This is a genomic window from Pseudonocardia sp. (assembly GCF_035305885.1).
Taxonomy (GTDB): domain Bacteria; phylum Actinomycetota; class Actinomycetes; order Mycobacteriales; family Pseudonocardiaceae; genus Pseudonocardia.
In genome coordinates this window covers 57,672-111,177 of record NZ_DATGOP010000091.1, presented here as the reverse complement: position 1 = coordinate 111,177, position 53,506 = coordinate 57,672, and the positions used below count along the sequence as shown (strand labels likewise).

Annotated in this window: 57 protein-coding genes, 3 tRNA genes and 1 pseudogene (2 of these 61 only partly in view); 36 read left to right on the top strand and 25 right to left on the bottom strand. The window is 74.4% G+C overall.

Going from position 1 to position 53,506, the window contains the following annotated elements; all coding sequences use genetic code 11:
- A protein-coding gene (locus VKZ81_RS19785) for a helix-turn-helix domain-containing protein (RefSeq protein WP_324243091.1) crosses the window boundary here: on the bottom strand, nucleotides 1–358 show its 5' portion. Its footprint begins 38 nt before the window's first position; only the first 358 of its 396 coding nucleotides appear in the window; it begins with the start codon at nucleotides 356–358; its stop codon lies off the left edge, out of view.
- A gap of 448 nt (nucleotides 359–806) precedes the next feature.
- On the opposite strand from VKZ81_RS19785, the gene VKZ81_RS19780 reads away from it, so the two are divergent.
- The 6 genes from VKZ81_RS19780 to VKZ81_RS19755 all read left to right on the top strand — a co-directional run bounded on the left by VKZ81_RS19780 (nucleotide 807) and on the right by VKZ81_RS19755 (nucleotide 5,867).
- Nucleotides 807–1,064 (top strand): hypothetical protein, encoded by a 258-nt coding sequence (locus VKZ81_RS19780; protein WP_324243090.1) that lies wholly within the window; start codon nucleotides 807–809, stop codon nucleotides 1,062–1,064.
- Between the two features lie 54 nt (nucleotides 1,065–1,118).
- Entirely contained in the window at nucleotides 1,119–3,995 is a 2,877-nt protein-coding gene (locus VKZ81_RS19775; RefSeq protein WP_324243089.1) for an AfsR/SARP family transcriptional regulator, read from the top strand.
- A gap of 88 nt (nucleotides 3,996–4,083) precedes the next feature.
- Nucleotides 4,084–4,905, top strand: a complete 822-nt coding sequence (locus VKZ81_RS19770) for a class I SAM-dependent methyltransferase (protein ID WP_324243088.1) — start codon at nucleotides 4,084–4,086, stop codon at nucleotides 4,903–4,905.
- On the top strand, nucleotides 4,902–5,030 hold the full coding sequence (locus VKZ81_RS19765) for a hypothetical protein (RefSeq protein ID WP_324243087.1): 129 nt from the start codon (nucleotides 4,902–4,904) through the stop codon (nucleotides 5,028–5,030). The genes VKZ81_RS19770 and VKZ81_RS19765 overlap by 4 nt, the downstream gene beginning before the upstream one ends.
- Nucleotides 5,031–5,145: 115 nt before the next feature.
- On the top strand, nucleotides 5,146–5,520 hold the full coding sequence (locus VKZ81_RS19760; RefSeq protein ID WP_324243086.1) for a YidH family protein: 375 nt from the start codon (nucleotides 5,146–5,148) through the stop codon (nucleotides 5,518–5,520).
- A complete protein-coding gene (locus VKZ81_RS19755) occupies nucleotides 5,517–5,867 on the top strand; it encodes a DUF202 domain-containing protein (protein ID WP_324243085.1) in 351 nt (116 codons plus the stop codon). Before VKZ81_RS19760 ends, VKZ81_RS19755 begins: the two co-directional genes overlap by 4 nt.
- A 10-nt stretch (nucleotides 5,868–5,877) precedes the next feature.
- Here VKZ81_RS19755 and VKZ81_RS19750 read toward each other — a convergent pair whose 3' ends face one another.
- Nucleotides 5,878–6,522: a TetR/AcrR family transcriptional regulator gene (locus tag VKZ81_RS19750; RefSeq protein WP_324243084.1), complete on the bottom strand. Its 645-nt coding sequence runs from the start codon at nucleotides 6,520–6,522 to the stop codon at nucleotides 5,878–5,880.
- Between the two features lie 53 nt (nucleotides 6,523–6,575).
- Between VKZ81_RS19750 and VKZ81_RS19745 the strand changes: the two genes are divergently transcribed.
- Both VKZ81_RS19745 and VKZ81_RS19740 read left to right on the top strand, forming a co-directional pair.
- Nucleotides 6,576–7,475 carry an LLM class flavin-dependent oxidoreductase gene (locus VKZ81_RS19745; RefSeq protein ID WP_324243083.1) on the top strand — a complete coding sequence of 300 codons (900 nt, stop codon included), beginning with the start codon at nucleotides 6,576–6,578 and terminating at the stop codon, nucleotides 7,473–7,475.
- Nucleotides 7,472–8,401: an NADP-dependent oxidoreductase gene (locus tag VKZ81_RS19740; RefSeq protein WP_324243082.1), complete on the top strand. Its 930-nt coding sequence runs from the start codon at nucleotides 7,472–7,474 to the stop codon at nucleotides 8,399–8,401. Before VKZ81_RS19745 ends, VKZ81_RS19740 begins: the two co-directional genes overlap by 4 nt.
- 9 nt (nucleotides 8,402–8,410) lie before the next feature.
- Here VKZ81_RS19740 and add read toward each other — a convergent pair whose 3' ends face one another.
- The gene (gene add / locus VKZ81_RS19735; protein WP_324243081.1) at nucleotides 8,411–9,421 is read right to left on the bottom strand and encodes an adenosine deaminase; all 1,011 of its coding nucleotides are present in this window, start codon (nucleotides 9,419–9,421) and stop codon (nucleotides 8,411–8,413) included.
- Between the two features lie 72 nt (nucleotides 9,422–9,493).
- Between add and VKZ81_RS19730 the strand changes: the two genes are divergently transcribed.
- The gene (locus VKZ81_RS19730; RefSeq protein WP_324243080.1) at nucleotides 9,494–10,006 is read left to right on the top strand and encodes a nucleoside deaminase; all 513 of its coding nucleotides are present in this window, start codon (nucleotides 9,494–9,496) and stop codon (nucleotides 10,004–10,006) included.
- A 4-nt stretch (nucleotides 10,007–10,010) separates the two neighbouring features.
- Here VKZ81_RS19730 and VKZ81_RS19725 read toward each other — a convergent pair whose 3' ends face one another.
- Nucleotides 10,011–11,327 (bottom strand): MFS transporter, encoded by a 1,317-nt coding sequence (locus VKZ81_RS19725; protein ID WP_324243079.1) that lies wholly within the window; start codon nucleotides 11,325–11,327, stop codon nucleotides 10,011–10,013.
- 384 nt (nucleotides 11,328–11,711) lie between these two features.
- Here VKZ81_RS19725 and VKZ81_RS19720 point away from each other — a divergent pair, with 384 nt between their 5' ends.
- A complete protein-coding gene (locus VKZ81_RS19720) occupies nucleotides 11,712–13,466 on the top strand; it encodes a hypothetical protein (protein ID WP_324243078.1) in 1,755 nt (584 codons plus the stop codon).
- A gap of 277 nt (nucleotides 13,467–13,743) precedes the next feature.
- Here VKZ81_RS19720 and VKZ81_RS19715 read toward each other — a convergent pair whose 3' ends face one another.
- The 5 genes from VKZ81_RS19715 to VKZ81_RS19695 all read right to left on the bottom strand — a co-directional run bounded on the left by VKZ81_RS19715 (nucleotide 13,744) and on the right by VKZ81_RS19695 (nucleotide 18,065).
- Nucleotides 13,744–14,574, bottom strand: coding sequence for a hypothetical protein (locus VKZ81_RS19715; RefSeq protein WP_324243077.1), 831 nt, complete (start codon nucleotides 14,572–14,574; stop codon nucleotides 13,744–13,746).
- A 494-nt stretch (nucleotides 14,575–15,068) separates the two neighbouring features.
- A tRNA-Arg gene (locus VKZ81_RS19710) sits at nucleotides 15,069–15,144 on the bottom strand.
- Nucleotides 15,145–15,198: 54 nt separating this feature from the next.
- Nucleotides 15,199–15,288, bottom strand: a tRNA-Ser gene (locus VKZ81_RS19705).
- A 53-nt stretch (nucleotides 15,289–15,341) separates the two neighbouring features.
- Entirely contained in the window at nucleotides 15,342–17,303 is a 1,962-nt protein-coding gene (locus VKZ81_RS19700) for an acetoacetate--CoA ligase (protein WP_324243076.1), read from the bottom strand.
- A gap of 63 nt (nucleotides 17,304–17,366) precedes the next feature.
- Nucleotides 17,367–18,065, bottom strand: a complete 699-nt coding sequence (locus tag VKZ81_RS19695; RefSeq protein WP_324243075.1) for a dienelactone hydrolase family protein — start codon at nucleotides 18,063–18,065, stop codon at nucleotides 17,367–17,369.
- A 61-nt stretch (nucleotides 18,066–18,126) separates the two neighbouring features.
- On the opposite strand from VKZ81_RS19695, the gene hisC reads away from it, so the two are divergent.
- Nucleotides 18,127–19,179 carry a histidinol-phosphate transaminase gene (gene hisC / locus VKZ81_RS19690; RefSeq protein ID WP_324243074.1) on the top strand — a complete coding sequence of 351 codons (1,053 nt, stop codon included), beginning with the start codon at nucleotides 18,127–18,129 and terminating at the stop codon, nucleotides 19,177–19,179.
- A gap of 57 nt (nucleotides 19,180–19,236) precedes the next feature.
- On the opposite strand, the gene VKZ81_RS19685 is transcribed toward hisC, so the two are convergent.
- Together VKZ81_RS19685 and VKZ81_RS19680 are read right to left on the bottom strand one after the other, a co-directional pair.
- Entirely contained in the window at nucleotides 19,237–19,512 is a 276-nt protein-coding gene (locus VKZ81_RS19685) for a GlsB/YeaQ/YmgE family stress response membrane protein (RefSeq protein ID WP_324243073.1), read from the bottom strand.
- A 137-nt stretch (nucleotides 19,513–19,649) separates the two neighbouring features.
- Nucleotides 19,650–20,330, bottom strand: coding sequence for a response regulator transcription factor (locus VKZ81_RS19680; protein WP_324243072.1), 681 nt, complete (start codon nucleotides 20,328–20,330; stop codon nucleotides 19,650–19,652).
- Nucleotides 20,331–20,642: 312 nt separating this feature from the next.
- Between VKZ81_RS19680 and VKZ81_RS19675 the strand changes: the two genes are divergently transcribed.
- Nucleotides 20,643–21,755, top strand: coding sequence for a glycoside hydrolase family 16 protein (locus tag VKZ81_RS19675; RefSeq protein ID WP_324243071.1), 1,113 nt, complete (start codon nucleotides 20,643–20,645; stop codon nucleotides 21,753–21,755).
- Between the two features lie 63 nt (nucleotides 21,756–21,818).
- On the opposite strand, the gene VKZ81_RS19670 is transcribed toward VKZ81_RS19675, so the two are convergent.
- On the bottom strand, nucleotides 21,819–22,826 hold the full coding sequence (locus tag VKZ81_RS19670; RefSeq protein ID WP_324243070.1) for an MsnO8 family LLM class oxidoreductase: 1,008 nt from the start codon (nucleotides 22,824–22,826) through the stop codon (nucleotides 21,819–21,821).
- A gap of 30 nt (nucleotides 22,827–22,856) precedes the next feature.
- Nucleotides 22,857–23,054, bottom strand: coding sequence for a hypothetical protein (locus VKZ81_RS19665; protein ID WP_324243069.1), 198 nt, complete (start codon nucleotides 23,052–23,054; stop codon nucleotides 22,857–22,859).
- Nucleotides 23,055–23,174: 120 nt separating this feature from the next.
- On the opposite strand from VKZ81_RS19665, the gene VKZ81_RS19660 reads away from it, so the two are divergent.
- Entirely contained in the window at nucleotides 23,175–23,909 is a 735-nt protein-coding gene (locus tag VKZ81_RS19660; RefSeq protein ID WP_324243068.1) for a maleylpyruvate isomerase family mycothiol-dependent enzyme, read from the top strand.
- Here VKZ81_RS19660 and VKZ81_RS19655 read toward each other — a convergent pair.
- A complete protein-coding gene (locus VKZ81_RS19655) occupies nucleotides 23,896–24,447 on the bottom strand; it encodes a helix-turn-helix transcriptional regulator (protein WP_324243067.1) in 552 nt (183 codons plus the stop codon). The two genes, VKZ81_RS19660 and VKZ81_RS19655, sit on opposite strands and share 14 nt — an antisense overlap.
- Nucleotides 24,448–24,641: 194 nt before the next feature.
- On the opposite strand from VKZ81_RS19655, the pseudogene VKZ81_RS35165 reads away from it, so the two are divergent.
- Both VKZ81_RS35165 and VKZ81_RS19645 read left to right on the top strand, forming a co-directional pair.
- Nucleotides 24,642–24,920 (top strand): annotated as a pseudogene (locus tag VKZ81_RS35165) (benzoate/H(+) symporter BenE family transporter); the annotation flags it as partial.
- A 56-nt stretch (nucleotides 24,921–24,976) separates the two neighbouring features.
- Nucleotides 24,977–25,588 carry a benzoate/H(+) symporter BenE family transporter gene (locus VKZ81_RS19645; RefSeq protein ID WP_324243065.1) on the top strand — a complete coding sequence of 204 codons (612 nt, stop codon included), beginning with the start codon at nucleotides 24,977–24,979 and terminating at the stop codon, nucleotides 25,586–25,588.
- A gap of 61 nt (nucleotides 25,589–25,649) precedes the next feature.
- On the opposite strand, the gene VKZ81_RS19640 is transcribed toward VKZ81_RS19645, so the two are convergent.
- Nucleotides 25,650–26,153, bottom strand: a complete 504-nt coding sequence (locus VKZ81_RS19640; RefSeq protein WP_324243112.1) for a carboxymuconolactone decarboxylase family protein — start codon at nucleotides 26,151–26,153, stop codon at nucleotides 25,650–25,652.
- Between the two features lie 123 nt (nucleotides 26,154–26,276).
- On the opposite strand from VKZ81_RS19640, the gene VKZ81_RS19635 reads away from it, so the two are divergent.
- Nucleotides 26,277–26,762 carry a MarR family winged helix-turn-helix transcriptional regulator gene (locus VKZ81_RS19635; protein WP_324243064.1) on the top strand — a complete coding sequence of 162 codons (486 nt, stop codon included), beginning with the start codon at nucleotides 26,277–26,279 and terminating at the stop codon, nucleotides 26,760–26,762.
- Between the two features lie 72 nt (nucleotides 26,763–26,834).
- Here VKZ81_RS19635 and VKZ81_RS19630 read toward each other — a convergent pair whose 3' ends face one another.
- On the bottom strand, nucleotides 26,835–28,868 hold the full coding sequence (locus VKZ81_RS19630; protein WP_324243063.1) for a M3 family metallopeptidase: 2,034 nt from the start codon (nucleotides 28,866–28,868) through the stop codon (nucleotides 26,835–26,837).
- Nucleotides 28,869–28,874: 6 nt separating this feature from the next.
- Between VKZ81_RS19630 and VKZ81_RS19625 the strand changes: the two genes are divergently transcribed.
- Both VKZ81_RS19625 and VKZ81_RS19620 read left to right on the top strand, forming a co-directional pair.
- Entirely contained in the window at nucleotides 28,875–29,294 is a 420-nt protein-coding gene (locus VKZ81_RS19625; protein ID WP_324243062.1) for a nucleotide triphosphate diphosphatase NUDT15, read from the top strand.
- Nucleotides 29,295–29,328: 34 nt separating this feature from the next.
- Entirely contained in the window at nucleotides 29,329–30,102 is a 774-nt protein-coding gene (locus tag VKZ81_RS19620; protein WP_324243061.1) for an arylamine N-acetyltransferase family protein, read from the top strand.
- A 236-nt stretch (nucleotides 30,103–30,338) separates the two neighbouring features.
- On the opposite strand, the gene VKZ81_RS19615 is transcribed toward VKZ81_RS19620, so the two are convergent.
- Entirely contained in the window at nucleotides 30,339–31,751 is a 1,413-nt protein-coding gene (locus VKZ81_RS19615) for a GMC family oxidoreductase (protein WP_324243060.1), read from the bottom strand.
- A gap of 19 nt (nucleotides 31,752–31,770) precedes the next feature.
- Between VKZ81_RS19615 and VKZ81_RS19610 the strand changes: the two genes are divergently transcribed.
- Entirely contained in the window at nucleotides 31,771–33,030 is a 1,260-nt protein-coding gene (locus VKZ81_RS19610) for a M18 family aminopeptidase (protein ID WP_324243059.1), read from the top strand.
- Here the strand turns inward: VKZ81_RS19610 and VKZ81_RS19605 are convergent.
- Nucleotides 33,014–33,895 carry an NAD(P)-dependent oxidoreductase gene (locus VKZ81_RS19605; protein WP_324243058.1) on the bottom strand — a complete coding sequence of 294 codons (882 nt, stop codon included), beginning with the start codon at nucleotides 33,893–33,895 and terminating at the stop codon, nucleotides 33,014–33,016. The genes VKZ81_RS19610 and VKZ81_RS19605 overlap by 17 nt on opposite strands.
- 141 nt (nucleotides 33,896–34,036) lie before the next feature.
- Between VKZ81_RS19605 and VKZ81_RS19600 the strand changes: the two genes are divergently transcribed.
- Nucleotides 34,037–34,267 (top strand): DUF8847 domain-containing protein, encoded by a 231-nt coding sequence (locus VKZ81_RS19600; RefSeq protein ID WP_324243057.1) that lies wholly within the window; start codon nucleotides 34,037–34,039, stop codon nucleotides 34,265–34,267.
- Nucleotides 34,268–34,316: 49 nt separating this feature from the next.
- Nucleotides 34,317–35,819: an FAD-dependent oxidoreductase gene (locus tag VKZ81_RS19595; protein ID WP_324243056.1), complete on the top strand. Its 1,503-nt coding sequence runs from the start codon at nucleotides 34,317–34,319 to the stop codon at nucleotides 35,817–35,819.
- Nucleotides 35,820–35,825: 6 nt separating this feature from the next.
- On the opposite strand, the gene VKZ81_RS19590 is transcribed toward VKZ81_RS19595, so the two are convergent.
- A complete protein-coding gene (locus tag VKZ81_RS19590) occupies nucleotides 35,826–37,013 on the bottom strand; it encodes an MFS transporter (RefSeq protein WP_324243055.1) in 1,188 nt (395 codons plus the stop codon).
- A gap of 703 nt (nucleotides 37,014–37,716) precedes the next feature.
- On the opposite strand from VKZ81_RS19590, the gene VKZ81_RS19585 reads away from it, so the two are divergent.
- A complete protein-coding gene (locus VKZ81_RS19585; RefSeq protein WP_324243054.1) occupies nucleotides 37,717–38,037 on the top strand; it encodes a putative quinol monooxygenase in 321 nt (106 codons plus the stop codon).
- Nucleotides 38,038–38,343: 306 nt separating this feature from the next.
- Here the strand turns inward: VKZ81_RS19585 and VKZ81_RS19580 are convergent, their stop codons facing one another.
- From VKZ81_RS19580 to VKZ81_RS19570, 3 genes are all read right to left on the bottom strand, one after another.
- On the bottom strand, nucleotides 38,344–39,225 hold the full coding sequence (locus tag VKZ81_RS19580) for an alpha/beta fold hydrolase (RefSeq protein ID WP_324243053.1): 882 nt from the start codon (nucleotides 39,223–39,225) through the stop codon (nucleotides 38,344–38,346).
- A gap of 16 nt (nucleotides 39,226–39,241) precedes the next feature.
- Nucleotides 39,242–39,562 (bottom strand): EthD family reductase, encoded by a 321-nt coding sequence (locus VKZ81_RS19575; RefSeq protein WP_324243052.1) that lies wholly within the window; start codon nucleotides 39,560–39,562, stop codon nucleotides 39,242–39,244.
- Between the two features lie 82 nt (nucleotides 39,563–39,644).
- Nucleotides 39,645–39,729: transfer RNA gene (locus VKZ81_RS19570), tRNA-Ser, on the bottom strand.
- 125 nt (nucleotides 39,730–39,854) lie between these two features.
- Between VKZ81_RS19570 and ypfJ the strand changes: the two genes are divergently transcribed.
- The 7 genes from ypfJ to VKZ81_RS19535 all read left to right on the top strand — a co-directional run bounded on the left by ypfJ (nucleotide 39,855) and on the right by VKZ81_RS19535 (nucleotide 45,678).
- Nucleotides 39,855–40,784, top strand: coding sequence for a KPN_02809 family neutral zinc metallopeptidase (gene ypfJ / locus VKZ81_RS19565; protein WP_324243111.1), 930 nt, complete (start codon nucleotides 39,855–39,857; stop codon nucleotides 40,782–40,784).
- Nucleotides 40,785–40,855: 71 nt separating this feature from the next.
- Nucleotides 40,856–41,842 (top strand): NAD(P)H-quinone oxidoreductase, encoded by a 987-nt coding sequence (locus VKZ81_RS19560; protein ID WP_324243051.1) that lies wholly within the window; start codon nucleotides 40,856–40,858, stop codon nucleotides 41,840–41,842.
- A 75-nt stretch (nucleotides 41,843–41,917) separates the two neighbouring features.
- Complete coding sequence (locus tag VKZ81_RS19555; protein ID WP_324243110.1) at nucleotides 41,918–42,418, top strand: bacterial proteasome activator family protein; 501 nt, start codon at nucleotides 41,918–41,920, stop codon at nucleotides 42,416–42,418.
- A gap of 145 nt (nucleotides 42,419–42,563) precedes the next feature.
- On the top strand, nucleotides 42,564–43,439 hold the full coding sequence (gene wzm, locus VKZ81_RS19550; RefSeq protein ID WP_414709422.1) for a galactan export ABC transporter permease subunit Wzm/RfbD: 876 nt from the start codon (nucleotides 42,564–42,566) through the stop codon (nucleotides 43,437–43,439).
- A 7-nt stretch (nucleotides 43,440–43,446) separates the two neighbouring features.
- A complete protein-coding gene (wzt, locus tag VKZ81_RS19545; RefSeq protein ID WP_324243049.1) occupies nucleotides 43,447–44,211 on the top strand; it encodes a galactan export ABC transporter ATP-binding subunit Wzt/RfbE in 765 nt (254 codons plus the stop codon).
- Complete coding sequence (gene glfT1 / locus VKZ81_RS19540) at nucleotides 44,208–45,134, top strand: galactofuranosyltransferase GlfT1 (RefSeq protein ID WP_324243048.1); 927 nt, start codon at nucleotides 44,208–44,210, stop codon at nucleotides 45,132–45,134. Before wzt ends, glfT1 begins: the two co-directional genes overlap by 4 nt.
- Before the next feature lie 232 nt (nucleotides 45,135–45,366).
- Nucleotides 45,367–45,678 (top strand): YybH family protein, encoded by a 312-nt coding sequence (locus tag VKZ81_RS19535; RefSeq protein WP_324243047.1) that lies wholly within the window; start codon nucleotides 45,367–45,369, stop codon nucleotides 45,676–45,678.
- A 95-nt stretch (nucleotides 45,679–45,773) separates the two neighbouring features.
- Here VKZ81_RS19535 and VKZ81_RS19530 read toward each other — a convergent pair whose 3' ends face one another.
- Nucleotides 45,774–46,190, bottom strand: coding sequence for a GtrA family protein (locus tag VKZ81_RS19530; RefSeq protein WP_324243046.1), 417 nt, complete (start codon nucleotides 46,188–46,190; stop codon nucleotides 45,774–45,776).
- Between the two features lie 65 nt (nucleotides 46,191–46,255).
- On the opposite strand from VKZ81_RS19530, the gene VKZ81_RS19525 reads away from it, so the two are divergent.
- Entirely contained in the window at nucleotides 46,256–47,935 is a 1,680-nt protein-coding gene (locus tag VKZ81_RS19525) for a DUF885 domain-containing protein (protein ID WP_324243045.1), read from the top strand.
- Nucleotides 47,936–47,942: 7 nt separating this feature from the next.
- Here VKZ81_RS19525 and VKZ81_RS19520 read toward each other — a convergent pair whose 3' ends face one another.
- A complete protein-coding gene (locus VKZ81_RS19520; protein WP_324243044.1) occupies nucleotides 47,943–48,659 on the bottom strand; it encodes a TetR/AcrR family transcriptional regulator in 717 nt (238 codons plus the stop codon).
- A 192-nt stretch (nucleotides 48,660–48,851) separates the two neighbouring features.
- Between VKZ81_RS19520 and VKZ81_RS19515 the strand changes: the two genes are divergently transcribed.
- From VKZ81_RS19515 to VKZ81_RS19505, 3 genes are read left to right on the top strand one after another with little or no spacing between them, the layout of a single operon-like run.
- Nucleotides 48,852–49,391 (top strand): dihydrofolate reductase family protein, encoded by a 540-nt coding sequence (locus tag VKZ81_RS19515; protein ID WP_324243043.1) that lies wholly within the window; start codon nucleotides 48,852–48,854, stop codon nucleotides 49,389–49,391.
- A gap of 15 nt (nucleotides 49,392–49,406) precedes the next feature.
- Entirely contained in the window at nucleotides 49,407–50,042 is a 636-nt protein-coding gene (locus VKZ81_RS19510; RefSeq protein WP_324243042.1) for a dihydrofolate reductase family protein, read from the top strand.
- Nucleotide 50,043: 1 nt separating this feature from the next.
- A complete protein-coding gene (locus VKZ81_RS19505) occupies nucleotides 50,044–50,613 on the top strand; it encodes a dihydrofolate reductase family protein (protein WP_324243041.1) in 570 nt (189 codons plus the stop codon).
- On the opposite strand, the gene VKZ81_RS19500 is transcribed toward VKZ81_RS19505, so the two are convergent.
- On the bottom strand, nucleotides 50,604–51,200 hold the full coding sequence (locus tag VKZ81_RS19500) for a DUF1707 SHOCT-like domain-containing protein (RefSeq protein WP_324243040.1): 597 nt from the start codon (nucleotides 51,198–51,200) through the stop codon (nucleotides 50,604–50,606). The two genes, VKZ81_RS19505 and VKZ81_RS19500, sit on opposite strands and share 10 nt — an antisense overlap.
- Nucleotides 51,201–51,297: 97 nt before the next feature.
- On the opposite strand from VKZ81_RS19500, the gene dprE1 reads away from it, so the two are divergent.
- From dprE1 to VKZ81_RS19485, 3 genes are all read left to right on the top strand, one after another.
- On the top strand, nucleotides 51,298–52,656 hold the full coding sequence (gene dprE1 / locus VKZ81_RS19495; RefSeq protein ID WP_324243039.1) for a decaprenylphosphoryl-beta-D-ribose oxidase: 1,359 nt from the start codon (nucleotides 51,298–51,300) through the stop codon (nucleotides 52,654–52,656).
- Complete coding sequence (gene dprE2, locus VKZ81_RS19490) at nucleotides 52,653–53,408, top strand: decaprenylphospho-beta-D-erythro-pentofuranosid-2-ulose 2-reductase (RefSeq protein ID WP_324243038.1); 756 nt, start codon at nucleotides 52,653–52,655, stop codon at nucleotides 53,406–53,408. Before dprE1 ends, dprE2 begins: the two co-directional genes overlap by 4 nt.
- Before the next feature lie 80 nt (nucleotides 53,409–53,488).
- Nucleotides 53,489–53,506 carry the start of a hypothetical protein gene (locus tag VKZ81_RS19485; protein ID WP_324243037.1) on the top strand. 171 nt of this gene lie beyond the right edge of the window, so only the first 18 of its 189 coding nucleotides appear in the window; its start codon is at nucleotides 53,489–53,491; its stop codon lies off the right edge, out of view.

Below are 53,506 nucleotides of genomic sequence, written 5' to 3'. Positions count from 1 at the left end.
CCAACTCGACGCTCGCCTCGGCCGAGCCGACGACGATCACCTTGAGCCGGTCGTGGTCCGGCTCGTGCACGACGTCCACGTGGGGCGCTCCGTCCGGTCTCGGCAGGCCGGCGAGGAAGTCGGAGAGCCGCTGCGCGTCGGCCGCGCCGATGCCGTCGACGTCGACGACGCTCGTGACCACCACCCGGCGCGGGCGGGCCGGGCCGCCCGTGAGCGCCTCCAGGTCGGCGGGCGAAACGCGGTACTGCTTGCCGATGCGCACCGCGCCGAGCCTCCCCTCGCGCACGTAGTTGCGCACGGTGCGCACGTGCAGGCCGAGCCGGTCGGCCACCTCCTCGAGGGAGTACCACTCACCCATGTACCTATCTTTCTCTATTGATGGACCGATAGGGAAAGATAGGTAGCGACAGGCGGCTGACCACCGAATTGCGCGGGTGCGGACGATCCACCGATGCCGCGGCACCGAGCCGCGGCGGACGACCGACGCACCCACCGGCACCGGGGCCGCGCGCGACACGGTCCCGGTCGCCCTGAACATCGCGCCGTTCGGGCTCGTCATCGGCGCGACCGGCACGCAGCTCGGCGTGCCCTCCTCGCCGATGCCGCGGCCACCGTGTTCGCAGGCGCCGCCCAGCTCGCGCCGATGACGATGTTCGCCGCGGGTGCGGGCGCGCTCACCGCGCTGGGCAGCCGCCGCGCTGATCAACGCCCGCCTGCCGCTCCTGACAGCGGCCGAGTGCACCTTCTTCCGCGGGCGGGCCAACCACCGGCGCACCACGGACGTCATCCATGAGGGAGGTCGAGCCATGCCCACCACGACGCCGACGCTGACCGCACGCGACCGGGCGCTGCTGCGCGCGGTGGCCGCCGGACGCTGCGACTTCACCCCCACCCGCGTGCCGGACCTGCGCGTGGACGGCCGCTGGTTCTGCGACCAGGCCCGCGCCCACGCCCTCCTCGCGGCCGGGCTGCTGGCCCGCTCCGGGGGGTCACCGACCACGGCCACGCTCACCGGTGCGGGCCGGGCCGCCCTGGACCGCGAGCAGGAACGCCCTGCCGCCTGACGGCCCTTGGGGCCGCCACCGCCCGCGACCAGACTGGGCGCAGGCGGTGGCGCGATGACGGTGCGGTTCCAGCTGCTCGGCGCGGTCGAGGCGTACCTCGACGAGCGCCCGCTCGACACGGGCCACGCCCGCCAGCGGGCGGTGCTCGCCGCCCTCCTGGTCGACGCGGGCCGCCCCGTCGCGGCCGACCAGCTCATCGACCGGGTGTGGGCGGACCGGCCGCCGCACCGGGCCCGCAACGCCCTGTCGGCCTACGTATCGCGGCTGCGCGGCCTGCTCACCGAGGCCGACGGGGTCCGGATCACCCGGGGGCCGGCCGGCTACCTGCTCGCGGCCGACCCGCTGACCGTCGACCTGCACCTGTTCCGCCACCTGGTCTCCCGCGCCCGGGCCGCCGCCCGGCCCGCCGACGCGGCGGCCCTCCTCGACCAGGCCCTCGCCCTGTGGCGGGGCGAGCCGTTCCCGACCGTCGACGTGCCGTGGTTCGCCGACCTGCGCTCCGCGCTGGAGGCGGAGCGGTTCGCCGCCGAGCTCGACCGCAACGACGCGGCGCTGGCGGGTGGCCGCCACGCCGAGCTGCTCGGCCCGATCGCCGGGGCGGCCGCGGCGCACCCGCTGGACGAGCGGCTCGCCGGGCAGCTCATGCTCGCCCAGTACCGCTGCGGCAGGCAGCCCGAGGCCCTCGCCACCTACCGGCGGATCCGCCACCGCCTCGTCGAGGAGGTGGGCACCGAGCCGGGCCCGCAGCTGCGCGCGGTGCACCAGCGGATCCTCGACGCCGACCCCGGTGCGCCCGCTCCCGGCCGCGGCGCCGGGCGGCCGCGCGGCAACCTCGAGCGGCGCCCCACCCGTTTCCTCGGCCGCGACGAGGACGTCCGCGTGCTCGGCGACGCCGTGCGGGACGCCCCGTTGATCACCCTCACCGGCGTCGGGGGCGTCGGGAAGACCAGGCTCGCCGTCGAGACGGCCCGCCGGGTCGCCGCGCGGTTCCCCGACGGGGTGTGGATGTGCGAGCTGGCGCCGCTGTCCGACGGCGCCGCGGTGGGCCACGCGGTGGCCGCCGCGCTCGGCGTGCACCAGCAGCAGGGGCTCGACATCGAGCACACCGTCGCCGACTACCTCGAGGGGCGTGCCCTGCTGCTCGTGGTGGACAACTGCGAGCACGTCCTCGACGCCGCGGCGCGCGTCGTCGACCGGATCGTGCGCCGGTGCCCGGCAGTGGTGGTGCTCGCCACCAGCCGGCAGCCGCTCGGCGTCGACGGCGAACGCGTCCACCCGGTCCGCCCCCTGCCCGCCCCCGAGGCGGCCGCGCTCTTCGCCGACCGCGCGAGCGCGCACCGGCCGGGGTTCACGCTCGACGCCGAGGCCGCGGACGCCGTCGGCGAGATCTGCCGCCGCCTCGACGGGCTGCCGCTCGCCATCGAGCTCGCGGCCGCCCGCATCCGGGCGATGTCGGCGGTCGAGCTCGCCCACCGGCTCGACGCCTCGCGGCTGCGCCACACCGCCCGCGGCGCGGACCCGCGGCACCACAGCCTCGTCGCCGCGATCGACTGGTCCTACCGCCTGCTGTCCGAGCCGGAACGGGCGCTGTTCACCCGGCTGTCGCTGTTCGCGGGCGGGTTCGACCTAGCCGCAGCGCACGGCGCCTGCGCCGAGCCGTACCACACCGAGGACGACACCCTCGACCTGCTCGTAGGGCTCGTCGACAAGTCCATGGTCATCGCGCGGGACGGGCCGCAGCGCTCCCGCTACCTCGTGCTGGAGACGCTGCGCGGGTACGGGCGCGAGCGCCTCGACCGCGCGGGCCTCACCGACCGGTTCGCCCAGCGGCACGCCGCCCACTTCACCGCGCTCGCCGCACACGGCGCCCGGGAGGTGCAGGGCCCCCACGAGCGGATCTGGGTCGAGCGGGTGCTGCCCGACTTCGACAACCTGCGCGCGGCGTTCGAGCGCGCCGTCGCCGACCGGGACGCCGACCTCGCGCTACGCCTGGTCACCGCGCTCCCCGAGCTCGCCCACCTGCGGGTGGGCTACGAGTCCGCGAGCTGGGCCGAGCGGGCGCTCGACCTCGCCGACCCCGACCACCCGCTGTTCCCGGCGGCGGTCGGCGCCTCCGCGCGCGGGGCGTGGAACCGCGGCGACTTCGCCCGGGCCCGTGCGCTCGCCGCCCGGGCGCGGGGGCGGGTTCCCCTCCGCGGCACGGGCCGGGTGGCCTACCCCGCCGACGTCCTCGCCGACGTCGCGCTCTACGAGGGCGACGCCGCGTCGGCCCTGCGCCACTACCGCGCCGAGGTGGCGCGGGCCCGCCGCGACGACGACCCGATCCGGCTGGTCTGGACCCTCTACTACGTCGCGGTGTGCCACGCCGTGCTGCGCACGCCGGAGGCCGGGCTGCCCGCCGCGGAGGAGGCGGTGCGGGTGGCCGGGCGAACGGCCAACCCGACGGCGGGGTCGATGGCCCGCTACGCGCTCGGCCTCGTGCTGAAGAAGTCCGCCCCCGACCGCGCGCTCGCCCTGTTCGACGAGGCGGGTCGGCTCGCCGCCTCGGTGCGCAACTTCTGGTGGCACGGCATCGCCCTCATGGAGAGCGCCGCGACCCGCGCCGTGCACAGCTCCGCGCGGCGGGCCTGCCGGGACTGCATCGGGGTCCTCGACCACTGGGAACGGGTCGGCGACTGGAGCCAGCAGTGGATCGCCCTGCGGTACGTGGTGCGCCTGCTGATCCGCGTGGGGGCCGTGGCGGACGCTGTCGCGCTGCACGCCGCTCTCGTCGCCGCGGGCAGACCGTCCCCGCTCGACGCGGCCCACCTCGCTCGGCTCGCCCGCGACCTCGGCGCCGAGCGGTACGCGGCCGCGGAGGCGGCCGGGCTGCGGCTCGGCCGGTCCGCGGTCGTCGGCCACGCCCGCTCCGCTCTCGCACGGGCGGCCTGACCAGCGGGTTTCACCGCGGCCGAAACAACGCCGAGGCCCGGGCGCGCACGCTTGCCGGCGTCATGGAACCCGAGGTTGTGAGGTCGAGATGACCAGGACCGCACAGGACGCCGACCGCGAGCTGAAGGCCCGGCACCGGGCGCTGTGGGCGGCGGGCGACTACCCGGCCGTGGCGGCCGAGCTCATCCCCGAGCTGGGCCCCGTGCTGGTGGAGGCCACCGGGGTGCGAGCGGGCCAGCGGGTGCTCGACGTCGGCGCCGGCTCCGGCAACGCGGCGATCCCGGCCGCCGAACGCGGCGCGGAGGTCACCGCGTCGGACCTGACGCCGGAGCTGTTCGCCGCGGGCCGGAGGATCGCCGCCGAGCGCGGCGTCGACGTGACGTGGGCGGAGGCGGACGCCGAGGCCCTCCCGTTCGCCGACGACGCGTTCGACGTGGTGCTCTCCTGCGTCGGCGCGATGTTCGCGCCGCACCACCAGGTGGTGGCCGACGAGCTGGTCCGCGTGACCCGCCCCGGCGGCACCATCGGCCTGATCAACTGGACGCCGCGGGGGTTCGTCGGCAACCTCTTCGCGACGATGGGGCCGTACGCCCCGCCACCGCCGCCCGGCGCGACGCCGCCGCCGAAGTGGGGCGACGAGGAGCACGTCCGCGCGCTGTTCGGCAACCGGGTCGTGGCGCTCGAGACGCACCGGCGGACCGTCCGGATGAACCACACCACCGACCCCGTCGAGTTCCGCGAGTACTGGAAGCGCAACTACGGGCCGACGATCGCGGTGTACAAGTTCAACGCCGACCGCCCGGACCGGATCGCCGACCTCGACCGCGACTTCCTCCGTTTCCTCACCGAGTGGGGCATGGACACCGGGTGGGACGCCGAGTACCTGCTCGTCACCGCCCGGAAGGCGTGACGGCGGCCGTCGACGCGGTGGAGGCCGCCTCCGCGATCGACGGCTCGGCCGGCTGGGCGGTCGTGGTCGGCGCGCAGTCCGGCCGGTTCGCGTCGTCCCGCCGCCGCCGGTCGCCCGGCGGGTGATCGGCGGCCCGGGTGGTGCCGGCGGGGATGCTGCTGCGTCCGCGCTCGTGTGATCCGTCTCAGGCGCTGGGAGATCCTTCGATTTGACCGGACATTGTGCGGCACACTGGCCGTGATGAGCAGTCCCGTGGCGTCGCGCCGCTTCCCGCGCTGGGTGTTCGGCGAGGGGAGCGAGCCCGACCCGCGGTTCACGCTCGCCAACGAGCGCACCTTCCTCGCCTGGATCCGCACCGCGCTCGCGCTGCTGGCCTGCGGCGTCGCGCTCGAGGCCGTCGCCCCGCCGATGCAGCCCCAGCTGCGGCTCGCCGCGTCCGTGCTGCTGATCGTCCTCGGCCTGCTCACCCCGGTGCAGGCGTGGTTCGCGTGGAGCCGCGACGAGCGCGCGATGCGCACCGGCAGGCCGCTCAGCGCGCCGTCGCTGATGGTCGCCCTGACCGCGGGCACGACGATCGCGGGCCTGCTGCTGGTGGCCGCGCTGCTGCTGCGATGACGGTCGACGGCGGCCGGATCTTCGACCCGGGGCTGCAACCGGAGCGCACCGCGCTCGCGTGGCGGCGCACCGGGCTCGCCGTGGCCGTCGGGGCGATCGCGAGCACCCGCCTGCTCGCCCCTGAACTCGGCGCGGGCGCCGTGGTGCTCGGGGTGCTCGGGCTCGCCCTCGCCGGGCTGCTCGTCGTGGGGTCGTCGCGGCGGGTCCGCCGGACGCAGGCGTGCCTGCTCGAGGACGGCACCCTGACCTCGGGACCCGGCGGGCGGCTGATCGCGGCGGTCTGCATCGCCTGCACGCTGACCGGCATCGCCGCGCTCGCGGTGATCGTGCTGGCGCGCCTGGCTTAGGACGGCGGCGTCATCCGCGCCGCCAGCGGGCGGCGTACGCGTCCGGGTCCGGCGGGTGGCCCGGCAGCGGATCGGTGTTGTGGGCCCGCAGGCCGTCCAGCGCGATGGCCAGCAGGCGGCTGCGGTTGTTGTCGTCGTCGGCGGGCAGGGCGCCGCTCCCCCGCCGGCTGAACTGCTCGATCAGCAGGGCGATGTCGAGCTGCGTGACGCCGTCGCGCAGCGCCCCGCCGGCCCGGGCGCGTTCGACGAGCGCGGCGATGACCCGGTTGCCCCGCTCGCTCGTCTCCCACATCTCCGGCGTCGTCGCGATCCTCCCGGCGAGCGGCGCGAGCGCCCCCGAGCCGAAGGCGACGCAGTCGACGATGTACTGCCGCAGCCCCGTCCACGGGTCGGGGCAGCGCAGCCCGGCCTCCGCGGCCTCGACGGCCTGCTCCATCGCGAGCACGCACAACCGCTGGAGCAGCGCCTCCTTCGTCGGGTACCGGCGGTAGAGGCTCCCCACCCCGCACCCGGCGCGCTCGGCGATGGCGGAGACCGGGGCGTCGAAGCCCTCGGTCAGGAAGACCTCGCGCGCGGCCTCGAGCACGGCCCGGTCGTTGCGGGCAGCCTCGTTGTACCTCCCCCGCTTGCGGGCGCCCTGCGGTGTTCCGGCCATGCCAGGACGCTACCCGCTTGTCGGATTGCTGCGCTCCGATATAGCTTGTCGGAGTGATTCATTCCGACACGTTGCGGGTGGGCGTCGTCCTCAAGGACCTGGCCGTCGCCACCGGCCGCGAGATCGGTGGCGCCGCGCGGTTCGCCGAGGAGCTCGGCATGGACTCGGTGTTCGTGGGCGACCACCTCGTGCCCGCCGTCCCGTACCCGGACAGCGTCACGGTGCTGGCCACCGCCGCGGCCGCCACGGAGCGGATCCGGGTCGGGTTCGGCGTGATGGTGCTCGCGCTGCGGCCCGTCGCGTGGGCGGCGAAGCAGATCGCGACCCTCCAGCAGATGAGCGGCGACCGTGTCGTCCTCGGTGTCGGGTCCAGCGGCGAGATGCACGGCCGCGCCGCGTGGGACGCGGTCGGCGTGCCCTTCGAGGAGCGGGGGCGCCGCACGGACGAGTCGCTCGCGCTGCTCCCCGGGCTGATCGCGGGCAAGCCCACGCGGGTCGGGGGTGCGGAGATCACGATCGCCCCGTCGGCGTCGGTGCCGCCGATCTGGATCGGCGGGAACAGCGCGGTGGCCATCCGCAGGACCGCGCGGCACGGCGACGCCTGGTTCCCCTCGATGATCACGCCCGAGGAGGTCGCCGCGGGCGCCCGGCGGCTGGCCGAGCTCGCCGGGGAGGCCGGGCGGCCGGCTCCGGGCCTCGCCGTCGGCGGCGCCGTCGCGCTCGGCCCGGACGCCTCGGCCGGGCTCGAGGAGCACGTGCGCGGCCTCCACGAGGGGTACGGCCTCCCGCTCGACGAGGCCCGGCGCGTGCCGATCACCGGCAGCCCCCAGCAGGTCGCCGAACGGCTGGCCGAGTACGCCGAGGCCGGCGCCCGGCACGTCGTCCTGGGCACCGCGAGCGGCGACTGGCGCCGCCAGTGGGAGCTGATCGCGGAAGCGAGGGCGCTGCTGTGAGGGCCGCCGGGTTGGCCTCGTTCGGGCCGCCGGACGTCCTGCACGTGATGGAGGTGCCCGAGCCGCACGCGGGAGCGGGCCAGGTGCGGGTGCGGGTCCGGGCCGCGGGCGTGCAGCCGTTCGACTGCAGGGTGCGGGCGGGCGGGTTCCCGCCCGGCCGGACGTTCGACATGCCGGTGATCCCCGGCAACGAGTTCGCCGGGGTGGTCGACCAGCTCGGCGACGGCGTCGACGGGTTCTCCGTCGGGACGGCGGTCCTCGGGTTCACCACGCTCGGCAGCTACGCCGAGTACGTCGTGGTCGGCGCCGACCAGGTCGTGCCCAAGCCGGGCGCCATGCCGTGGGAGGTCGCCGGGGCGTTCTCCGGCTCGGCGCAGGGCGCGCACATGGCGGTGGAACAGATGGGCGTCCGGCCCGGCGAGACCGTCCTCGTGAACGGTGCCGCCGGCGCACTGGGCACGATGGTGGTGCAGCTGGCGCGGGTGCGGGGCGCGGCCACCGTCATCGGCACCGCCCGGCCCCGCAACCACGACCACCTGCGCTCGCTCGGCGCCGTCCCGGTGACCTACGGCCCGGGCCTCGTCGACCGGATCAGGGCCGTCGCGCCCGACGGCGTGGACGCCGCGCTCGGGTGGGAGGTGGACGGCCTGCGGGCGGCCCTCGAGGTCACCACGGACGCCGACCGCGTGGTCTCCATGGTGTTCTCCGACGAGGTCGCGCAGCTCGGGCTGCGCGAGTGGACCGGCGAGCGATCCGCGGCCCGCCTCACCGAGATGCTCGCCCACCACAGCGCGGGTGAGCTCGCGGTCCACATCCGGAGGGCCTACCCGCTCGACCGCGCCGCCGAGGCCCACCGGGACGTCGGGAGCGGCCACGGCCGCGGGAAGGTCGTGATCGTCGTCGACCCGGCGGCCGAGCCGTGGTGAGGCGTCCCGCTACCCGGCGGCGTAGGACTCCAGCTCGGCGAGGTAGCGGGCGCGCCGGTCGTCGGGCAGCCATGCGATCTCGAACGCGTTGCGTTCCAGCTGCACGAGCTCCGACCGGGTCAACTCGGCCGCCCGCGCGAGCTCGACCAGGTTCTCCGCCACGTAGCCGCCGAAGTAGGCCGGGTCGTCGGAGTTGGCCGTGACGCGGACGCCCTCGCGCAGCAGCCGGGCGATCAGGTCCGCCTTCATGTCGCCCGTGACGAACCGGTTGGAGATCGGGCAGCAGGTGAGCCCGATCCCGCGCTCGCGCACGAACCGCACGAGCCGCGGGTCCTCCACGACGTTCGTGCCGTGGTCGAGCCGCTCGACCCGGATGTCCTCGAGCGCCTGCCGGATGTGCTCGATGGAGTTCTCCTGGTCGACGTCGCAGTGCATCGTGAGGTGCAGGCCCTCCTCCCGCGCCCTCGCGAAGACCTCGGCGAACTTGACCGGCGGGTTGCCCCGCTCGTCGGAGTCCAGGCCGAGGCCGAGGATGAGGTCCTTGAACGGCAGCGCCGCCTCCAGCGCCTGCGCCGCGCTCTCGGCGGGCAGGTCGCGGACGATGCACATGATCAGCGCCCCGGCCACGCCGAGGTCGCGGTCGGCGTCCTGCACGGCCCGGTGGTAGCCGCGCACGACGGCCTCGAACGGCACGCCGCGGTTCATGTGCACCTGCGGGTCGAAGAACGCCTCCACGTAGCGGACGTTCTGCGCCGCGGCGCGCTCCAGGTAGGCGCGGGCGAGGTCGTAGAAGTCCTGCTCGGTGACGAGCACGTCCATCGCCGGGTAGTAGACGGCGAGGAACGACGACAGCGAGTCGAACCGGTAGGTCGCCCTGACCTCCTCGACGGTGCGCTGCCCGATGTCCACGCCGTTGCGCTCGGCGAGCGCCAGCTTCAGCTCGGGTTCGAGCGTGCCCTCCAGGTGCACGTGCAGCTCGCACTTCGGGAGGCCGGCGACGAAGGCGCTGAGATCGTCCATGCGCTGAATGGTGCTCCCTGGCGGGGCTCGTCGCGATCGTCCGGCGGTGGCCGGGTGTGCTGAGGTGGTGGGGTGAACGACTCGACCACCGCCACCCCGATCACCCCGCAGGACCGCGCGCACCTGCGCCGTTGTGTCGCCCTCGCCGCCGAGGCCCTGAACGAGGGGGACGAGCCGTTCGGTTCGGTCCTCGTCGACGCGAGCGGCACGGTGCTCTTCGAGGACCGCAACCGCGTGAAGGGCGGCGACGGCACCCGCCACCCCGAGTTCGAGATCGCCCGGTGGGCGGCGGCCAACGTCGCCCCCGACGCGCGCCGCGGCTGCGTCGTGTACACCTCCGGCGAGCACTGCCCGATGTGCAGCGCCGCGCACGCGTGGGTGGGCCTCGGCCGGATCGTCTACGCGGTCAGCTCCGAGCAGCTCACGGCGTGGCGCCGCGAGTGGGGCGCCCCGCCCTCGCCGGTCGCACCGCTGCCGATCCAGGTGGTCGCGCCGGGCGTCCCGGTCTCCGGGCCCGATCCCGAGCTCGCCGCGGAGGTCCGCGCCCTGCACGCCCGCTCGCTCGGGCTCGCCGAGCCGCGGTGACGGGTCAGGCCGGCTCCGGCGCGCCGACCCCCCGCCGCAGCGACCGCTGCAGCGTCTCGGGCAGGGCGAGGCCGCAGGCGGTGCTCAGCACGCCGTAGGCCGCGAGCATCACCCCGATCGCCCCGCTGCCGTACGCCGCGACCAGGCCGGCGGCCAGCACGGGCGGCAGGCCGCCCCCGATGATCGTGGCCAGGTTGTAGCTCAGGCCCGCACCCGTGTAGCGGCGGCCGGTGGCGAACAGCTCGGCCAGGTAGGCGGCCGCCGGGCCGAGCACGACCCCGCCGCCGATCATCAGCAGGCACAGCCCGAGCCCTACCAGCGCGACATCGCCCGTGTCGATGATCGGGTAGGCGATCACGCCGGAAACCAACGTGATCAGGTTGCCGATCAGGACCATGCGGCGCCGTCCGGTGCGGTCGGATCCCGCGGCCCCGGCGGCCGTGGCCGCCACCAGCACGACCCCGCCGACGACGCCGAGCGCCAGCATGGTCGGGCGCGGGATGCCGAGCGCCGTCGTGGCGTAGGTGGTGAGGTAGACGGTGCCCATGAAGTTGAGGGCGAACGCGGCCGCCACGGTGCCCCCGGCGAGCAGGATCAGGCGGGTGTCGCGGCGGAACACCGTCCGCAACGGCGCGCGGTCGCGGGCCCTCGCCTCCTGCAGCTCGCGGAACACCGGGGTCTCCTCGATCCGCAGCCGCACGTAGAGGCCCACGAGCACGAGCAGGGCGCTGAGCAGGAACGGGATCCGCCAGCCCCACTCCAGGAACGCCTCCTGCGGGAGGGAGAGCTCGACCGCGAGGAACGTCGCGCTGCTCAACCCGAACCCGGTGCCCGGGCCGAGCTGGGGATACATGCCGGCGCGGCCGCGCCTGCCGTCGGAGCCGTACTCCACCGCCAGCACGGCGGCCCCGCCCCACTCGCCGCCCACGGCCACGCCCTGCAGGAACCGCAGGACGAGCAGCGTGATCGGCGCGGCCACCCCGATGACCGACGCACCGGGCAGCGCGCCGATCGCCACCGTGGAGAAGCCCATCAGCAGCAGCGTGTAGACCAGCGTCCGCTTGCGCCCGAGCCGGTCCCCGAGGTGCCCGAACAGCGCCGAGCCCAGCGGGCGGGCGACGAACGCCACCGCGAACGAGCCGAGCGACGCGATGGTGCCCGCCACCGCGCCCAGCGCCGGGAAGAACACGGCGGGGAAGACCAGCGCCGCCGCCGTGCCGTATATGAAGAAGTCGTAGAACTCGATCGTCGTGCCGGCGAAGGACGCGATCGCGACCCGCCGCACGTCCGGCGCGGCCGCCCGGCCGCCACCCCCCGTCATGGCCACCCCCGGAAGCCGGAAAACGCCGACGTAGCCGCGGCGCCGGTCGGCTCACCCCGATGTCTTCGACCCCGACGTCGCGCCGCCCGCCGGCGCGCTCGCCGTGTCGCTCGCGCCCGGACCGCCCAGGACGTGCCGGCACCGCCTTCGCGCCACACCCCGACCGTTCCACGCACGTCCCCGACGCAGAGGGCCCACCCGACCGGAAGATCCAGCCAACCTACGGGTCACGCTGGTGATCGGCAAACGCTCCCGCTCGGGACTGCCGCCGGGGAACGGCGTCCGCCCGCTGATCGGTTGACCGAGATCGGCGGATCAGCCAGCCTGGGCCCGCCTGGTTCTGGCCACGGCGCGCTGCGCCGTTCCCGGGGGGGGGAGTTCGCCATGGCGGGGGTAGATGCGGCCGAGGTCGACGAGCAGTCGCTGCGCGCGGCGGCGGGAAAAGGTGATCTCGACGCGGCGATCCGGCTCGGGGTCTCGCTGATCGAGCAGGACCGCCACCACGAGGCACAGGCCGTCCTCGCGCCGCTGCGGCACACGACGCACGGCGTCGACGCGGCGTTCCTGCTCGGGCACTCCTTCTTCGCGCAGGAACGGCGCGAGGACGCGGAGAACCACTGGCTCGTGGCCGCCCACGCCGGGCACCTGCGGGCGGCGATGGAGTTGGCGGACCTGTTGGAGGAAGCGGGGCGTCCGCACGACGCAGGCCATTGGCTGCGCGTGGTGGCCGACGGGGACGACCGGTGGCTGCGCCGGAGGGCCGAGCCACGCCTGGCCGCCGTGCGGGTCGCCGAGACCGCACGCGCGCTGGCCGAACAAGGGGACGGGGCGGCGCTGTGGCGGCTCATCCGATCCGTGCCGCTGGTGGCGGCCCGCTCCGCGATCGATCGGCTACGCGACGGCGATCCGGCGCCCGGGCACGGACGAGCGCGGGAGGCCGCGCACCTGCTGCGCGCCGTCGACACCGCCGATATCACCCGCGTGACCGAGCGCGCCGCGCGGCGCTCGACCCGGATCCTGAGGCACTCGCTGGACTTCGTGGGCGCCGGGGCGGCCGAGCTGGTCGGCCCCGACCCGGTGGTCGCGATCAGCACGTACCGCGAGTCCGACAGCGGTGCGGACGGCGTCATCCGAGAACTGCGGCTCGTCGACCCAGCCGGCGGCGAGACCCTCCTGCACAGCGGTCCCGGGCTGTACGCCGAACTGGGTCTGCTCGACCGGGACAGCGTCTTGTCGGTCCGCAGCAGCGGAGGTTCCGGGCCGATCCACTGGGAACTGCTGCGGATCACCCGCGACGGCGTCGAGAACTGGACCGACGGCCCGGCCGCACCGTTCCCGCGGCTGGCGATGACGCGGTACGGGTTCTTCGTCGGCCTGCAGACGCACACCCGGGCGATCGTGGGCTCGGAGGGCACCGCCGGCCTGCTCGACCTCGCGCCCGCGGGCATCCGGTACCGGACCAGGGTGCTGGCCGTGGACCCCACCGGCGAGTCCGTCGCCGTCGTCGACGAGCACGTCCTCGTCGTGCTCGAAACCCGCACGTGGAACGTCGTCGCCGCGGCCGACCTGTCCGCCCACGGGCTCGGGCACATCGAGTACCTGACGTTCGCCGCGCCCGACCGGCTGTTCGGGTCCGGCGAGAAGAGCGTCGTGGCCTGGTCGGTGCGGGGCGGCACCATCACGCCCCGCACGTCCGTCGCACGGTCCTGGGTGCGGGAGCTGTGCGCGATACCCGCATGGGGCGTGGTCGCGGGTATGGTCGACTCCGCGCCGGTGTTCCTCGACGACACCACGCTGGAACCGGTGCCGACCCCACCGGCGCTCATCGGTGCGGACCGGGGGATCATCCGGCAGCTCAGGGCGACGCCCGGCGGCCGGTTCGTCGTCTACGGCGGGCAGGTACTCGTCGGTGAGCAGGACTTCGGTGACGTGACGGCGGTCCACGACCTGCGCCACCCGCTGAGCCCTGTCCTGCGCCCGCCGAACCGCTTGACGCCCGCCGATCGTGCCGACCTCGCGGCGCTGCTGCGGGGTGAGCCGCGCCGCGACGCCACGGGCGCCGACCACGTCCTGGCCGCGGACGAACGCCGGGTGCTGGAGCTGGTCCTCGCCCTCGCGGAGGGTCCCGACGGCTGGTGAGCGGGGCCCGCCCGTCGGGAGGCGCCGCGGCCACGCGCCGTCGTACCCGTCACGCGCGCTCGCCGAAGAGCCGGTGCCACCCGCGACGCGGTTTTGATCCCCGGCTGCCTCGCCCGCTTCGGCCGCGGCTCGGTCGTCCTCGTCCTCGTCGTGGGACAACCCTCAGCGGTCCGGGACGGCCGGGCCGACGTCGCGCCGGCCTGCTCCGCCGGGAATCCGGCCGGCCTGGTCCACCTCAGGGCCTCCGGGCAACCGGGCGGCGCGCAGCCGAGCGCCATCACCAGTGGCCTGAGCTGAACTCGGTCCCGTGGTCGACGGTCGTGCGGTGCAGAGGCGGCACGACACTCCACAACGCCGTCTGCACGACGCTGAGAACAACACCGAGGAGCACCATCGCCGGGAGGAAGAGCAGCCACCGCTCCACCACGGGTCCAGCCTCGAAGCGGCTGCTCAGCCAGGCCACGACGGCCATCACCGGCACCGTCACCAGCAGGTTCGGCACCAGCGGTTCGGTGGTCCGCTCGACCGTGGTCGTCGTCCGGCTGTAGCGGTTCGACATCGACCAACCGCCGTAGGAGCGCGAGCCGTAACCGGTGCTCCAGCTGTGCCCCGTCCCGTACGACCTCTCCGTGGTCGAGCTGTCGATCGTCGTGTAGCGCCCGCGCGAGAGGACGATCACACTCGCGAGTACGAGGGAGCCGAGCACCTGCTGCCAGACGGGGCCCTCCGGGAGAGTGGCTCCCGGGAGCACGGCGGTCAGCCAGAGCGCCAGGGCGACGACGGCGGTGGTCGCCGGTTGGTGCCAGCCGCGGGGCCTGAACCACTGCTCCACGTGGCACAGGGCGGCGATCGTCGTGATGGTGACCGCATTCGCGGCGACGTGGGTCCAGAAGCCGGACGCCCGGAGCTGGAGCCCGATCAGACCGCTGATCGCGACCGCGATCGAGAAGCAGGTCAGCGCGACCACCGTTGACGCCGTGGTGAGGACCGGCACGGCAACGCCAGGCCCCCGCGGTCGGTTCCGGAGTGATCCGAGTACCGCCCGGATCGCGGTGGTGGCGCACGCGACGACCACGGGGCCCGCGGCGCATGCGACGAGTTGTTCCACGGGCGCTCCGTCGACACCAGCGCCTGCGACCAGCTGCGCCGAGATCCACACGCCAACCGTCGACGCCGTGGCGACCACGATCAGCGTCCGAACCGCCCCACTCGGCGCTCCGGAGCCATCCCACCCTGCCATGCACCGTCCCCCCGGGGGGAACATAGTGGATCTCAGCCGGTGAGCCGAGCCGTCCGACGACTCTCATCGACGCTCACCCGGTCGCTCACCGCGGGCGGCACTTCGGCGAGTACCGCTGCCTCGGCACCGACGTGCTCGTGGGCCGTGCCGGGCGCCGCTGGTCGGGCGCGAGCCCGGATCACCGCGACCCGCTCAGGGGCACGATGCGAGGAGCGTCACGGCTGCGGCGGGTGGTCTGACGACGGTCCGGGACGTGGCAGCCGCCGAGCCGGCTCGGGATCGTGCCGCACGGGCTCGAGGACCGAACCGGCCGCTCCCGGCGGCGTCGAGATTTCGAGGATGACCGTTCGTGCTGGTCAGCGTGGTGCGCCCGAAGGGATTCGAACCCCTAACCTTCTGATCCGTAGTCAGATGCTCTATCCGTTGAGCTACGGGCGCGTGCTGTTCAGTTGTACACCATGCCGTGGCCGACCCGAGAGTCGGCCACGCCAGCGGAGGCTCCGGGATTTGAACCCGGGATGGGGAGTTACCCCAAACCGCATTAGCAGTGCGGCGCCATAGACCAGACTAGGCGAAGCCTCCCGGGGCCTCTCGGCCTCCAGCGCCACCAGAGTACATGGCGGCACCCAGTGGGTTCACGACCCCCCGGTAGCCAGGGCGACGAAGGGCTCCAGCGCCTCGGGGTTCTGCAGGGCGCCGCGGCTCACGGCCCGCTCCGGCGGCGTGCCTGCCAGGATCTTCTTGACCGGGACCTCGCACTTCTTGCCGTTGAGCGTGCGCGGGATGGCGTCGACCACGACGAACCGGTCCGGGACGTGGCGGGGCGACAGCTGCGTGCGCAGGGCGCGGCGGAGCTCGGGCTCGACCTGCTCCAGCGTCGCGCCCTCGGCGAGCACGAGGAAGCAGAGCAGCGCCCCCTCGTCGCGGGCGCCGAGCTCGGTGGTGTCGATCACGAGCGAGTCGAGGACCTGGTCGAAGCCCTCCACCACGCCGTAGAAGTCGGCGGTGCCCATCCGCACGCCACCGCGGTTGAGCGTGGAGTCGCTGCGGCCGTAGATGATGAACGACCCGCGGGGCGTCTTGCGGACCCAGTCGCCGTGGCGCCAGACGCCGGGGAACTCGTCGAAGTACGCCTCGCGCAGGCGGGCGCCGTCCGGGTCGTTCCAGAACATCACCGGCATCGACGGCATCGGCCGGGTGATCACCAGCTCGCCGACCTCGTCGACGAGCTCCTGGCCCTTCTCGTCGTAGGACGCGACCGCGGCACCCAGGGAGGCGCAGCTGATCTCGCCGAGCCACACCGGCACGTTCGGGGCGGAGCCGACGAACGCGGCGCAGACGTCGGTGCCGCCGGACACCGAGCAGATCTGCACGTGCTCGCCGATCGCGTCGGCGATCCAGCGGAAGCCCTCGACCGACAACGGGGCACCGGTGGACCCGATCGCCCGCAGCCCGCTGAGGTCGACGTCGTCGCGCGGACGCAGCCCGGCCTTGAGGTTCGCCTGGATGAACGGGGCGGACGTGCCGAAGTAGCCGATCCGGTGGCGCTCCGCGAGCCGCCACAGCGCGCCGAGGTCGGGGTGGCCGGGGTTGCCGTCGAACAGGATGATCGTCGCTTCGACGAGAAGGCCGCTGATGAGGAAGTTCCACATCATCCAGCCGGTGGTGGTGAACCAGAAGAACCGCTCGCCCGGCTCGAGCTCCAGCTGCAGCCCCATCGTCTTGAGGTGCTCCAGCACGATGCCGCCGTGACCGTGGACGATGCCCTTCGGCAACCCGGTCGTGCCCGACGAGTAGAGCACCCACAGCGGGTGGTCGAACGGCACCGGCTCGAAGGCGAGCTCACCCGGGGTGGCGGTGAAGTCGGTCCAGGCGACCGCACCGTCGAGCGTCGCCGCCTCGTCCAGGTACGGGACGAGCACCGTGGTGGTGAGCGTCGGCAGCTTGTCGCGCAGCTGCTGCACGGTCTCGCGGACGTCGAAGGCCTTGCCGCCGTAGCGGTAGCCGTCGACGGCCAGCAGCACCTTCGGCTCGATCTGCGAGAACCGGTCGTGCACGGCCCTCGCCCCGAAGTCCGGGGAGCACGACGACCAGATGGCGCCGAGGCTGGCGGCGGCGAGGAAGGTGACCAGCGTCTCGACGCAGTTGGGGGCGAGCGCGACGACCCGGTCGCCCCGGCCGACCCCGGCCCGCACGAGCCCCGCCCGCGCCCGGCCGACGAGCTCGCGCAGCTCGCCGCGGGTCACCTGGCGCTCGAGCCCGTCCTCGCGGGCGAAGACGAGCGCGAGATCGGCGTCGGCGCCGGGCGCGAGGGCGTGTTCGGCGTAGTTCAGCGTGGCGCCCGGGAACCACTCGGTGCCGGGCATCCCGGTGCGGCCGAGCACCGCGCGCGGCCGCTCGTGGAAGCGGACGCCGAGGAACTCCGCGACCGCGGACCAGAACCCCTCGAGGTCGGAGACCGACCACTCGTGCAGCGCGGCGTAGTCGGGGGCGTCCACGCCCCGGTGCTCGCGGATCCAGTCGACGAACTCGGCCAGCCGGCCGTGGTGATCAGGGTCGGGGGTCCACAGAACTTCGGGGGCCTCGGCGCCGGTCATATGCGCAGCATGCAGCGCGCCGCCCCGCCGCGCCAGATCCTGGTGCGGCGGGAATGACCTGCGTCACCGCAGGTGCGAGTCGAACCAGTTGAGGGTGCGCTGCCAGGCCTCCGCGGCCACGTCGGGGTCGTCGTCGAAGCGGTGTCCGCGGCTGGGGTAGACGACGACGTCGGTGGCGACGCGGGACGACGCCGCGGCGTCGCGCAGCTTGCTCACCTCGGCGTCCGGTCCGCCGCCTGCCGACTCGCCGTAGATGCCGAGCCAGGGGCACGTCAGGCCCGGGGCGGCGTCGACGAGCGAGGGCAGGCCGCTGGCCGGGGCGGACGACACCCGGTCGCCCGCGACCGTGACGGCGGCGCCGAGCGTGCGTTTGGCCGCCACCAGCAGCGCAACGGAGCCGCCGAGGTCGAAGCCGATGACGCCCATCCGGTCCGAGGTGATGCCGTGGTCGGCGAGCCACCCGAACGCGGTGTCGGTGTCGGCCATCACCTGCTCGCCCTCGAGCCGGTCGACCTGTTGCTGGACCTCCTCGTCGGCGCCGTCGAGCTCGTCGGCACCGTCCCGGTGGTAGAGGTGCGGCGCGACGGTGAGCCAGCCGTCCGCGGCGAGGCCGTGCACGATGCCGCGTACCGAGTCGGTGACACCCCGTGCCTCGTGCAGCACCACGATCCCCCCGCGGACCGCGCTGACCGGTTCTGCGACTGTCAGCCGCAGCGCACTGCCGTCGACGAGGGGGACGGTCTCGGTGCGGATCTCGGTCATGGATCCAGGGTGTCACGGCTAGGTGACATCGGGGTGGTCGGGCACGGTTACGGTGACATTCATGACGCTGATCCGCCCGGACCTCGACACCCTGCCGGCCTACGTGCCCGGGAAGACCATCCCGGGCGCGATCAAGCTGGCGAGCAACGAGGTGGCCCTCCCTCCCACCCCGAAGGTGCTGGCCGCCATGGCCGAAGCGGCGGCGACCGGCAACCGCTACCCCGACCTCGCCGTCACCGGGCTGACCGCGCGGCTGGCGGAGGCGCGTGGGGTCGCCCCGGAGCGGATCGCCGTCGGCTGCGGGTCGGTGAGCCTGTGCCAGCAGCTGGTGCAGGCCACCTGCCGGGAGCCCACCGACGAGGTCGTGTTCGCCTGGCGGTCGTTCGAGGCGTACCCGATCGTCAGCCAGATCGGCGGAGCCACGATCCGGACGGTGCCGATCGACGCCGAGTTCCGCCACGACGTCGACGCGATGGCCGCCGCCGTCGGCCCGAACACCCGGCTCGTGTTCGTCTGCAGCCCGAACAACCCGACCGGCACGGTGGTCACCCGCGCGGAGCTGGAGCGCCTGCTCGCGGCCGTCCCGTCGGACGTGCTGGTGGCGCTGGACGAGGCGTACCACGAGTACGTCACCGACCCGGACGCGGTCGACGGCATGGCGCTGATCGACGAGCACCCCAACCTCGTCGTGCTCCGCACCTTCTCGAAGGCCTACCGGCTCGCGGCCGTGCGCGTCGGGTACGCGATCGGCTCGCCGGAGGTGGCGACGGCGCTGCGCAAGGTCTGCTCGCCGTTCAGCGTGAGCACGATCGCCCAGGCCGCCGCCATCGCCGCGCTCGACGACGAGGAGGCCCTGCTCTCCGGCTGCGCGAGCGTGATCGAGGAGCGGGTGCGGGTGCGCGACGCCCTGGTCGACGCGGGCTTCACGGTGCCGCCGACGCAGTCGAACTTCGTGTGGCTCGCGCTCGGCGAGCGCACCGCCCCGTTCGCGGCGCACTGCCTGGACCACAAGGTCGTCGTGCGGCCGTTCCACCCCGACGGCGTGCGCGTCACCGTCTCCACGCCGGAGGAGAACGACGCGTTCCTGGCCGCCGCCAGGGCGTTCGCGGGGTAGGGACGACGACGGCCCGGTCCCGAGCTGCTCGGGGACCGGGCCGGTCGACGGGCTGGATCAGCGCGTGGCGCCGCGCCTGCTGTATATGCCCGCGACGACCGTGACGCCGATCGCGGCCACGACGATCTGCATGATCAGCTCGATCCAGTCGATGCCGCCGGTGTCGGCCACTCCGAACAGCCCGGCGATCCACGTGCCGATGAACGCCGCCACGATCCCGACGAGGATCGTCAGCCAGATCGGGATGTTCTGCTTGCCCGGCGCCACGAGGCGACCGAGGAACCCGATGATGGCACCAATGATGATGGCGGTGATGATCCCGGTAATGGTCATTGGAGCTCCCGACTCTCGTCCGCGCCGCAGCCACGCGGCTCGTGTACGCACTGGGTAGCACGCTGTGACGAGCGTCGCACTACGCAGCCGCAGATGCCACCCGGTCGGGCCGCGTTCGATAACGGTTCCGCTACCGATCAGGCTTCGAGGACGTAACCCTCACCGCGCACGGTGCGAATCCGCTCCGCCCCGATCTTCCGCCGCAGGTAGGAGATGTAAACCTGCACGAGGTTCGACGACGCCGGCTCCGACCAGACCTCGCGGGCGAGCCGGTGCGGCGGGACGACCTCGCCGGGCTCGGCCATGAGCGCCATGAGCAACGCGTACTCGGTGGGCGACAGCGAGACCGGCCTGCCGTCGACGGTCACGTCGCCGAACTCGGTGTCGACCACGAGCTCGCCGTGGCGCAGCACGGTGTTCTCGACGGCGGGGCCGAGCCGCAGGCGCAGCCGGATCCGGGCGGCCAGCTCGTCGACGGCGAACGGGCGCACCAGGAAGTCGTCGCGGTCGCCGCGCAGGAGCCCGAGCAGGCCGAGCCTGCGCTCCCGCGGCGTGATCGCGATGATCGGCACGTCGGGCGCCTCGTTCTGCACGGCGACCACGACCGCGGACTGGTCGGGCCCGGGCAGCTCGACGTCGAGCACGACGAGGGCCGGGTCGCGCGTGCGGACGGCGTCGAGCACTCCGATGCCGTCGCTCACCGGGCTCACCGTCAGGCCGTCGGAGCGGAGGGCGCGCAGCACGGAGGCCGAGGCCGCCGTCGGGGGCAGCGCGAGCAGGACGTGGTTGGCGGTCGGGGGCAACGTGTTCGGGGGCACGGACACACGCGTCGACGCGGCGGTCGACGTGTACGAGGACGCACCCCCCGGGGGAGCAGCGGGGAGCATCGGGTGACACCTTGGCGCAGCGAGCGGCGGGTAACAATCGGCTAACGGAGCGACATCACCCCCGCGAGTACGACACATGGGGGTCACCTGAGAGTCGTATTGCTCCAAACGGAGTACCTCCTGGCCGAAAGTTCACGAAACCCCGCGTTCCGGCGCGCACAACCGACCCCTCGGCGCGCACGAGCAACCCCGGCTCTCAGGTTTCCGATCACCACCCGCCGGAAGTCCCTATGGTTCCGCCCCATGCGAAGGACAACCTCCGCAGCGGGCGGTCGCTCGGGCTCCGCCACCGAGCTGATCGAGCGGGTCGCTGCCGAAAGCGGCAGCGGCGCCGGCACCGGGCGCCACCGGCTCCCGTCCCGGCACGCGGAGGCCGTCGTCACCCGCGACACCGAGCGGGCGAACCCGACCACCCGGCGCCTCGCACCGCTCGCGGTCGGCGCCGTGGTGTCGCTGGTGGCCACGCTGGTCGCCACGTTCGCCCAGTCGCCGGGCGACCCGTCCCTCGCGGCGCAGGAGCTGAGCCACGCCACCACCCAGGCCGCCCAGGCGCCGCCCCCGGAACCGGCCCCCGAGCCGCCGCCCGAACCGACCCCGGAGCCCACCCCCGAGCCGAGCCCGCAGGCGCAGGCCGCGGCCGCGCCGGCCGAGACGAAGGCCGAGCGCAAGGCCGAGTCGGCCGAGCGCAAGGCGGAGGGTGGCGCGCAGGCCGCCGCGCCCCGCAAGAGCGGCGGCGAGGGGCGGTCGGCGGCCGCCGTGCACGGCTGGACGCGCGTGGGCGGCGACGAGTTCGACGGCGGGCTGAGCCCGCTGTGGAGCAAGTACGACAGCAAGGGCCACGCCGGCAAGGGGCGGCGCACGCCGGACGCGATCAGCGTCGAGAACGGCATCCTCGTCATCCGCGGTGACTCGGAGGGCAACACCGGCGGCATGTCCTGGAAGGAGGACCAGCGCTTCGGGCGCTGGGAGATGCGCGCCCGGTTCCCCAAGGGCGACGACCAGTACCACCCGGTGCTGATCCTCTGGCGGGAGAGCGGCGGCAAGGAGAACGGCGAGATCGACTTCGCGGAGACGACGAGCGCGTCCGACGACGTCTCGTTCTTCCTGCACTACGGCAAGGAACAGGACTACGCGAAGAAGAAGATCGACATCACGCAGTGGCACAACTACGCCGTCGAGTGGGTCGACGGCCGGGTCACCGGCTACATCGACGGCGAGAAGTGGTTCGAGTCCACCGACGAGGAGAAGCTCCCGCCGGGCCGGATGCACCCCACGATCCAGCTCGACTACTTCCCCGACGGCGGCTCGCCGAAGCCCACCGAGATGCACGTCGACTACGTGCGGATCTACCGCTAGTTCTCCGACGTCCACCCACACCCCGTCCCGCCCGGCGCTCCCCACCGGGCGGGACGGGACGCCTCAGGCCGCGAGCAGCCGCGCGAGCCGCGCGTCGGACTCGTGCAGGGCGCCCAGGTCGAACGTCGACGTGGAGGCGAGCAGCTCGTCGGCGCCGGTGCGGTGCAGCAGTTCGGCGAGCTCGTCGGCGACACCGGCCTCGTCGCCGAACACGGTGCGGCCGACGGCGTCCTCCACCACGGCGCGCTGGCGCGGGGTCAGAGCCCGGTCGGGGTCGACCGGCTCCAACGCGGGGAACCGCCCCGTGGTACGGGCGGCCGCCAGCGCCCACGCCTCCGGGAGGGCGAGCTCGCGGGCCGCGGCGACCGAGTCGGCGATCAGCACGTCCAGCGAGACCACCACGTACGGCCGGCCGCCCGCGGCGCGGACCCGCGCCCGGTAGTCGTCGAGGGCGGCGGCGATGTCCGGGCTGTCCAGCACCGGCCCGCCGAGCACGACCGGCAGCCCGGCATCGCCCGCCACGGCCAGGCCCCGCCCGGTGGCCAGCACGAACACCGGAACGGGCCGCTCCAGGACCGGTCGGGCGGTCACCGGGCCGCGGCCCTCCAGGTAGGAGCGCAGCTCGTCGAGGTCGGCGGCGAACGTGTCCGGCGCGTCGGCGTCGCGCCGCAGCGCCGCCCGCACCGGGGCGGTGAAGCCGAGCGACCGGCCGACGCCCAGGTCGATCCGCCCGGGGAACAGCGCCTCCAGCATCGCGAACTGCTCGGCGACGACCAGCGGCTGGTGGTTGAGCAGCATCACGCCGCCGGAGCCGACCCGAATCCGCTCGGTGCGGGCCGCGATCGCGGCGATCAGCACGGGCGGGCTGCCGCTCGCGATGCCGGGGACGGCGTGGTGCTCGGCCACCCAGAACCGGTGGTAGCCGAGCCGCTCGGCGTGCTGCGCGCGCTCGACGGTGTGCCGCAGCGCGACGGCGTCCGGCTCGCCGGCCCGGGTGCGCGAGCGGTCCAGCAACGAGAGCTTGACCTGGGCGACCACGACCACGACAACGCGGCCGGCCGGACCGCCCATTCCGGGGTCCCGAGCGCCCCCCGGGCCGCGTCAGCGGCGTCGCTTGGCGCGGGGACGGCCGCCGCGTACCCGGCGGGCGAGGTCGGCGCGCGGGCCGACGTGCGTGGGCTCGGCCTGGCCTGCCTTGGCGCGGCGCGCCGCGCGGTTGAGCGGGGCGGGCTCGACGTCCGGCGGGCCCTGCTCGGCGGGCTCGGGCTCCGGGGAGCCGGACGGGGTGGGATCGGTCACGGAGAACCTCCGAGATCGGCGGGACGGGGCGGCGGTCTCGAAGGATCGCGGCCGCGAGCGTAGCCCGCGCGGCGGGCGGCCACGAGCCGATTCGGCGGCGCGCTGTGGCACGGTGACGCCATGGAGGTCGCCGAGCACGTCGCGGAGCTGGAGGAGCAGGGCAAGGCGTTGGCCGCGGCCGCGGAGCGGGCGGGACCGGACGCGGCGGTTCCGACGTGCCCCGGCTGGACCGTGCGCGACCTGGTGGCGCACACCGCCGGCGTGCACGACTGGGCGGCGTCGTTCGTCCGGGCCGACCCGGACGCGGACCCGAACCAGGAGTTGCCGCCCGCCGCCCCCGGCGAGGACGTCGTCGCCCGGTACCGCGCGGCGCACGCCGACCTGGTGACCGCGCTGCGCGCCGCCCCGGCCGACCTGGAGACGTGGACGTTCCTGCGCGCGCCGAGCCCGCTGGCGTTCTGGGCGCGGCGGCAGGCCCACGAGGCGGCGATCCACCGCGCCGACGCCGAGTCGGCCGCCGGGTCCCCCGTCACCTACCGGCGCGAGTTCGCCCTCGACGGCATCCAGGAGCTGCTGCTCGGGTTCTTCGCGCGGCGCGGGCGGCTGCGCTCCGAGCGCCCGGTCCGGCTGCTGGTGGCGCCCGACGACGCGGAGGAGTCCTGGCAGTCCTCGATCGGCCCGGACGGCTGCCGCACGGAGCCCGCGGACGGGGCGGTCACCGCCGACTGCACGCTGCGCGGACCGGCGAGCGAGCTGTACCTCGCCCTGTGGAACCGGCCCTCGTCCCCGCGCATCGACGGCGACGCGCGCGTGCTCGAGCTGTGGCGCGAGCGGGCGCACGTCAAGTGGAGCTGACCGGGTAGCGGATCAGGAGGCTCGCGAGCACGTCGTCCGCGCCGAGCGCGGCGTAGGTGTGCGGCACGTCGGCCGCCCACTCGACGTGCTCGCCCGGGCCCGCGCGCAGCGGGGCGTCCACCGGCCCGGCCTGGAGCACACCCGCGAACACGGTGGCGTGCTCGGTGACGCCCGCCTGGTGCGCCGGTGAGCGCTGCGAGAGCCCGGCCGGGATGCGCATGTGGCACAGCTCGTAGGTCACGGGGCCGTCGTCGAACACGCGCAGCACCTCGATCCGCACCGCGGCGCCGCGCAGGGAGGTGTGCGCGCTGAGCAGGTGGGTCAGCGGCAGGTCGAGGGCCGCAGCCACGGACTGCAGGGTCTCGAGGGTCGGGTTGCGGGTGCCCGCCTCGAGCCCCGACAGCGTCGCCTTCCCGACGCGCGCCCTGCGGGCGAGCTCGGACAGCGACACCCCCTGCCGTTCGCGCAGCTCGCGCACGCGGCGGCCCACGTCCGCGGCCGCCCCCTCGGTGAGGGCGGGGCGTGCGCCTTCTCGCACCGGGCCCTCCCTCGCCGCTGCCACGTGCGCTATCGTCCACCGTTCCGTTTACGGAACGACTGGAGGGACCAGGTGCGGCTGCCACCCGTGCTCGCCGGCGTCGTGACGGCCGTGGTCGGCTTCTCCAGCGCCTTCGCCGTGCTGCTCACGGGTTGCGCGCGGCGGGCGCCGACGAGCCGCAGGCCGCGTCGGGGATGGTGGTGCTGTGCCTGACGAGCGGGCTGGTCGCGGTCGTGCTGGGGCTGCGCCACCGGATCCCCATCAGCGTCGCCTGGTCCACGCCGGGCGCGGCGCTGCCGGTCTCGACGGGGCCGCCGCCGGGATGGTTCCCCGCCGCCGTCGGCGCGTTCCCGGCCTGCGGCGCGCTCGTCGTGGTGGCCGGCCTGGCGCCCTCCGTCGGGCGGCTGATCGAGCTGATCCCGGTGCCGGTCGCGAGCGCGATGCTCGCGGGCGCGCTGGTGGGGCTGTGCCTCGCGCCGGTGCGCGCGCTCGCCGAAGTCCCGCTGCTCGCCGCGCCGGTGATCGCGATATGGGGCAGACGTGGGCGGTGCCCGCCGCGTTCGTTGCGGCGGCCGTCGCGATCGCGCTGTCCGGACCGGGATTCGGTGACGTGGCGCTCGCGCCCGCGCTGGTGTGGACCCCACCCGCGTTCGACCCGGCGACCGTCGTCGGCGTGGGCCTCCCGCTGTTCCTGGTCACGATGGCCGCGCAGAACGTGCCCGGCGCCGCCGTGCTCGCCCGGTACGGCCGCCCCGCGCCGATGCGGCCGATCCTGGTCGGCACCGGCCTGGCGACGATGGCGGGCGCGCCCTTCGGCGGGCACGCGGTGAACCTCGCCGCGATCAGCGCCGCGCTCGCGGCCGGGCCGGACGCCGGCCCGGACCCGGGGCGGCGCTGGATCGCGTCCGTCACGGCCGGGGTCGGGCTGGCCGTGCTGGGCACGGGCGCGGGCCGCGCCGTGGCGCTGCCGGCGCTGTCGCCACCGGTGCTGATCGAGGCCGTCGCCGGGCTCGCGCTCCTGGGCGCGCTGGCCGGGGCGCTCGCGTCGGCCGTCTCCGACCCGCGACGGCGCGAGGCCGCGGCCGCGCTCGTGGTGACGGCGGCCGGGGTCGGCTTCCTCGGCATCGGCGCCGCGTTCTGAGGGCTCGTGGCCGGCGTGGCGATGGACCTGCTGCACCGGCGGGGTGCGCGCGCCGACGTGGTCAGCTCGCCTCGGTGAGGGGCTCGAGGTGGCGGGCGAACGGCCCGTCCACCGGAGCGCCGGTGAGCCGGTTCGCGAGCGTCGACATCGTGTACGCGCCGATGCCGAGCACCACCTCGAGGGCGTTGCGCAGCGTGTAGCCGTGCTCGAGCAGGGCGCGCACCGCGTCGTCGGGCACGTCCCCGCTGGTCGCGAGCACCTCGTGGACGAACGCCCGCAGCGCCTCCAGGCGCGGGTCGGCGAGCGGCTGCCCCGAGCGCAGCGCCGCGACCAGGCGTTCGTCGGCGCCGAGGGCGCGCAGCGCCCCGGTGTGCATGGCGACGCAGAGGTGGCAACCGTTGCGGGTGGCCACCGTCATGATCACGACTTCCCGGGAAACGGGGTCGAGGGTGCTCGCCTCGAACCGGGCGTTGGCCTGGAGGAAGCCGTCGAGGAGCTCCGGTGACCCGGCGAGCCGGGCCACCGCGCCCGGGAGGAACCCGAACCGCTTCTCGACGGCCTGCATCGTGCGCCGGGCGGCCCGCGGCGCGGTCTCGACGGTGTGGACGGGGAAGAGCTGGGACACCCGGATCTCCTAGGATCGACAACGTGGTTGACCAAACCGTAAACCAAGTTGTCGAGTTTGTCGATGGCTGACCAGCGGGGCGACGAGCGGGACGAGCCGGGCTGGCTGCTCGCGCTGCTGCTCTTCGGCGGCTTCCGCGCGCTGGTCGACCGGCTGCACGCCGAGCTCGCCCGGCAGGGCCACCCCGACGTGCGCCCGGCCTACGGCTTCGCCATGCAGGCGATCGGGCGCGAGGGGGTGACCGCCAGCGAGCTGGGCAGGCGGCTCGGCGTGTCGAAGCAGGCGGCGGGCAAGACCGTCGACCGGCTCGTCGAGCTGGGCTACGCGCAACGCACCGCGGACGCCGCCGACGCGCGACGCAAGCTGGTGCGGCTCACCCCGCGCGGCGTCGACGCGCTGGCGCGCTCGGCGGCGGTGTTCGACCGGCTGCGCGCCGAGTGGGCCGAGCAGATCGGCGCCGACGGCGTGCGGGCGATCGAGGCGGGCCTGCGCCGGGTGGTGCCGCCGACGGCGATCCGCCTCGACGTGGCCGGCTGGTTCGGGCCATGAGCGCCGTGGATCGCAGGACGGCCGCCTCCACGCGACCACGTGGCACACAGGTGGCCGGGCCGCAACGCGGCCTCAGCTCGTGAGGCCCCTCCGCACCAGCAGCGGGGCGATCTCCGGGTCGCGGCCGCGGAAGGCGCGGTAGGCCTCCATCGGGTCCACGGCGCCGCCCCGCGAGAGCAGTCCGCGGCGGAACGCGTCGCCGTTCTCCCGGCGCAGGCCACCGTTCTCGGCGAACCACTCGACGGTGTCGGCGTCGAGCACCTCGCTCCAGATGTAGGAGTAGTAGGCCGCGCTGTAACCGCCGCCGAAGACGTGGTTGAAGTAGGTGGTGCGGTAGCGGGGCGGCGCGGTCGGCTCGACCACACCCGCCGCGGCGAGCGCGTCGGCCTCGAACCGCTCGACGTCGGCGACGCGGTCGTCCGGCCCCAGCCGGTGCCACGCCTGGTCCAACAGCGTCGCAGCGAGGTACTCGGTGGTGGCGAACCCCTCCCCGAACCGGCGCGACTCCGCGAGCCGCTCGACGAGCTCCGCCGGCAGCGGCTCGCCGGTCTCGTGGTGGCGCGCGTAGCGCGCGAGGACCTCCGGGTCCTCCATCCACATCTCGTTGACCTGCGAGGGGAACTCCACGAAGTCTCGGGGCACGGACGTGCCGGAGAACGTCGGGTACCGCACGTCGGAGAACAGGCCGTGCAGTGCGTGGCCGAACTCGTGGAACAGCGTGCGCACGTTGTCGACGGTCAGCAGGGTGGGCTCACCCTCGGCGGGCTTGGGGATGTTCAGGGTGTTGAGCACCACCGGCTTGGTGCCCAGCAGGTGCGACTGGGTCACGAACGAGTTCATCCACGCACCGCCGCGCTTGGAGTCGCGGGCGTAGAGGTCGGCGACGAACAGGCCGAGCTGCTCGTCGCCGTCGAACACGTCGAACACCCGGACGTCGGGGTGGTAGCGCGGCAGGTCGTGGCGCTCGGCGAAGCGCAGCCCGTACAGCCGCTCCGCCGCGTAGAAGACGCCGTCGTGCAGCACACGCTCCAGCTCGAAGTAGGGCCGCAGGGCGTCGGCGTCGACGTCGAACCGCTCGCGGCGGACCCGCTCGGCGTAGAAGGCACGGTCCCAGGCCTCGATCGGGAAGCCGGCGGCCTGCGACAGCTCCTCCGCCTCCTTCCGCGCGTTCGCCACCGCGATCGGGACGATCTTGCCCAGCATGGCGTCGATCGCCTCGACCGTGCCCGCGGTGCCGATCTCGACCACCCACGACGCGTGGTGCGGGTGCCCGAGCAGCCTCGCCCGCTCCGCGCGCAGCGCGACCATGCGCAGCACGACGTCGCGGGTGTCGTGATCCCCACCCGATCCACGAGCTGTGGATGCCTCGTGGAGCCGCTCGCGCAGCCCGCGGTCGGTGAGCGAGGCGAGCGCAGGCTGCTCGGTCGGGAGCACGAGCGTCAGCAGGTACGCACCCTCGTGCCCGCGCTCGGCCGCCGCCCGGGCCGCCGCGGAGATCGCGTCCGGGGGCAGGCCGTCGAGCTGGGCGGCGTCCTCGACGAGCACGGCTGCGTCGTTCGCCCCTGCGAGCAGCCGGCTGCCGAACTCCGTGGACAGCGCCGACAGCTCGGCGTTGATCTCCTTGAGCCGCTCCTGCTCGGCCGGGGCGAGCCGGGCGCCCGCCCGCACGGCGTCGCGGTGGTAGCGCTCCAGCAGCCGCAGCGACTCGGGATCGAGGCCCAGGTCGTGGCGGGCCGCGAAGAGCGCCTCGATGCGGGCGAACAGCACCGGGTCGAGCATGATCGCGTCCGAGTGGGCGGCGAGCTGCGGCGCCACCTCCGCCTCGATCGCCCTGATGCCCGGGGTGCTGCACGAGCCGACCAGCGTGAAGAACACGTTGGACACCCGCCGGAGCGTGGCGCCGGACCGTTCGAGGGCGACGATCGTGTTCTCGAACGTCGCGGGACCGGGGTCGGAGGTGATCGCCTCGACCTCCGCCCGTTGCTCGGCCATGCCCGCGGTGAACGCCGGGAGGAAGTGCTCCTCGCGGATGGCGTCGAAGTCCGGGTACTCGAACGGCAGCGGGCTGGGGGCGAGGAGCGGGTTGCCGGTCACCCGGGCGAGCATAGGTGCGTGACGGCGGTGCGGGTCGGGGTCGCGGCGGTGGTGCGCGAGGGCGGTCGGATCCTCGTGCTCCGGCGCGCGGGAGCGCACGGGGCGGGCACGTGGGGCCTTCCGGGCGGCCACCAGGAGTTCGGCGAGTCACCGGAGGACACCGCGGTGCGCGAGACGTTCGAGGAGACCGGCCTCGTCGTGCGGCCGACGGCCCGGCTCGGCTTCACCGACGACCCGATGCCCGAGATCGGGCGGCACTACGTCACCCTCTTCGTCGGCTGCGCGCGGCTCGACGGCGAGCCGCGCCTGCGGGAACCGGAGAAGGCCACCGACCTCGCCTGGCTCACCCCCGAGGAGCTGCGCGCCCGCCGCGGCGAGCTCTTCGCCCCGCTCGGCCGCTTCCTCGACGCCGGTCTGCTCGAGGCGAAACCGGCTTGACCTCAACCCAGGTCGAGGTCGCAGGCTGATCGACATGGACGTCGCCGCCTACCTCGCGCGGATCGGGGCCGCCCGCCCGGAAGCTCCCACCAGCGCCGCGCTCGTCACCCTGCACCGCGCGCACGTGCGGTCGGTGCCCTTCGAGGACTACGACATCCACACCGGGGTCGCCATCTCCCTCGAGCTCGACGCGCTGGAGGACAAGATCGTGCGGCGCCGCCGCGGCGGCTACTGCTACGAGCTCAACGGCCTGTTCGGCGCGCTGCTGCGCGAGCTGGGCTTCGCGGTGACGATCGTCGGCGCGTTCTCCCTCGACGAGGACGGCGCGCGCGGGCCGGACACCGACCACATGCGCCTCCTGGTGGACGCCGTCGACGGCAGCTGGATCGTCGACGTCGGCAACGGCGCCCGCTGGCCGGAGCCGGTGCCGCGCCGCCCCGGCGGGCACGGCCGGGTGCAGGTCTACCGCGACGGCGACGTGTGGTGGACCTCCGAGCGCCGCGGCGACGGGCGCTGGGAGCGCGGGTGGGCGTGGACGGCGCGACCGCGCGAGATGGCCGACTTCGCCGATCGCAACGCGTTCCAGCAGCACGACCCCGCCTCGGACTTCCTGGGCAGGCGGGTGGCCGCGCTCGCGACCCCGACGGGCCGCATCTCCCTGGTGAACGGCGTCTTCGCCGAGCTCGACGGCGGGGTGCGCACCGAGCGGGAGGTGTCGGCCGACGAGGAGTGGGCGCTGCTCGCCGACCGGTTCGGGATCGTGCTGGACCGCCCGTGGGCCGAGCGGGTGCCCCAGCTCGCCTGCTGACCCCGCTACGCCTGACGAACGGCTCGACCACCGAGAACGGGCGCAACCGACACGGCTGCCACCCGCCCACGACAAGGGTGGCCATCCCATCTGGTCGTGCTCATCCGGCGACGACGTCTCGGACGAAGCTCGCGGTCGCGACGACGAGACTCAGAACCGCCACCACGGCCGCGCAGACGTCCATGGACGACTCCTGTGCCCGGCGGGTGCGAGGTGAAGAATCACAGATATGTGATTCAGACACCGATGAGCTGCGCCGCCTTCTCGCCGACGGCCACGGCGGTGGCCGCGGTGCCCCGCCGCGGCACCCTCGGCAGCACCGACGTGTCGGCCACCCGCAGCCCGCTGATCCCGTGGACGCGCAGCTGCGGGTCCACCACCGGCCCGATCGGGGCGCTGCCGGACAGGTGCACGGCGGTGGTGAGGTGGGCGTCGATCCACGCGTCGAGCTCGCGGTCGCTGCCCAGGACGTCGCCGCCGGGCGCGAGGCGGGTGCCGACGCCCGCCCGCAGCAGGTCGGCGGCGGTGCGCACGGCGTGGCGCAGCAGGCGCCGGTCGTGCTCGGTGCGCAGGTACCGGTAGTCGATCAGGGGCCGGTCCCGCGGGTCGGGCGAGGTGATCGTGATCGTGCCCCTGCTCACCGGGCTCGCCACCATGCACATGAGGTGCAGCTCGCCCGCGGGCGTGAAGGGGCGGACGAAGGCGAGCACCTCGACGTCGCCGCCCGGGTCGGCGCCCGCGTCCCAGTCCAGCGCGGCCTGGCTGCCCGGCGCTCCCGCGGGGGCGGGCGGGTCCGGGGTGGTGAACGGCACGAACACCGCGGGGTGGTCGCTGAACCCCTGCCCCACCGGGAGGTCGCGCACGACCGGCACGCCCGCGCCGCGCAGCACGTCCGCGGGCCCGATGCCGGACAGCATCAGCAGCTGCGGGGTGGCGACGCCGCCCGCGGCGAGCACCACCTCCCCGGCCTCGACGACGGTGCCGTCGAGCAGCGCGACGCCGCGAACCGCGTCGCCGTCGAGGAGCACGCGGGCCGCCGGGGCCTCCGCCCGCACCTGGAGGGTGTCGGGGTGGTCGGCGAGGTAGGCGTCGGCGGCGCTCGTGCGCACCCCGTCGCCCGCGTTGCTCGGCACCAGCCCGGCCCCGGGCGGGCCGCCGCCGTTCTTGTCCGGTTCGAGGGGGTGCCCGAGCCGCTGCGCCGCCTCCAGGAAGCGTTCGGCCGCCGGGTGCAGCAGCGGCCCGGCGGGGCGGCGGACCGGCACCGGCCCGCGGTCACCGTGGCCGGGCGCGTCCGGCAGGTCGAGGTCGTGCTCGGAGCGGACGTAGAGCGGCAGCAGTTCGGCCCACGACCACCCGGGCACCGCCCAGTCCGCGGCGTCGGCGGGGGTGGCGCGCAGCCAGTTGCCGCCGTTGATCGCGCTCGACCCGCCGACGACCCTGCCGCGCGGCACGGCGACGGTGCGGCCGGGCCGCAGCCGGGCGGGGTAGGACCAGTTCAGCGGGTGTCCCGGCCGGGCGCCGTCGAGCCAGTCCGGGGCGGGTGCGCGCGGCCCGGCCTCGAGCAGCAGCACCCGGCGGCCCGCCTCCGCGAGCCGGCCCGCCAGCGCGCATCCCGCCGAACCGGCGCCCACCACGACCACGTCGAACACATCAGGGAGGATGCCCGTGATGAGCGATCTCGCGCAGGACCTCGCCGCGTTCCTCACCGCGGCGCCCACGCCGTACCACGCCGTCGCCGAGGGGGTGCGCCGGCTCGCCGAGGCCGGCTTCACCGAGCAGCCGGAGGCCGGGCCGTGGGAGGACGGCCCGGGCGGCCGCTACCTGGTGCGCGACGGCACGCTGCTGGCCTGGTTCGTGCCCGAGGACACCCCGCCCGGCACGCCCCTGCGGATCTTCGCCGCGCACACCGACTCGCCCACGCTCAAGGTCAAGCCGCGGCCCGATACCGGCTCGGCCGGCTGGCGGCAGGTGGCGGTGGAGGTCTACGGCGGGGCGCTGTGGAACTCCTGGCTCGACCGAGACCTCGGCCTCGCCGGCCGCCTCGCGCGCTACGACGGCTCGGTCGCGCTCGTCGACGTGCGCCGGCCGCTGCTGCGCGTGCCGCAGCTCGCCATCCACCTGGACCGCCAGGTCAACCAGGGCCTCAAGCTCGACCCGCAGGAGCACCTGCTGCCCGTGTGGGGGCTGGGCGCGCCCACCGAGGGTGACCTGATCGGGTTCCTCGCCGCCGAGGCCGGGGTCGACCCGGCCGACGTGGCCGCGCACGACCTCGTGGTGCACGAGCTCGCCCCGCCCGCCCGCCTCGGCCGGGACGAGGAGTTCCTGGCCGGTCCGCGGCTGGACAACCTCGCGTCCGTGCACGCAGGCCTGTGCGCCCTGCTCGCGGCGGCCGACGACGCGACCGGGGTCATCCCCGTGTTCGTCGGCTTCGACCACGAGGAGGTCGGGAGCAACACCGCCACCGGGGCCGCCGGGCCGATGCTGGAGACCGTGCTCACCCGGCTCGCGGGCGGGTTCGACGCCCGGGCCGCCGCGTTCGCCGCGTCCCGCTGCCTCTCGGTGGACGTGGCGCACGCCGCGCACCCGAACTACCTGGGCCACCACGACCCGAACCACCGCTCGCTGCCGAACGGGGGGCCGGTGCTGAAGGTCAACGCCAACCAGCGCTACGCCACCGACGCCCCCGGCGCCGCGGCGTGGCAGCGCGCGTGCCGGGACGCGGGCGTGCCCTCGCAGGTGTTCGTGAGCAAGAACACGATCCCGTGCGGCAGCACGGTCGGCCCGATCCTGTCCACCCGCCTGGGCATCCGCACCGTCGACGTCGGGATCCCGATCCTGTCGATGCACTCCGCGCGGGAGCTGTGCGGGGTTCGGGACCCGGCCCACCTCGCCGCCGCGGCCACGGCCTTCCTCACCGACCCGCTCTGATCTCCTCGTGGACGCGGGCGAAGCTCGCGGCGCCATGGCCGGCCTCGACCTGGCGGGCGAGCACGTCCCGCAGCGGCGCCACGAGGTCGACCGCGAGGCCCTCCTCGCGGCTGGCCTGCACGATCACCTCCAGGGCCGCCCGGTTGAACGCGACGGTCTGCTCGTCGCGGGCGGTGTAGTCGCCGGCGTCGATGTAGGCCGCGTCGTGCGCGAAGCCCGCCGTCATGGCGGTGACCCACGTGGCCGCCTGCTCGGCGAAGTCCGCCGCCTTGACGCCCGCGCTCCCGACGAGCGCGGCGCCGTGGAGGAAGCCCGCGAACATGCCGTACATGGCCGACAGGAGCGCCAGGTCGTAGAGCGCGGCGAGCCCGGGGTCCTCGCCGAGGAACTCCGCGGCGCCGAGCAGCTCCAACGCGGCCCGGTGGGGCTCGAACGCCTCCTCCGAACCGCTGTAGAGGAAGCGGGCGCCGTCCCGCCCGATCATCGGCGGGGTCGCCATCATGCCGCAGTCGACGTAGCCGATGCGGCGCTCGGCCGCCCACCGGGCCGTCTCGCGGGCCGACCGGGGCGTGCCGGTGGTGAACACGACGAGGGTGCGGCCGGCGAGCTCGGCCGCGACCGGCTCCAGGACCTCCCGCACGGCCGCGTAGTCGAGCACGCACACGCCGACGAGCGGGCTCGCCGCCACCGCCTCCGCGACGCCGCGCGCCCGCACCGCACCCAGCTCCACGAGCGGGGCGGCGCGGTCCGGGTTGCGGTTCCACACGGTGGTGGGGTGTCCGCCCGCGAGCAGGACCTCGGCGATCCGGGAGCCCATGGCGCCGAGGCCGATCACGGTCACGGGCGTGGGGTCGTGCTGGGACACGGTGTCCTCCTGAATCGTCTCGTGCGTCGACGGGACCCACCGTGGCGCCGTTCGCTGACGCTCCGCGCACGGATCTCGCACGGCGGCGCGATCGGCCTTACCGTGGGGCGAGTGTCCCCGGACCAGAACCGAGGAGGTCGAGTGAGCGAGGACCACTCCCTCGCGGACGGCCCGGACGTCTACTGGTTCGTCGGCGGCCCGCTCGACGGTCGTGTCGACACCCGCGAGCCGTCCGACCCGGTCCCCGACACGGTGCGCTACGTGTACCTGCACGAGGGGCCGAAGATCGTGCACCACTACGACCTGCACGAGGTGGCGGGTCACGGCGGCGAGTACCGGCTGCGGCCGCCCGAGGCCGACGAGGCGGATTGACCCTCCCGATCACGGGGTAGCCGACGGACCCGAGACACCGGAGGGTCCCGTGCCACCCACGACCACCGCCACGCAGTCGCTGTGGCTCGCCGCGCTGCCCGACGTCAGCTACCCGGCCCCGTCCGACGAGCGCTCCTTCGACGTGCTGGTGCTCGGCGGCGGGATCACCGGTCTGACGACCGCGCTGCTGCTCAAGCGGCGCGGGGCGCGGGTCGCGGTCGTCGAGGCCGACCGGGTCGCCTCGGGCGTGAGCGGCAACAACACCGCCAAGGTCACCGCCCTGCAGTCGACGATGCTGACCTCGATCGGCCGCACGCGCGGCACCGAGGTCGCCGACGAGTACGCCGCGCGCAGCCTCGCCGCGGTGGAGCTGGTGGCCGAGCTGGCCGCGGACGAGGGCATCGACTGCGACCTCGAGCGGCGGGACGCCTGCACCGTTGCCGTGCGGGACGAGGACCTCGAGGCCGTCGAGCTCGAGTTCGAGGCCGCGCGGCACGCCGGGCTGCCGGTCGAGCTGACGGCGACGGTGGACCTGCCCTACCCCGTGGCCGGGGCGGTCCGGCTGCCCGACCAGATCGCGTTCCACCCCGTGAAGTACGTGTCCGGGCTCGCGGCGGCCGTCGACGGCGGCGGCTCCCGGGTGTTCGAGCGGACCCGGGCGGTGAGCGTCGCGCAGGGCAGCCCGGTGCGGGTCGAGACCACCCGGGGGCCGCTGTTCGGCGACCGGGTCGTCGTCGCCACGCACTACCCGATCTGGGACCGCGGCCTGTACTTCGCGCGGATGGAGGCGAACCGTTCGTACTGCGTCGCGGCCAGGGTGCGCGGCGGGCCCGCCCGCGGGATGTCGATCACGACCGGGCCCGAGACCTGGTCGTACAGCTCGGCGGGCGAGCTCATGATCGTGCTCGGCCAGGGCCACCCGGCGGGCGCGCGGGGCGTCGACCGCTCCCGCTACGACGCGGTCGAGGGGCACCTGCGCGAGCACTGGGACGTCGTCGAGGTCACGCACCGCTGGTCGGCGCAGGACCCGACGCCCTACGACCACACCCCGATGATCGGCACGTACACCCCGGGGAACTCGCGCATGTACGTGGCGTCGGGCTACTCGAAGTGGGGCCTGACCGGCGGCACCATGGCCGCGGCCGTCCTCTCCGAGCAGCTCGGCGGCGGCCGGGGCACGGACGCGTTCAGCCCGCACCGCGTCTCACCGAAGGGGCTGCCGCAGCTGGCGCGGATGAACGCGAAGGTGGGCGTCGACCTCGTCGCCGACCGGCTCGTGCCGGGGCAGATCTCCTCGGCGGCCGAGCTCGCCCCCGGCTCGGCCGGGGTGGTCCGCTCGGGCGTCGACCGCACCGGCGTGTACCGCGACCCGGACGGCGGCCTGCACGCGGTGTCCATGCGGTGCACGCACCTGGGCTGCCTCGTGCGCTTCAACGCGGCCGAGGTGAGCTGGGACTGCCCGTGCCACGGCTCGCGGTTCGACGTCGACGGCGAGGTGCTCGAGGGCCCCGCCGTCCGGCCGCTGCCCCGGCGGACCCCACCCGGAGAGTGACCGGGGTCACGAATCTCGATCACCGGAGGCACGCTCCTCGCTTCGGCGGGTGGCGGCAATACCGGGGGCGCTGCTACCCGCCACCCCCCGCCGGCGCAGGAGCGCGGGCAGCGTCGCGGCCACCACCAGGCCGGCCGCGGCGAGCAGCGGCGCCCCGCCCGCGGCCCACGCCGCGTACACGCCGAACGTCGCGAGCTCCGTGCCCACCCCGGCCACCGACGTCACGGTGGCCCGGGTCGCGCTCGGGATCCGCTCCTGCAGCCGGGCGTCGACGACCACGCGCACGGCCTGGTAGCCGCCGTAGAACGCCGCCACGGCGACCAGCGCGGTCACCGGACCGCCGAACCCGGCTCCGCCCAAGAGCGCCATCGCGAACGCGAGCAGGACCGCGAGCGCCCAGCCGGGCAGCCGGGCGGCCGCTCCCCCGAGCGCCGCGCCGGCCATCCCGCCGAGCACGGTCGGCACCGAGGCGATCGGCACCAGCGCGACCGGGACCCCCTGGTCGGCGAGCAGGAGCGGGAAGTACTCCTCGGCCGCGTCGAAGCCGGTGAGCGCGGCCGCGGCCAGCAGCACCGGCCGCACCCCGGGTAGGCGCGCCGCGTCCGCCACGCCCGCGCGGAGCGTGGCGAGGTAGGTCCGGTCGTCGGCCTCCGCCGGTTCGGCGCGGCGGGGTTCCGGCAGCGTCGCGGCGACCCCGGCCGCGGCGAGGCACGTCGCCACGCTCACCCAGCCCACGAGCGCGAACCCGCCCGCAACCAGGAGCCAGCCGGCCGCCAGCGCCACCGGGAGCTGCGCGACCAGCTCCACGGCCGCGAGCCGGCCCGCTGCCCGCGCGTAGTGCGCCGCCGCGCCCACCGCGTCGAGGCCGTCGTAGAGCAGCGCCTCCTTCGCGCCGGAGACGAGCGACCCGCCGGCGCCCCAGAGCACGAAGCCGATCGCGAACCCGGCGAAGCCGGGCAGCAGCATCCACGTGGCGTACCCGGCCGCCTGCAGCACCCCGGCCGCGACCAGGCACGACCGCCTGCCGAACCGGTCGGCGAGCGAGCCGGAGGGCACCTCCGCGAGCAGCGCGGTGGCCGACCAGATCGCGAACAGCGCCGACACCTGGGCGACCGACAACCCGGTGGCCGTGAACAGCAGCGCGTACAGCGGGTAGATCGGGACGAGGTCGGCGAGCAGCGCCCACCCGACCACGCGGCGGACGAGCGGGCGCGCGGGCGGCGGCAGCGCCGATGTCAGGGCCGATGGCAGGGAGCGTCAACCGGGCATGCGGGCACGGTAGCGGCATCCCGGCCCCCGGCACAGCGGATTCCGCTGCCGGGCCGATCCCGGGTCGTGCCCACGGCGTCGGTGCACCTCGGCACGGGGTTCCAGGCGGCCGGGAGGTCGACGGTGGCGCGGGCCCTCGCCGAACGGCTCCCGGGCGGCACCGCACGGCCACGGCGAGCAGTTCCGCCGCTGGATCGTGCGCGGGCGCCGAGATGACCCCGGACGCGGGCCCGGAGGCGGTCCACCGGCTGCGGCCGCGCCACCACCTCACGGCCCGGACCTGCGACGCGTACCCGGAGGCCGGCTGCAGGTGGTGGCCCGGGACGTCGTGCTCGGCGCCGAGCTGCCGGGCCCGGTGGCGGCCATCCACACCCGGCCGCTGCACGTGGTCGTGCTCGCCCCGCGCCCGGACGTCGTGCGGAGCGCGGGGGCGGACCCACGGCCGTGGACGGCGCGCGCTCGACGAGGCGCTGCGGCGGGACACGCCGCGCATCGGGCTCGACACGTCCGAGCTGTCGCTCGCAGAGACCGTCGCGGAGATCGTGCGCCGGGCCGACGGGTCGCGGGTGGCCCGACCGCTGTCGCGAATCTCCAATACCGCCGCGATCGGGCGGGCGATGCTGCATCCGTGTACGGCTACATCGGCAGCATGCGCACGAAGCCCGGCAAGCGCGACGAGGTCATCGCCCACCTGTTGCGGAGCATCGGCGGTCTCCCGGCCGCCGGCTGCCTGTCCTACGTCGTCGCCGAGTGCCCGGACGACCCCGACCGGATCTGGGTGACCGAGGTGTGGGAGAGCGCCCAGCACCACAGGGCGTCCCTGCGGCTCCCCGAGGTCGAGGCGGCCATCGCCGAGGCCATGCCGCTGCTCACCGGCGAGTTCACCCGCCAGGAGTCCCGCGTGGTGGGCGGGCTCGGCCTCCCGGTCGGCAACGCTGCCGGGAACTGACCGCAACCGTCCCCGCGGTCGGCGCCGAACCCCGACCGAGGACGACGAGGTGATCCGCGAAGCGGCGGGTCCAGCTCGTCGACGAGGCGCCGTGCGCGCCTTGCGGGTGATCGGCCCTGAGGACTTGGGCCGAGTCCCTGGTGGCGGAGGAGCCGGCACGGGCGGTGCGGGAGGGGACCGCGCCGGCCGCGGACGTGTGGCGGTCGGGCCTACCGCGACCAGGTGCCGGTGCCCGGGGTCGCGTCGCGGCGGACGCGCTACCTCGCCCTCACGGGAGGACGCGTAGCGGACGGACGACGGTCGGGATCAACCCGCGGCACATACCCGGTCCAGGAAATCCGTCATCGCGTCGAGCACGACGCGCGGCGCGTCCCGCTGCACCCAGTGCCCGGCCCCGTCGACGACCTCCAGCCGGGCATCCGGGATCAGCCGTGCCGCGGCCCGGGCGCGGGCGACCGGCACGCTCGTGTCGCGGCCGCCGTGCACGACGAGGGCCGGCCGGGAGAAGGTGCGCAGCCGGTCGGTGTAGTCGGTGCGCTGCCGGTTCCACCGCACCTGGTCGCGCTGCCACTGCTCGAACGCGACGAGGGCACCCGGTGCGGCCGCGGCCGCGTGCACCGCCGCCACCAGCTCGGGGGTGCGGGATGCGGGGTTGCGGACGATGGTGGCGATGCCGCGGTCCATCGCGGCGCGACTGCGGGCGGCCCACCGGAACAGCGCGCCCAGCGCGCCGGTGCGCACCACCGCCCACATCACCGCCTGCCGCAGCGCCGCGAGCGGCCCGTCGTACAGCCGCGGCATGAGGCCGTAGCTGCCGAGCAGGATCGCACCGGTCACCCGGTCGGGGCGGTCGAGCACGTGCCCGATCGTCATGCCGCCGCCGAGCGAGAGCCCGCCGATGGCGTACGGCCCGTCGACGACGGCGTCGACGAACTCGCCGACGTAGCCGACCAGCAGCTCCTGCGTCACCGGCGAGCGCGGGAGCGGGCTGTGCCCGTAGCCGGGGTGGTCGGGGCAGATCACGCGGTAGCCCGCCGCGGCGAGCTCGGGGCCGATCCCGCCCCAGGACAGCTCGGCGTTGTCGACCCCGCCCCCGTGCAGGAGGACGACGGTGCCCCTCGGGCGCCCGGGCGACCAACTGAGATAGGAGACCCGCCCGCTCGGCAGGTCGACCTCGTTGCGGACCACGGGGCGCGCCGGGCGGTCAGCCGACGGAGCCGGCCGGTCCCGCCGGCACCGTGACGCCCGCCGTCGCGAAGCCGTCCAGGTCGGCCCGGGTCGCGCAGCCCTCCGGGGTCGCCGTGGCCGCGCCGTAGACCGCCTCGGACCCCTCGGACTCGTACTCCGTCACCGCCACCAGGTGGTACGGGGGCGGCGTGCCGTCCGGGCCCGGTCCGGGCCTCGTCACCGGGCAGCGCCGCAGGCCGGGGATCGTGGCGGTGAGCGGTGCGTGGACGCCGTCGTCGTGCTCGTCGAACCGCGCGGGGTCCTCGGGGTGGTCGTCGCGCACGGTGACCGGGAACACGGGTCCTCCTCGCCGCGGACGGGCGTCGGCGGCGCCGGAGCGGACCTGATCGTCCTCCCCGGCGCCGCCGCGGGTCGGACCGCGGAAGCGGAGGGATTCGAACCCCCGGACGGTTGCCCGTCTCTCGCTTTCAAGGCGAGTGCATTCGGCCGCTCTGCCACGCTTCCGCGGATCAGGGTAGCCGCCTGCGGACCCCCGTCGCGGGGTGGTCGCGGGCGTCGGCTCACCCGCTCAGGCGAGCGTCGAGCGACCTGGGCGCGAGCATGTGGTGGGATCCGTGCGGGAGGTCACCATGCGGTTCGACGAGAACGCCCGGCTGGACACGTCTCAGATCGACGACCTGCGCGGCAGCGGCGGCGGAGGCGGGATCGGCGGCCGGGTGGCGGTCGGCGGCGGCGGGCTGGGCGTCGTCGGGCTGATCCTGTACTTCCTGCTGAGCCAGCTCGGCGGCGGGGCGGGGATCGACCTGGGCGGCGTCGGCCTGGGCGGGCTGCAGCCGGGCCAGACGGCCGACACGTCGCAGGCGGCCTCCAGCTGCCGCACCGGTGCGGAGGCCAACACGCAGCTGGACTGCGAGGTGGTCGCGGTCGTCAACTCCCTCGACGGGTTCTGGAGCGACGCGTTCGCCCGCTCCGGGATGACCTACCAGCCGCCCCGCACCAACTTCTTCTCCGGCGGGGTGCGCACGGCGTGCGGCAGCGCGACGTCGGCGGTCGGGCCGTTCTACTGCCCCGCCGACAACGAGGTCTACATCGACCTGAGCTTCTTCCGCGAGCTGGAGACGCGCTTCGGCGCGCAGGGCGGCCCGTTCGCGCGGGCGTACGTGATCGCCCACGAGTACGGCCACCACGTGCAGGCCCTGCTCGGCACGAGCTCGCGGGTGCGGCCGGGCGAGACCGGCCCGACCTCGGGCTCGGTGCGGCTGGAGCTGCAGGCCGACTGCTACGCCGGGGTGTGGGCCAACCACGCCGAGTCGGTGCCGACCGCGTCGGGCGAGCCGCTGATCACGGACGTGACGCGCGAGGACGTCGAGGCCGCGCTCGACACGGCGGCCCGCATCGGCGACGACTACATCCAGAGCCGGCTCGGCGGCGGCCGGGTGGACGAGAGCCAGTTCAGCCACGGGTCCTCGGCGCAGCGGGAGCGCTGGTACCTCACCGGGTACGAGACGGGTGACCCGGCGCGCTGCGACACCTTCGCCCGCGGGGTGGACCTCGGCTGACGCCCGACCGTGGTCCACGCGACACCGCGCTGCGGCGGCGCACCCGGGCCCGACGGAATAGTGTCTGCAGTATGCATGCGATCACGGTGCGGGAACCGGGCGGCCCGGAAGTGCTGGAGTGGACCGAGGTCCCGGACCCCGTCGCGGGCCCGGGCGAGGTCGTCGTCGACGTGGTGGCGAGCGCGGTCAACCGCGCCGACCTGCTGCAGCGGCAGGGCTACTACCCGCCGCCGCCCGGCGCGTCGGACATCATCGGGCTCGAGTGCTCCGGCCGGATCGCCGCGCTCGGCGAGGGTGTCGAGGGCTGGCAGGTCGGCGACGAGGTGTGCGCGCTGCTCGCGGGCGGCGGGTACGCGGAGAAGGTCGCCGTGCCCGCGGCGCAGCTGCTGCCGATCCCGCCCGGCGTCGACCTGGTCACGGCGGCCGGACTGCCCGAGGTGGCGTGCACCGTCTGGTCGAACATCGTGGCGGCCGGACGGCTGAGCGCCGGGGAGACCTTCCTGATGCAGGGCGGCACCAGCGGCATCGGCACCCACGCGATCCAGGTGGCCAAGGCGCTGGGCGCCCGGGTGGCCGCCACCGCGGGCGCCCCGGAGCGCCTGGAGCGCTGCCGCGAGCTCGGCGCGGACATCGTGATCGACTACCACGACGACGTCCCGGCCCGCCTGAAGGAGGCCACCGACGGGCACGGCGCAGACGTCATCCTCGACGTCGTGGGCGCCAAGGGGCTCGCCGCGAACATCGATGCGCTCGCCCCCGACGGCAGGCTGCTGATCATCGGCCTGCAGGGCGGCACCAAGGGCGAGATCGACCTCAACAAGCTGATGCGCAAGCGCGGCAGCGTCACCGCCCTGCAGCTGCGGGGTCGTCCGGTGGACGGGCCGAGCGGCAAGGCGGCGATCGTCGCCGGCGTGCGCGAGCAGGTGTGGCCGATGATCGCCGACGGTCGCGTTCGGCCCATCGTCCACGACCGCGTCCCACTGCCGGATGCCGCCAAGGCGCACGCCCGATTGGAGGCGGGCGGCGTGATCGGGAAGATCCTGCTGCCCCTGCGCTGACCCCGCTCGATATACCGTGGTGTGGTGAGCCAGCCAACGGAGCAGAAGAACGGGGACGGAGGCGACCAGCAGGTCATGGTCATCGGTCCTGACGGTCGACCGGTGGGCGTGGCGCGGGTCCCCCAGTCCGGCGAGGACACCGAGGAGCAGGGAGTGGGCTCCATGGTCGAGCAACCGGCCAAGGTCATGCGGATCGGCACCATGATCAAGCAGTTGCTCGAGGAGGTGCGTGCCGCTCCCCTCGACGAAGCGTCCCGCAACCGGCTCCGCGAGATCCACGAGAACTCGATCAAGGAGCTGGAGGAGGGGCTCGCGCCGGAGCTGCGCGAGGAGCTGCACCGGCTCAGCCTGCCCTTCACGGACGAGTCCACCCCGTCGGACGCGGAGCTGCGGATCGCCCAGGCGCAGCTGGTCGGCTGGCTGGAGGGGCTGTTCCACGGGATCCAGACCGCGCTGTTCGCCCAGCAGATGGCCGCCCGCCAGCAGCTGGAGCAGATGCGCCGCGGCCTCCCGCAGGGCGCGACGCCCCAGTCCGGCGAGGGCGCGATCGCCCGGGGCACGGGCCAGTACCTCTGACCCCGCACCGGCGATGGCGCTGCGACGGCGCCCGGGGTCGCGGGAGCGGCTCCGCCCGCACCCCGGGGCGGTTTTCCACCGCCACCCCAGCACCGGCCGGGACGGTCGCTCGCCCCGCCGGTACCCTCGCCTGGTGGCTCAGACGATGACCACCGGTGACGACCGGGCCGAGGGCGCCACCCCTGCCCGGCCGGTCGTGGCCGACGTCCCCGGCTCACGCAGCTGGCGACGCGCCTTCGGCGACCTCCGGCAGGGGTGGCAGCAGCGTCCCCTGTGGGGCTATCTAGGCTGGCAGGACATCAAGCAGCGGTACCGGCGCTCGGTGCTCGGCCCGCTGTGGGTGAGCATCAGCATGGCGGTGATCGCCACCGCCATGGGCATCCTCTACGGCGCGCTGTTCCAGATGGACCTCCCGACGTTCCTGCCGTACGTCGCCACGGGGTTGCTGATCTGGAACTTCGTGAACGGGTGCATCCTCGAGGGCAGCGAGGTCTTCATCGCCAACGAGGGCCTCATCAAGTTCCTGCCCGCCCCGCTGTCGCTGCACGTGTACCGGCTGCTGTGGCGGCAGACCCTGTTCTTCGCCCACAACCTGGTGGTGTGGGTGGTCCTCATGGTGATCTTCCCGCACCCGCTGGGCGCGTCGCTGCTGCTCACGATCCCCGCGTTCGCGCTGCTGCTGGTCAACGGGGCGTGGATCGCGGTGCTCACCGGGATCGTCGCCACGCGCTTCCGCGACATACCGCCGATAATCGCGAGCCTCACGCAGCTGCTGTTCTTCATGACGCCGATCGTGTGGCAGTACGACACGCTGCTGCGCAACCCCGCGGTGGCCGAGCGGGCGCGCCTGGCCGAGGTCAACCCCGTGCTGCACTTCGTCGAGATCATGCGCCAGCCGCTGCTCGGCCAGCCGATCGTCTGGCGGCACTGGTACGTCGTCGGCGTGATCACGGTCGTGGGGTGTGCCACGGCGCTGGTCTTCCTCCGCAACTACCGCTCCCGCGTGGCGTACTGGGTCTGAGGGGCGCATGGTCAGCATCGACATCGAAGGCGCTGCGGTCGACTTCCCGATCTTCGACGCCAAGACCCGCTCGTTGAAGAAGGCCGTGCTCGGCCGGGCGGGCGGGCGCATCGGCACGCAGTCGAAGGTCCCGATCATCGAGGCGCTCCGGGACGTCACGATCTCGCTGCGCCAGGGCGACCGCGTCGCGCTCGTCGGGCACAACGGCGCGGGCAAGTCGACGCTGCTGCGGCTGATGTCGGGCATCTACGAGCCCACCCGCGGCCGCGCGCGCGTCGTCGGCAAGGTCGCCCCGGTGTTCGACCTCGCCGTCGGGATGGACCCGGAGATCTCCGGGTACGAGAACATCCTCATCCGCGGCCTGTTCCTCGGCATGACCCGCAAGCAGATGGAGAAGCGGGTCGACGACATCGCCGAGTTCACCGAGCTCGGCGACTACCTGTCGATGCCGCTGCGCACCTACTCCACCGGCATGCGGGTGCGCCTCGCCCTCGGCGTGGTCACGAGCATCGACCCCGAGATCCTGCTGCTCGACGAGGGCATCGGCGCCGTGGACGCCGAATTCCTCGCCAAGGCCCGCAACCGGCTCTTCGAGCTCGTGGAGCGGGCGGGCATCCTGGTGTTCGCCTCCCACTCCGACGAGTTCCTCGCCGACCTCTGCGACACCGCCATCTGGATGGACCAGGGCACCATTCGCGAGCACGGTCCGCTGCGCGAAGTGCTCCACCACTACAAGGGACGTGACGTGCTGGCCGAGACCGAAGCCCGGTGACCCCGGTTCCGCTTCCGCCGGGATCCGTCGTCGCGGTGGTGGTGACCCGCCACCGCACGGAACTGCTCGCGGAGTCGCTCGCCGCACTCGCGAAACAGACCCATCCCATCGCCCACCTCATCGTGGTCGACAACGGGCCGGACAAGCCGGCCCGGGCGGTCGTCGAGTCGTGCGGACTCGACACGACCTACGTGCCGTCGTGGAAGAACCTCGGGGGCGCAGGCGGGTTCGCCCTCGGGATGCTGCACGCGCTGGCCATGGGCGCCGACTGGATCTGGCTGGGCGACGACGACGGCATGCCCTCCGACGAGTCCACCCTGGCCACGCTCGTCGAGCTCGCCGAGCGCCGCGGGCTCGCCGCCGTCTCCCCCACGGTGGCGGACAAGGACAACCCCGACCGGCTCGCCTTCCCGATCCGCCGCGGGCTCACCTGGCACCGCTCCCGCGCGGAGCTCGCCGCCGACGTCAGGCACGGCGCCGACGAGGAGCTGCTGCCCGGGATCGCGGCGCTGATGAACGGCGCGCTGTTCCGGGCCTCCACGCTCGACGTCGTGGGCGTGCCGGACCTGCGGCTGTTCGTGCGGGGCGACGAGGTGGAGGTGCACCGGCGGCTCGTGCGCTCCGGGCTGCCGTTCGGCACGTCGCTGCGGGCGACCTACCTGCACCCCGCGGGGTCCGACGACGACAAGCCGATGCTCGGCGGCCGCCTGCACGCCCGCGACCCCGACGACCCGATCAAGCGCTTCTACACCTTCCGCAACCGCGGGTTCCTGGTCTCCCAGCCGGGGATGCGACGCGTCGGGGTGCTGGAGGTGCCCCGGTTCGCCTGGTACTTCCTGGTGACCAAGCGCAGCCCGCGGGAGTTCCTGCAGTGGGTGCGGCTGGTGCGCGAGGGGCGGGCGGAGCGGTTCCGCCGACCCTGATCAGGCGGGCAGCCAGGTGGCCGGTCGCGGTGGCCGGGTGGATCCCGGCACGGCGGGCCGGCTCGCCCGCCGGGAGCGCGTGGCCCTCGGCGAGCGCGGCGAGCATCGCGCTGCGCGCCGGGTCGCCGATCAGCGACGCCACGGGTGCCAGGTCCCCGTCGAACACGCCATCGAGGCTGCCGCGTCGACGATTCGGCCCGGACCAAAACGTCTGCTGCCTGACGTCGGTCCCGTGAACGCGACCGAGGAGATCGAGCACGTCCACACGGCCTGGGACGAGGCGCTGGGCGCGAAGGACCTCGAGGCGGTGCTCGCGCTGTACCACCCCGACGCCGTCCTGGAGAGCCCGCTCGTCTGCTACCTGCTCGGCACGGCCGACGGCGTGGTGCGCGGCCGGGAGGAGCTGCGGCGGTTCGTCGAGAAGGTGTTCGCGAACCAGCCCGCCGCCGCCACCGCACGGGGTACGTCACCGACGGGACCCGGCTCGTCTGGGAGTACCCCCGCGAGGCACCGGACGGCGACCAGATGGACCTCGTCGAGGTGACGGAGATCCGCGACGGGCTCATCGCGCGCCATCGCGTCTATTGGGGGTGGGTCGGCGTGGGCCTGCTGCAGCGCGGGGAGCACCCGCGGTGAGGCTCAGCGCCGGAAGACCACCGTGCGGAGCATGATGAAGTTGATCGCGGTGGCGGTGCCCTGCGCGACGACCCAGGCCAGGCTCGTGCGGAACGGCAGCTGCGGCAGCACCGCGAGCATCACCGCGTTCACGCCGATGTTGATGGCGAACGTGGTGCCGTAGAGCAGCACGAAGCCCGCGAAGCGGGCGCTGCCCCCCGCGCTCTGGGTGAACGTGAACCGGCGGTTGAGCAGGTACGCCGTGGTGGTGCCCAGGATGAAGCTGATGGCCTTGGCCAGGTGCACCCAGGTGCCGAGCGCCAGCAGGGCGTGGTAGGTGCCGAAGTCGACCAGCGCGGAGAACGCGCCGACGGCCACGAACCGCCCCAGCTGCGCGATCAGGCCGGGGCGGGCCGTCGGTGCGGGCCGGGTCGCGGTCACCGGCCCAGGGTATCGAGTCGGCACCGCCCCGGCCGCGCCGACCGGCAGGGGGCACCATGGATCGGGTGACGACCACCGACGCCGCCGTACGCTCCCTCGCCGACGACTACGTCCGCAGGCTTGCCGACCTCGACACCCGGGTGGCCACGTCATTGGGCACGCACCCCGGCGACGACCGGGTGCCCGACCTCTCCCCCGACGGCCAGGCCGCGCTCGACGAGCTGGCCCGCGCCACCCTCGACGCCCTGTCGTCGGCCACCGCGTCCGACGACGACGACCGCCGCTGCGCCCGGCTGCTGCGCGAGCGGCTGGAGGCCCAGCTCGCGGTGAGCGAAGCGGGTGAGCACCTACGGGCGGTCCGCAACATCTTCGGGCCGCCCGCGCAGGTCCGGCAGCTGTTCGAGCTGATGCCCACGGCCACCCCGGACGACTGGGCGGTGGTCGCGCGGCGGATGGCGAAGGTGCCGGAGGCGTTCACCGGGTACACCGCCGCGCTCGCCGAGGGGTCGCGCCGCGGGCTGCACGCGGCGCCCCGCCAGGTGGAGACCGTCGTCGGCCAGCTCGACGAGTGGCTCGGCGGCGAGGGCGGCTCGTGGTTCCACGCGTTCGCGGCGAAGGCGCCGGACGGGGTCTCCCCCACGGTCCGGTCGGAGCTGACGCGCGCCGCCGACGCCGCGGCCGGGGCCACCGCCGCGCTGCGCGGATTCCTCGCGAACACCTACCTGCCGGCGACGGAGGGCACCCCGGACGCGGTCGGCGTCGACCGGTACCGGCTCGGCGCCCGCCTCTCGACCGGCGCGGACCTCGACCTCACCGAGGCGTACGCGTGGGGCTGGGAGGAGTACCGGCGTCTCGCCGCCGAGATGCAGCGGGAGGCCGCGGCCGTGCTGCCGGGCGCCGACCTGCGCACCGCGATGCGTCACCTCGACGAGAACGGACCCGCCATCGAGGGCGTCGAGGAGGTGCGCGCCTGGCTGCAGCAGCTGATGGAGACCACGATCAGCGAGCTCGACGGCACGCACTTCGACATCGCGCCGCCGGTGCGGGCGGTGGAGGCGATGATCGCCCCGCCGGGCAGCGCCGCCGCCCCCTACTACACCCGGCCGTCGCTGGACTTCTCCCGTCCGGGCCGCACCTGGCTACCGACCATGGGCGAGACCCGGTTCCCGCTCTGGCAGCTGATCAGCACCTGGTACCACGAGGGCGTCCCGGGCCACCACCTGCAGCTGGCCCAGTGGACCCACCTCGCCGACCGGCTCTCGACGTACCAGACGTCGGTCGGCGCCGTGTCCGGCAACATCGAGGGCTGGGCGCTGTACGCCGAGCGCCTCATGGACGAGCTCGGCTACCTGACGGTGCCCGGCTCCCGGCTCGGCTACCTCGACGCGCAGCAGATGCGGGCCGTGCGGGTGGTCATCGACATCGGCATGCACCTGCAGCTGCGGGTGCCGAACGACTCTCCGCTGCACGCGGGCGAGACCTGGACCCCGCAGGTCGCGCGCGAGTTCTTCGGCGCGCACTCGGGGCGGCCGGGTCCGTTCGTCGACAGCGAGATCGTGCGCTACCTCGGCTGGCCGGGCCAGGCCATCAGCTACAAGCTCGGCGAGCGGGCGTGGCTCGCCGGCCGCGAGGCGGCGCGGGCGGCCAAGGGCGCGGACTTCGACCTGAAGGCGTGGCACGCCGCCGCCCTGTCGCTGGGCAGCCTCGGCCTCGACGACCTCACCGACGAGCTCGCGAAGCTGTAGGCCGGGCTCACGCGCCGGCCTGCCTGCGGTCGCCGGCGCGGCCGATCCGCGCCTCGAGCCCGTTCAGGATGAGCTCGAGCCCGAACCGCCACCCGTTGTCCTCCGACCGGCCGGACCGGGTGGCGGCCAGCACGGCCGGGTAGTCGGCGGCGCGTCGGGCGAGCTGCTCGCGCAGCGAGCCCGACCCCGCCCCCGGCGTCCACGGCTGCGTGCCCGACACGGACGCGGTGAGCGTGTTGCGCGCGTGCGCGCACAGCAGGAGCACGGCGTCCATCTGCTCACGACCGGTGAGACCCGCCTCGGCGAGCACCGCGACCGGGCACTCGATCCACGCGACCTCGCGCGGGCCCATCACGCGATCGCCCACCGTCGCCTGCGGCAACCAGGGGTGGCGCAGCCAGTTCTCGCGCAGCAGCCCGGCCCACTGTTCGATCCGCGCCCGCCAGCCGGTGCCGGACAGCACCGGCGGTTCGCCGACCGCGGCCTCGATCGCGACCGCGATCAGCTGCGCCTTGCTGGACACGTACCGGTACAGCGCCATCTTCGTGACGCCGAAGGCGTCGGCCACGCGCTGCATGGACACCGCCCCCAGGCCGTCGGCGTCGGCGATCCGCACGGTCGCGTCCGCGATCGCGGCGAGGGACAACGACGGCCGCGGCCCGCGGGTGGGTCGGCTCGGCGCTCCCCAGAGCAGCTCGACAACCCGTCCGGTCTCGTCGCCCATCCGTTCTCCGATCCGCTCTTGCCCCCTCGACGCCGTTGCCGTAAACAGTATCCGATAGATACTGTTTACTCTGGACACAGTACTCGGACCGCGGGTGCCTCGACGGGACGAGTGGTCCACGACACGGGCCCGCCGCGATCAGTTCCGCGCCGTCGCGCGGTCTTCATCCCGGACCCGACCGGAGGAGGAACCATGGGATCGATCAAGTCCGGGCTCTTCATCTCGCTCGACGGCGTCATCGAGGCGCCGGAGACCTGGCACTTCGACTACTGGAACGACGAGATGGGCGCGGCCGTCGGGGCCCTGATGGAGGGCGGCGACGCCATGCTCCTGGGCCGCACCACCTACGAGGGCTTCGCCGGGTACTGGCCCACCGCCGACCCGGACGACCCGATGACCAAGCAGATGAACAGCGCGCGGAAGTACGTCGTCTCGAACACGCTCACCGAGGCCACCTGGGAGAACTCGACGATCGTCAGCGGCGACGTCAAGGCGGAGCTGACCCGGCTCAAGCAGGACCAGCACCTCGCCACCACGGGCAGCGCGGTCCTCGTGCAGTGGATGGTCGAGCAGGGGCTGGTCGACGAGCTGCACCTGCTCGTGCACCCGGTCGTGGTCGGCTCGGGGCAGAAGCTGTTCGCCGACGGGGCGAAGGTGCCGCTGCAGCTGCTGTCGTCCACCACGTTCGAGACCGGCGTCGTGCACCTGGTCTACGGCCCGGCCGCGCGCTGACCGGGGAGGACCGCTGTGTCGCTCGTGCGGGTCCACAACTTCTCGATCTCGCTCGACGGCTTCGGCACCGGCGAGGGACCGAGCCGCGACGCGCCCTTCGGCCACGCCGGGGAACGGCTGCACGGGTGGATGTTCGCCACCCGCTGGTGGCAGAAGGACCGCGGGACCGTCGGGGTGGACAACGCGTTCGTCCACCAGCACGAACCGGGCATCGGCGCCGAGATCATGGGCGCCGGGAAGTTCGGCTACCCGGGCTGGCACGCCGACCCCGGGTGGAAGGGCTGGTGGGGACCCAACCCGCCGTTCCACACGCCGGTGTTCGTCCTCACCCACCACACCCGCCCGTCGATCGAGATGGAGGGCGGCACCACGTTCCACTTCCTCGACGCCTCACCCGAGGAGGCGCTGGCGGCGGCCCGCGAGGCGGCCGGGGGCGGGGACGTCCGCATCGGCGGCGGCGCCACCGTGGTCCGCGAGTTCCTCGCGGCGAGGCTCATCGACCACATGCACGTCGCGGTCGTCCCGATCCTGCTCGGCCGCGGCGTGCGGCTGTGGGACGGCCTCGAGGGCATCGAGCAGGACTACGAGGTCGAGGCGACCGCCTCACCCAGCGGAACCACCCACCTGACCTTCACGCGGAGGAGGGCCTGACATGGGCCGGATCGTGGTCACCGAGTTCATCTCGCTGGACGGGGTCGTCGAGGCGCCCGGCGGCGAGGAGTTCGTCCACCGGAACTGGTCGTTCGACTTCGACCGGGGCGAGGACGGCGACCGGTTCAAACTCGACGAGGCACTCGGCGCCGACGCGCTGCTGCTCGGCCGCACGACCTACGAGTCGTTCGCCGGCGCGTGGCCGGACTACGAGGGCGAGCTCGCCGACAAGTACAACGCGATGCCCAAGTACGTCGTCTCGCGCACCCTCACCGACCCGGCCTGGAACAACACCCGGGTGCTCCGCGGCGACCCCGCCACCGAGGTGGCGGCGCTCAAGGCGGAGGTGGACGGCGAGCTCCAGGTCGCCGGGAGCATCCGGCTCGTGCAGGCGCTCCTCGCGCACGACCTGGTCGACGAGATCCACCTGATGACGTTCCCGGTCATCCTCGGCACCGGTCGGCGGCTGTTCGGGGAGACGCCCGACAAGTCGAGGTGGAAGCTGACCGGGTCGCGCGTGGTCGGGGAGGGCATCCCGATCACGATCTTCCAGCGGGTGGATCAGAAGTAGCGGCCCGCGATGCGGTAGCGCCGCCGCACCGTCACCGAACCCATCCCGGCCCGGCCGTGCACCACGAAGTGGGGCATCCCGGGCCGGGGCACGGACGGGACGCTGCTCTTGACCGTGCCCATGGTGGCCACGACCCCGTCGACGTTCGCGGTGGCCTCGTCGGGCACGAGGAGCTTGGCCGATCCGGCGCCCAGGTCGACCTCGATGTCCACCACCGGGTGGCGGATCACGGTGTCGCAGAAGTCGAGCACGACCGAGCCCATCGCGCTCTGCAGCCGCAGCCGGGGCGGCACGTCCCACGCCCCGCTCCGCTTGATCGTCGACATCCCCGCGCGCAGCACCACGGGCGGCACGTCCACCGGCACCGCGCGCTCCGGGTGGGCGACGATCGCGTCGGGGTCGGGCAGGTCGGCGAACGGCGGCAGCAGGTCGGCCTCGTAGCGGGCCGCGTAGACCACGGCCAGCCGCTCCTCCAGCTCGCTCACGGTGATCCGGCCCTCGGCCATGGCCTGGTGCAGCCGCTGCGCTGCCCGCTCGCGGTCTGCATCGGAGATGCGGAAACCGCGCGACTCGGGCTGCTCGCTCACCCCGCCGAGCCTAGTGAAGCAGCGCCGGATCGGGGCTCGCCGAGCGGCCCCGACGGCGCGAACCGGCGCCACGGCGGTGGGCGCTACCCTGGCCGCGATGCCGGAACCCACGATCCTGCGCGGTTGGGGACGGACCGCGCCCACCGCCGCCACGGTGGTGGTCCCCCGGTCCCCTGACGACGTGTCGGCCGCGATCAAGAACGCGGGCCCGCGCGGCGTGATCGCGCGCGGCCTGGGCCGTTCCTACGGCGACCCGGCGCAGAACGCGGGCGGCACCGTGCTCGACATGACCGGGCTCGCCACCATCCACTCCATCGACGCCGAGACCGGCGTGGTGGACCTGGACGCGGGCGTCAGCCTCGACACCCTCATGCGCGCGGCACTGCCGCACGGGCTGTGGGTGCCGGTGCTGCCGGGCACGCGGCAGGTCACGATCGGCGGCGCCATCGGCGCGGACATCCACGGCAAGAACCACCACACCAAGGGCAGCTTCGGCAACCACGTCCGGTGGATCGACCTGGTCACGGCCGACGGCTCGGTACGCCGCCTGACCCCCGACGGGCCGGACGCCGAGCTGTTCTGGGCCACGGTGGGCGGCATGGGCCTCACCGGCGTGGTGGTGCGCGCGGGCGTGCAGCTGCACCGCACCGAGTCGGCCTACTTCGTGGTCGACACCGACCGCACGGCCGACCTCGACGAGCTGATGGCTCTGCTCACCGACGGCTCGGACGACACGTACGGCTACTCGGCCGCCTGGTTCGACACCACGACCACCGGCAAGCACCTCGGCCGGGCGGTGCTCACCCGCGGCTCGCTCGCCACCGTCGACCAGCTGCCCCCGAAGCTGCGCCGCGACCCGCTCAAGTTCGACGCGCCGCAGCTGTTGTCGTTCCCCGACGTGTTCCCGAACGGCCTCGCCAACCGCTACACGCTGCGGGCGTTCAGCGAGCTCTGGTACCGCAAGGCGCCGCGGCGCCAGCGGGGCGCGATCCAGAACATCACGGCCTTCTACCAGGTGCTCGACCTGTTCGGCGACTGGAACCGGGTGTACGGGTCGCGCGGGTTCCTGCAGTACCAGTTCGTGGTCCCGTTCGGCGAGGAGGCGACGTTCCGCCGCATCGTCGAGAAGATCGCCGCGTCCCCGCACGCGTCGGGCCTCAACGTGCTCAAGCGGTTCGGGGAGGGCAACCGGGCGCCGCTGTCGTTCCCCCGCCCCGGCTGGACGATCACGGTGGACTTCCCGATCGCGCGCGGCCTGCACCAGCTGTGCGAGGAGCTGGACGAGCTGGTGCTCGGCGCGGGCGGCCGCTTCTACCTGGCGAAGGAGTCCCGGCTCAGCGCCGAGAAGTTCCGGCGCGGCTACCCGCGGTTCGAACAGTGGCGCGCGGTGCGCCGCTCGGTCGACCCCGAGGGGGTCTTCGTCTCCGACATGGCACGACGACTGGAGCTTCTGTGATCGACGCAGTGGGCAACCCGCAGAGCATCCTGCTGCTCGGGGGGACCTCCGAGATCGGCCTCGCGGTCGTGGAGGCGTTCGCGAGCGACCGGCCGCTGCGGGTCGTGCTCGCCGCGCGCCCGTCGGACCGGCTCGACGCGGCCCGCGCGCGGCTGGAGGCGCGCGGCTGCGCCGTGGAAACCCTCCCGTTCGACGCCGAGGCGCTCGACGGCCACGCCGACGTCATCGGCAAGGCCTTCGCGGGCGGCGACATCGACGTGGCGGTCGTCGCGTTCGGCGTGCTCGGCGACAACGAGCGGGCCTGGACCGACGCCTCGTACGCCGTGCGGATGGCGCAGGTGAACTACACCGCGGCCGTGTCGGTGGGCGTGCTGCTCGCCGAGCGGATGCGCGAGCAGGGCCACGGGTCGATCGTGGCGTTCTCCTCGGTGGCGGGTGAGCGCGCCCGCCGCTCCAACTTCGTCTACGGCTCCACCAAGGCCGGGCTGGACGCGTTCTACTCCGGCCTCACCGAGGCACTGCGCCCCCACGGCGTGGCGGTCACGGTCGTGCGTCCCGGGTTCGTGCACACCCGGATGACGGAGGGGATGCGGCCCGCGCCGCTGTCCACCACCCCCGAGGTGGTCGCCGCGATCACCGTCGACGCGGTGCGCAAGCGCCGGGAGCTGGTCTGGGCGCCCCCGCCGGTCCGGTACCTGATGAGCGTGCTGCGGCACCTGCCGCGCCCGGTGTTCCGCAAACTTCCCGCCTGACGCGTGTCGAGGGCGGCGCGGCCGTTCCGCCCCGTCCGGGCGGGGACCGACCCCGCCGGGGAGGAACGACCGCGAAGCGCATGCTGATCATGCAGCCG

Excerpts from the sequence above, each read along its gene's own strand:
- VKZ81_RS19620 (WP_324243061.1), top strand. The coding sequence starts at position 29,329 with ATGGACGTCGCCGCCTACCTCGCGCGGATCGGGGCCGCCCGCCCGGAA.
- wzt (WP_324243049.1), top strand. The coding sequence starts at position 43,447 with ATGGTCAGCATCGACATCGAAGGCGCTGCGGTCGACTTCCCGATCTTC.
- VKZ81_RS19560 (WP_324243051.1), top strand. The coding sequence starts at position 40,856 with ATGCATGCGATCACGGTGCGGGAACCGGGCGGCCCGGAAGTGCTGGAG.
- VKZ81_RS19630 (WP_324243063.1), bottom strand. The coding sequence starts at position 28,868 with ATGCTCGCCCGGGTGACCGGCAACCCGCTCCTCGCCCCCAGCCCGCTG.
- VKZ81_RS19645 (WP_324243065.1), top strand. The coding sequence starts at position 24,977 with ATGGGGCAGACGTGGGCGGTGCCCGCCGCGTTCGTTGCGGCGGCCGTC.
- VKZ81_RS19775 (WP_324243089.1), top strand. The coding sequence starts at position 1,119 with ATGACGGTGCGGTTCCAGCTGCTCGGCGCGGTCGAGGCGTACCTCGAC.
- wzm (WP_414709422.1), top strand. The coding sequence starts at position 42,564 with ATGACCACCGGTGACGACCGGGCCGAGGGCGCCACCCCTGCCCGGCCG.
- VKZ81_RS19635 (WP_324243064.1), top strand. The coding sequence starts at position 26,277 with ATGGCTGACCAGCGGGGCGACGAGCGGGACGAGCCGGGCTGGCTGCTC.
- VKZ81_RS19725 (WP_324243079.1), bottom strand. The coding sequence starts at position 11,327 with ATGACGGGGGGTGGCGGCCGGGCGGCCGCGCCGGACGTGCGGCGGGTC.
- VKZ81_RS19685 (WP_324243073.1), bottom strand. The coding sequence starts at position 19,512 with ATGACCATTACCGGGATCATCACCGCCATCATCATTGGTGCCATCATC.
- VKZ81_RS19555 (WP_324243110.1), top strand. The coding sequence starts at position 41,918 with ATGGTCATCGGTCCTGACGGTCGACCGGTGGGCGTGGCGCGGGTCCCC.
- add (WP_324243081.1), bottom strand. The coding sequence starts at position 9,421 with ATGGACGATCTCAGCGCCTTCGTCGCCGGCCTCCCGAAGTGCGAGCTG.
- VKZ81_RS19675 (WP_324243071.1), top strand. The coding sequence starts at position 20,643 with ATGCGAAGGACAACCTCCGCAGCGGGCGGTCGCTCGGGCTCCGCCACC.
- ypfJ (WP_324243111.1), top strand. The coding sequence starts at position 39,855 with ATGCGGTTCGACGAGAACGCCCGGCTGGACACGTCTCAGATCGACGAC.
- VKZ81_RS19780 (WP_324243090.1), top strand. The coding sequence starts at position 807 with ATGCCCACCACGACGCCGACGCTGACCGCACGCGACCGGGCGCTGCTG.
- VKZ81_RS19770 (WP_324243088.1), top strand. The coding sequence starts at position 4,084 with ATGACCAGGACCGCACAGGACGCCGACCGCGAGCTGAAGGCCCGGCAC.
- hisC (WP_324243074.1), top strand. The coding sequence starts at position 18,127 with ATGACGCTGATCCGCCCGGACCTCGACACCCTGCCGGCCTACGTGCCC.
- VKZ81_RS19755 (WP_324243085.1), top strand. The coding sequence starts at position 5,517 with ATGACGGTCGACGGCGGCCGGATCTTCGACCCGGGGCTGCAACCGGAG.
- VKZ81_RS19610 (WP_324243059.1), top strand. The coding sequence starts at position 31,771 with ATGAGCGATCTCGCGCAGGACCTCGCCGCGTTCCTCACCGCGGCGCCC.
- VKZ81_RS19515 (WP_324243043.1), top strand. The coding sequence starts at position 48,852 with ATGGGATCGATCAAGTCCGGGCTCTTCATCTCGCTCGACGGCGTCATC.
- VKZ81_RS19720 (WP_324243078.1), top strand. The coding sequence starts at position 11,712 with ATGGCGGGGGTAGATGCGGCCGAGGTCGACGAGCAGTCGCTGCGCGCG.
- VKZ81_RS19700 (WP_324243076.1), bottom strand. The coding sequence starts at position 17,303 with ATGACCGGCGCCGAGGCCCCCGAAGTTCTGTGGACCCCCGACCCTGAT.
- VKZ81_RS19660 (WP_324243068.1), top strand. The coding sequence starts at position 23,175 with ATGGAGGTCGCCGAGCACGTCGCGGAGCTGGAGGAGCAGGGCAAGGCG.
- VKZ81_RS19520 (WP_324243044.1), bottom strand. The coding sequence starts at position 48,659 with ATGGGCGACGAGACCGGACGGGTTGTCGAGCTGCTCTGGGGAGCGCCG.
- VKZ81_RS19640 (WP_324243112.1), bottom strand. The coding sequence starts at position 26,153 with ATGCAGGCCGTCGAGAAGCGGTTCGGGTTCCTCCCGGGCGCGGTGGCC.
- VKZ81_RS19695 (WP_324243075.1), bottom strand. The coding sequence starts at position 18,065 with ATGACCGAGATCCGCACCGAGACCGTCCCCCTCGTCGACGGCAGTGCG.
- VKZ81_RS19750 (WP_324243084.1), bottom strand. The coding sequence starts at position 6,522 with ATGGCCGGAACACCGCAGGGCGCCCGCAAGCGGGGGAGGTACAACGAG.
- VKZ81_RS19670 (WP_324243070.1), bottom strand. The coding sequence starts at position 22,826 with ATGGGCGGTCCGGCCGGCCGCGTTGTCGTGGTCGTGGTCGCCCAGGTC.
- dprE1 (WP_324243039.1), top strand. The coding sequence starts at position 51,298 with ATGCCGGAACCCACGATCCTGCGCGGTTGGGGACGGACCGCGCCCACC.
- VKZ81_RS19505 (WP_324243041.1), top strand. The coding sequence starts at position 50,044 with ATGGGCCGGATCGTGGTCACCGAGTTCATCTCGCTGGACGGGGTCGTC.
- VKZ81_RS19760 (WP_324243086.1), top strand. The coding sequence starts at position 5,146 with ATGAGCAGTCCCGTGGCGTCGCGCCGCTTCCCGCGCTGGGTGTTCGGC.